The sequence below is a fragment of the Nonomuraea sp. NPDC005692 genome (assembly GCF_040631115.1).
GTDB lineage: Bacteria > Actinomycetota > Actinomycetes > Streptosporangiales > Streptosporangiaceae > Nonomuraea.
Map to the genome: position 1 here is coordinate 55222 of NZ_JBEXYU010000010.1, position 57259 is coordinate 112480.

Here is a 57259-nt window from a genome sequence, read left to right on the forward strand (position 1 = left end):
TGGTGGCCAGCACGGTGAGCCGCGGGCAGGCGCCGAGCAGGTCGCGGCAGAGCTCGGCGCACTCGCCGACCACCGGCTCGCAGTTGTCCAGGACGAGCAGCACCCGGCGGCCGCCGATGGTGTCCGCCAGATCCTCGGCGATGCCGAGCGCGGCGCAGACCCGCTCCCGCAGCTCGCCCTTCTCCACGTCGGCCAGCTCGACCAGCCACACGCCGTCGGGGTGCTCGGCGGCGACCCGGGCGGCCAGGCGCAGGGCCAGGCGCGTCTTGCCGATGCCCCCCGCGCCGCACAGTGTCACCACGCGCGAGACGCGGCCGAGGTGGGCCAGCTCATCGAGATCGGACTCCCGGCCCACGAACTGGTTGGGCTCGGCCGGCAGGTTGCGGAAATCGGCGGTTCGCAGCATCACTGTGAGTGTGGCATCAACTACCGTTCGCGCCCAGACTCAAATCGGTGGAGAACTCGGCGGCCCGCGGTCAGGCCAGCGCGGCCTCCAGCACCGTGCGGGCCACCTGCGCCACCGCACCGGCCCGGGGGCCGGGCTGCTCCAGCACCACGCCGACCGCCACCTCCGGGGCGGTCGCCGGGGCAAACGCCGTGGCCAGCGCGTGCTCGCCGCCCGTCGCGGCAATCTTGGCGGCCACCTCGACGCCGGGGACGGCGACGGCCGCCCCCGGCCCGCCCGCGTGCGTCTCCGTGGTCATCATCGCGGCCAGGTAGCGGGCCTGGACGGTCGTCATGGTGGTGCGGTACGGCTGCGGCCCCGCCTGGCCGAGCAGCGAGCCGTCCGGCAGGCTCACCTCCTCCACCAGGTACGGCCGCATCAGCACGCCGTTGTTGGCCACGGCCGCCGACAACATCGCGACCATCAGCGGCGTCGCCCGGTCCTGGTCCCGGCCGACGGCCGACAGGGCGGTCCGCGTCCGGTCCATGCCCTGCGGGTACGTGCTGGGCGCCGCGGCCATCGGCACGCGCAGGTCCCCGTCGCCGAACCCGAACGCCTCGGCCTGGTCCCTGAGGCTGTCCTGGCCGAGCCGCACCCCGATGCCCGCGAACGCGGTCTCGCACGAGGTCTGGAAGGCGCGCAGCAGCGTGGGCCGGGGCCTGCCGCACGGACCGGCGAGCGAGGCGGGCAGCCGCGGGCGGAGGGCGGCCTCCACGGGGGCCGTGGGCGTGTACTCGCCCGAGGCCAGCGCCGCGGCCGTGGTCACCAGCCTGAACGTGGCCCCGGGCGGATAGACCTGGTCCAGCGCCCGGTTCAGCAGGGGCCGGCCGGGGGCGTCGCGCAGCCGGTCGAGGGCGCCGTCGAGCCGGGCGGGATCGAAGGTGGCCAGCGTGTTGGGGTCGTAGGACGGGTAACTGGCCAGGGCAAGGATCGCGCCGGTCGCCGGGTCGATGGCCACGGCCGCCCCGGGCACGCCGGCGGCCTCCAGGGCGTGGTAGGCGGCCCACTGGGTGCGCTGGCCGATGGTCAGCCGCACGTCGGCGCCCGCCACGTCGCCGTCGCTGACCATCGAGCGCACCTTGACCTTGGCGTCGTCGCCGGACAGGACGCCGTCCTCGGCCTCCTCCACGCCCGTGGAACGGTAGAGGGACATGTAGCCGGTCACGGGGGCGTAGAGCTCGCCGTCGGTGTAGACCCGCTGGAACCGGTACGGGCCGCCGCCGGGCGTCGGGCGGCTCCTGGCCACGGTCGCGCCGTCGTAGGTCAGGATGTCGCCGCGCGGACGGGCGAACCGGGCGATGAGCGAACGCTCGTTGCGGCGGTCGGCGTTGAGCGCCCGCGCCCCGAACGCCTGGACGACCGTGACATGGGCCAGCAGGACGAACAGCAGGGCCGCGCAGAGCACGGCCATGCGGCCCAGCGGGACGTCGATCTGCTTCGCCCTGGTTCCCGCCATGGTCCTTGGTCTAACAACCGGACCACCAAGGCAGGGCTACAGGACGCTGCGGTAGTAGGAAATCTTGCGGTGGATGTAGTTCTGGCGCTCGGCCAGGTTGGCGATCTGGGCCTGGACCTGCCGGTCGTGCTCCTCCAGGAGCCTGATGCGGTCGGGGATCGTGTCGTCGCCGCCGCGGACGAGCTCGGCGAAGCGCAGCAGCATGGCGATGGGCATGCCGGTGTCGCGCAGGCAGCGGATCATGCCGAGCCAGCCGACGTCCTCTTCACTGAATCTGCGCTGACCGGCCGCGTTGCGCTCCACGCGCTCCAGCAGGCCGATCTTCTCGTAGTAGCGGAGAGTGTCGAGGCTGAAGCCGGTCTCCTCGACGACCTCGGCGGGGGTGTACACGCTCACGCGTCCCAGTCTTTCACCTGGAGCGCACTCCAGGTCAACGCCTTGACATGGAGTGCACTCCAGGTCCGAGGGTCTGGCCCATGAACATCGCACTCGGCACCATCCCGTTCGGCACCGGCGTCGGCCTGCGGGAGACCTTCGCCATCCTCGACCGCTTCCAGGACGCCGGCGGCACCATGCTGGACACCGCCAACAACTACCCCTTCTGGAACGAGGGCCGCACCGGCGACGAGAGCGAGGAGGCCATCGGCGCCTGGCTGGCCGCGCGCGGCAACCGGGACCGCGTCTTCATCGGCACCAAGGGCGGGGCCCGGCCGACCGTGCCCGGCGACCGCACCCTCGGCTCGGCCGAGGGCCTGTCGGCGGCGGCCGTCGCGCGGGCCGCCGAGGGCAGCCTGCGGAGGCTGCGGACCGACTACGTCGACCTGTACTGGTCGCACATCGAGGACCGTTCGGTGCCGCTGCACGAGACGCTCGGCGCCCTGAACACGCTGGCCGAACAGGGCAAGGTCCGCGCGCTGGGGGCGAGCAACATCGCCGCCTGGCGGCTGGAGCGGGCCAGGAACCTCTCGGGCGCGCACGGCTGGCTGCCGTACGGCCACCTCCAGCTCCGCCACACCTACCTGCGCCCGCGGCCCTTCACCCGGCTCCCGGAGGGCGGCCACACGCTGGCCTCGGACGAGACCCTCGACTACGTCGCCGCCGAGTCGGACGTGACGTTGTGGGCCTACAACACGCTGATGTCGGGGGCCTACACGCGGGCCGACCGGCCCATGCCGGAGGTCTACGACCACCCGGGCACCGCCCGCCGCCTGGCCGCGCTGCGCGAGGTGGCCGTCGAGCTGGGCGCGACGCCCAACCAGGTGGTGCTGGCGTGGCTGATGGCCGACGGTCACGTGCCCGTGGTCGGCGTGTCCACGACGGCCCAGCTCGACGAGGTCGTCGGCGCGGCGGACGTCAAGCTGGACGCCGAGCTGCGCGCCCGGCTGGACGCCGTCGCATAGGGGATCAGGGCAGGTGGTCGGCGAGGTAGCGGCGGACGAGCTGCTTGCACTCGGCGATCAGGTCGGCGTCGCCGCCGGGATCGGCCCGGAAGGCGAGCTTGAGCACGGCGTCGGTGGCCTCGACGGCCACCACGAGCGCCCGGTCGAGCCCGGGGCCGGCGGGTGCGTCGAGCAGGGCGAGGGTGAGGGCGCGCAACCGGTCGGCCACGATGACGTTGTTGTCGAGGGCGCTGTCGAGCGTGCGGTTGGTGCCCTCCAGCGGCGGCCCGCCCGGGGTGGGCAGGACCTCGCCGAAGTCGACCACCGCGAACCCGGGGGTGGTGCGCTTCATGTCGACGAACTCGTCGATGGCCAGGTCGACCAGGTCGGTCCAGTGGCCGAGGTCGGCCTCGGCGATGCACTGGGTGACCCGCTGGAGGAACGCCTCCAGGTTGCGCAGCGCGAGGGCGCGCACCAGGCCCTGCTTGTCGTGGAAGAACTGGTAGAAGGTGCCGATGGGGACCTCGGCGCGGCGCGCGACCTCCTTCGTGGTCAACGCCTCGTAGCCCACCTCGTCGAGCAGGAGCGCGCACTCGTCGAGCATCCGCTCCACCCGCTCCACGCTCCGGCGCTGGGCGGGACGGCGGCGCAAGGTACTCGTCATGCTCTCCATCCTGGCTTATTACCAGCAGGTACAGACCGGCCACTTTGTCGTCCGTTAACATGAGCCATACTCGCATAAAGGAGCCGAGATGTTCTTATGGGGTACGGCGACCGCCGCCTACCAGATCGAGGGCGCGGTGGCCGAGGACGGCCGGGGCGCGTCCATCTGGGACACCTTCGCCCACGAGCCCGGCCGGACCAGGGACGGCCACACCGGGGACGTGGCCTGCGACCACTACCACCGCTGGCGCGAGGACGTCGCCCTCATGTCCGGCCTCGGCGTGAACGCCTACCGCTTCTCCATCGCCTGGCCGCGGGTGCAGCCGCTCGGCGCCGGCGAGGTCAACCCCGCCGGCCTCGACTTCTACGAACGCCTCACCGACGGCCTGCTGGCGGCCGGCATCCAGCCCGTGCCGACGCTCTTCCACTGGGACCTGCCCCAGGCCCTCCAGGACCGGGGCGGCTGGACGGACCGCGACACGGCCGGCCGCTTCGCCGACTACGCCGCGATCGTCGCCGAGCGCCTGGCCGACCGCATCCCGCTGTGGATCACCCTGAACGAGCCGTTCGTCCACATGGCCTTCGGCCACGCCATGGGCATCCACGCCCCCGGCCAGGCCCTGCTGCTCGACGCCCTCCCCGTCGCCCACCACCAGCTCCTCGGCCACGGCCTGGCGGCCGGGGCCCTGCGCGCGGCGGGCGCGCGGCAGGTGGCCATCACCAACAACTGCACGCCGGTCTGGCCCGCGTCGCAGGAGGAGGCGGACGTCAAGGCCGCCGACGCCTACGACGTCCTGCACAACCGGCTGTTCAACGACCCGGTGCTTCTCGGGAAATATCCAGATCTTTCGGCCTACACAGCCGACCTCGACTTCATCCACGACGGCGACCTGGAGACCATCTCCGCCCCCCTGGACGCCCTCGGCATCAACTACTACAACCCCACCCGGATCGCCGCCCCGCCCCCCGGCGAGCTGCTCCCGTTCACCGACACCGGCGTCACCGGGTATCCCACCACCGCGTTCGGCTGGCCGGTCGTCCCCGACGGCCTTCGCGAGCTCCTGACCGGACTCAAGGCCCGGTACGGCAGCGCGCTTCCGCCGATCCACGTCACCGAGAACGGCTGCTCCCAGCCCGACGAGCTCACCCCGCAGGGCACGGTCGAGGACCAGGCCCGCATCGACTACCTGCGCGGCCACATCGACGCCGTCATGGCCGCGCGGGCCGAGGGCGTGGACGTGCGCGGCTACTTCGTCTGGTCGCTGCTGGACAACTTCGAGTGGGCCGAGGGCTACCACCAGCGCTTCGGCCTGGTGCACGTGGACTTCGCCACGGGCCGCCGCACGCCCAAGGCGTCCTACGCGTGGTACAGGGAGCGCGTCGCTCAGAACACCGACACGTGAACGTGGTCGTAGTGGTTGGCGGTCACGCCGCCCCGGTCGGACATGGGGTCCCAGCCTCCGCCTGACCGGATGTCGTAGTAGCGCTGCTTCCAGATGATGTACATGACGCCGATCCGCGAGCCGTTCTTGATGAGCCATTCGGCCAGGGCGTCCCCGCGGTCGGCGTCGGCCCCGGAGGCCATGGTGCCGCCGCGGGACATCATGAAGTCGCAGGCCCGGCCCTTGCCGTGCTCGCCGGGGTCGCCGGGGCGCAGGCAGCCCACGCCGTACTTCATCGGGAAGTTCTGCATGATCTCGGCGCGTACCGTGATCATGCGCTGGGTCAGGCCCTCGGCGCCGCCGGGCTGCTGGAAGCCGTACTTGGCGAGCAGCCGCTCGATCTCGCGCCGCTTGCCCTGAAGGGTCTTGATCTCCTTCTTCAGCTTGTTGATCTTGTCGTTGGCGTTGAGCTTGGCCTCTTTGGACTTCGCGATGAGCTTCTGGATGCTCTGGACGCGCTCGGTCCGCTCGGTGGCCATGTACGACATGTTCGCGGCCTGCCCGAGCGCGGTGGCCGGGTCGACGCTGAGGCCGAACAGCTGCATGCCGTCGAGGGGGCCGTTGACGTACGTCTGGCGCGCGATCTCGGCCACGCCGGCCTGGGCCGCGGCCAGGCGCGCCGCCAGGTCGCCGGAGGTGTCGGTGGCGTTCTTGGCCTGGATCCTGATCTCCTCCAGGCTCTGGATCTGGCCGCGGTAGAGGTCGTTGAGCCGGGACGCCTGCTTGGTGAGTCTGCGCAGCTCATCGATGTTGGGATCGGCCGACGCCGGCTGCGGGGAGGCGAGCCCGAGCAGCCCGGAGAGGACGACGAAGACCGCGGCGAGCCGCCAGATCCTCACACCCGTCCCCTCCTCGCATAGACGGACCGAAACTATAGAAGATGATCTTGATGGCTGTCATCCGAACCAGCCAACTGACGCACCTTTGGCGAGGTACATAGTCCTTTGTCGGAAATAAGGAAGATCTAAAAGATTGGGCCTTGTGGAGGGCTTGATCCCGGTCTGAGATGGCGATCGAACTCGTCTCTGCGAAGGGGCAGATCGTGTCTCGAATCATGACCATCGCCGCGGCCGTGCTTCTCGGCCTGGGCACCTCCCTCGTCCCCCTCACCGCCGAGGCGTCGGTCGATCCGCTGCCGCCCGGCGACCGCATCGACCTCTACCAGGTGGACGGCAAGCCGGGCACCGCCCAGTTCCTGCGGGAGAAGGGCTTCGACGTCGTCCAGCACGAGAACGGCGGCGACAAGGAGCACGTCGAGCTGACCGCCGCCCAGGCCGACCTGGCCGGACTGGCCAAGCTCGGCCTGCGGCCCGAGCCCGTGCGCAACCCGCAGGGGCAGAGCAACCTCCAGGCCGCCAAGGCCCAGGCGGCCGGCGGCTACACGGTGTGGCGGTCGTACTCCGAGCAGGGCGGCATCGCCGACCAGCTCAGGGCGATCGCGAACGCCAACAGGGACATCGTCAAGCTGCAGTCCATCGGCAGGACGCTCAAGGGCCAGGACATCCTCGCCGCCAAGGTCTCCACCGGAGCCCGGCTGCTGCCCGACGGCCTCAAGCCCGCCACGCTCTACTCGGCCACCCAGCACGCCCGCGAGTGGATCGCCGCCGAGGTGGACATGCGGCTGCTGAAGTACGTGGTCGCCAACAGGTCGGCGCTGCGGGACCTGCTCAACCGGACCGAGCTGTGGTTCGTGCCGGTGGCCAACCCCGACGGCTACGACTTCACCTTCACCGAGGGCAACCGCCTGTGGCGCAAGAACCTGCGCGACAACGACGGCGACGGGAAGATCGCCAACGGCGACGGCGTGGACCCGAACCGCAACTTCCCCACGAACTTCCGCTACGACGAGGAGGGCTCGTCGAGCATCCCGAGCAGCGAGACCTTCCGCGGGACCGGCCCGGCCAGCGAGCCCGAGACCAGGGCCATGGACGGCCTGCTCAACCGGGTCAGGTTCGAGATGAACCTGAACTACCACTCCTTCGGCCCGCTGCTGCTCTACCCGAGCGGGTTCCAGATCGCCACGAAGACCGCGGACAACCCGATCTACGAGGCCCTGACCGGCGACGACGACGCCCCGGCCGTCCCCGGGTTCGACCCCGACCTCGGCGCGGAGCTCTACACCACGAACGGCGACACCAACGACCACGCCCACGCCCGGTACGGCACCCTTTCCTGGACGCCGGAGCTCGACGAGGGCTGCGACGGCTGCGGGTTCGTCTTCCCCGACGACGAGGCGGCGGTGCAGGCGGAGTTCGCGAAGAACCTGCCGTTCGCGCTCGACGTCGCCAGGTCCGCGGCCGACCCGGTCGAGCCGGTCAGCCACCTGGGCAACAGGACGCCCGACTTCGTGCTCGACCCGTTCGAGTTCAGCTACGGCACCGACCAGGCCGTCCAGGTCACGGCCAAGCGTAAGGTCGGCCCCGTCCTGCTCAACTACCAGGTCAACGGCGGCCGGACGAGGATCGCGCCGACCGGCGAGTGGAAGGGCGGCGAGCGGTACGGCAAGGGCTACGACCGCTACTACCACCGGCTGCGCGGAAAGATCACCGGCACCCGGCCGGGCGACAAGGTCAAGGTCTGGTTCAGCGCGATCGGCAGGAAGAGCGGCGACTTCACCTACACCGTGCAGGACGACATCGGCGGCAAGGTTCTCGTACTGGCCGCCGAGGACGTCACCGGCCTCAGCCCGGCCCAGGGCGGGACCGAGGCCAAGTACGCCGCCGACTACGTCAAGGCGCTCCAGGACGCCGGATACCCGGCCGACGTCTACGACATGGACAAGATGGGCCGCAAGGCTCCGCACCCCCTCGGCGTGCTCAGCCACTACAAGGCGGTGGTCTGGGAGACCGGCGACGACGTCATCCCCCGCTCCCCCGGGCAGGTCGCCGGCACCACGTCGAAGGGCGGCGTGGACACCGAGCTGGCGGTGCGCGACTACCTGAACGAGGGCGGCAAGCTGCTGCACGCCGGCAAGTACCCCTCGTACGCGGCCAACAACAACGGCGCGTACTACTACGAGCCCGACCAGCCCGGCCACCCCGAGTGCACGGTCCCCGACGACCCGCCGTGCATCCAGGTGTTCAACGACTTCCAGCAGTACTGGCTGGGCGCCTACGTCTTCTTCGACGACGGGGGCACCGACCAGGCGAGCGGGCAGCCGTTCGCGCTGAAGGGCAACGGCGGCAAGTTCGAGGGCTTCGCCGGCACGCTGCAGCCCGGCCACACCAACTCGTTCGTGGCCACCTCGGCCATCCTGCCCCCGGCGCAGTTCCCGCTGTTCGCGAGCTCGGCCCAGGTCAAGTGGGTACGCCCCGGCGGCCCCTTCGACCCGCACACCGGCTCCTGGGACGTCTACAGCGGCATCGCCGACGTCTCCTGGAAGCGGCTGACCACGACCGTGGACCTGACCGGCAAGAGCTCCGGCGACCTGTCGTTCTGGACGTCCTACGACACCGAGGCCGACTGGGACTTCCTGACGGTCGAGGCGCACACCGCGGGCGCCGACGACTGGACCACCCTCCCCGACGCGAACGGCCACACCTCGCAGAGCACCGGCGAGAGCTGCAAGGCGGAGAACAGCGGCGGCTGGCGGGTGATCCACCCGTTCACCCAGCACTACCAGGGCGCGGCCTGCGAGCCGACCGGGTCCTCCGGCGCGTGGCACGCCGCCTCGGGCAACTCCGGCGGCTGGCAGCAGTGGAAGGTGGACCTGACCCCGTACGCGGGCAAGCGGGTCGAGCTGTCGATCTCCTACCTCAGCGACTGGTCCACCCAGGGCGCGGGCGTCTTCCTCGACGACGCCAAGGTCACCCTGGACGGCGCGGCGGCCGGTGACACCTCCTTCGAGTCCGACCTCGGCGGCTGGGCCGTGGCCGCGCCGCCGGCCGGCTCGGCCCCCTCGATCAACAACTGGTTCCGCACCGACCAGGTCTTCGAGGAGGGCGGCGGCATCGTCACCGCGGACACCGTCTATCTGGGCTTCGGCGTGGAGAGCCTGAGCGACCAGGCCGCGCGTACGGACCTGGTCAGGCGGTCGATGCGGCACCTGCTGGGCGACCCCCGCTAGCGACGCCCCGAGGGGCGCGGCACACCGCTGCCGCGCCCCTCTTGCGTGCACGGACAGAACATGGTTCGGTCGCCTTGAGGCGTACGCGCAGCAAGCAAGCATTCGGTCAAGCAGGAGGCTCACGACATGCGCCAGCACGACAAGCTGTTCATCGGGGGCGAATGGGTGACCCCGGCGGGCACCGGGACGATCGACGTCATCTCCCCCCACACCGAGGAGGTCGTGGGCCGCGTCCCCGACGGCACCGCCGAGGACATGGAACGCGCGGTGGCCGCCGCCCGCCAGGCGTTCGACCACGGGCCGTGGCCGCGCATGACGTTCGCCGAGCGGGCCGCCGTGATCGAGCGGCTGGCGGCGATCTACAACGAGCGCCAGGGCGAGATGGCCGCCCTGATCACCGAGGAGATGGGCTCGCCGATCACCTTCTCCAACCTCGCGCAGGCGCCGCAGCCGCTCGGCATGCTGCAGTTCTACGCCGGGCTGGGCAAGGAGTTCGCCCAGGAGGAGGAGCGTCCCGGGCTGTTCGGGCCGATCACCGTGCGGCGCGAGCCGGTCGGCGTCGTCGCGGCCGTCGTCCCGTGGAACGTGCCCCAGTTCGTGACCATGACCAAGGTCGCGCCCGCGCTGCTGGCCGGGTGCACGATCGTGCTCAAGCCCGCGCCCGAGACGCCGCTGGACGCGTACCTGCTGGCCGAGTGGGCGGCCGAGGCCGGGATCCCGGCGGGCGTGCTCAACATCGTGCCCGCCGGGCGCGAGGTGAGCGAGCACCTGATCTCCCACCCCGGCGTCGACAAGGTGGCCTTCACCGGCTCCACCGCCGCCGGACGCCGCATCGCCTCCATCTGCGGCGAGCAGCTCAAGCGGGTCAGCCTGGAGCTCGGCGGCAAGTCCGCCGCGATCATCCTGGACGACGCCGACCTGCAGGCGAGCATGGGCTTCCTGGCCATGGCCACGCTGATGAACAACGGCCAGGCGTGCGTCGCCCAGACCCGCATCCTGGCCTCGCGCAGCCGGTACGACGAGGTCGTGGACGCCGTGGCCAACATGGTCAACTCCCAGCCCGTCGGCGACCCGGCCGACCCGGCGACCGGCATCGGCCCGCTGGTGGCCAAGCGCCAGCAGGAGCGCGTCGAGGGCTACATCAAGATCGGCATGGACGAGGGCGCCAAGGTCGTCGTCGGCGGCCTCGACCGTCCCCGCGACCGCGGCTGGTACGTCGCGCCCACGGTCTTCGCCAACGTCGGCAACGACATGCGCATCGCCCGCGAGGAGATCTTCGGCCCGGTCCTGGCGGTGATCCCGTACGAGGACGAGGCCGACGCCCTGCGCATCGCCAACGACAGCGACTACGGCCTGGCCGGCACGGTCTGGACGGCCGACACCGAGCGCGGCATGAACGTCGCCCGCCAGGTGCGCACCGGGACCTACGGCGTCAACTGCTTCATGCTGGAGTCGAACGCGCCCTTCGGCGGCTTCAAGGCCAGCGGCATCGGCCGCGAGCTCGGCCCCGAGGGCCTGAACGGCTACCTGGAGTACAAGACGATCGCCCGGCTGGGCTAGCGGCGGCGAAGAGGGGCCCCGCGCGCCGCGGGGCCCCTCTTGCGTGCCGGGGAAGGCACCCAGCGTGCCCCCGCGACGCTAGGTGCCGGATCCGCCGCCTACAGTCGGCGACTGCCCGGCTACTGAAGTATGTCCCACGGTCACCGCCAAGGCGGTTTCCTTCCCCGAGGACTTTTCTCCCGGCGGATCCTTTCCATCCGTCTTAGGTAGACGGGTATTACTCACGAAAGGTTCGAGGAGATCCATTTACCGATACGCCGGATGAGTTCGGGGCCGGCGGCCGACTCCGCGTGCCCGTAGCCCGGCTCGATCCACAGCTCCTTGGGCTCGCGGGCGCCGTCGTAGAGCTGGTGGGCGTGGTCCAGCGGGAAGAAGGCGTCGGCGTCGCCGTGCACGACCAGCAGCGGCGCGGGCGAGACCAGGGCGGCGGCCTCGTGCGGCGGCATCGGGATCGGGTCCCACTGGCCGCTCGCGATCCTGGTGCGCTTGGCCAGCCGGGCGGCGAACCTGCCGAACGGCTGCTCGATGGCCCAGTGGACCTGGCGCATGGGCTTGGTGCCCCGGTAGTACCAGCGCGCCGGGCCGCTGACCGCCGCCACCGCGTCCACTCCTCGGCGCAGCGCCGCGTGCCGGACGGCCACCGCCGCCCCCATGGAGAAGCCCACGACCGCGACCCGGCGGTAGCCGACCACGCGGGCATGCCGTACGGCGGCCTCGACGTCGAGGATCTCCAGGTCGCCCACCGTCGTCTCGCCGCCCGAGCGGCCGTGCCCGCGGAAGTCGAACGCGAGCACGCCGCCGTAGCCGCTGAGCACGTGCGCGATGCGGCGGGCGGTGCGCTCGCGCCAGGATCCGGTGAAGCCGTGCGCCATGACGATCCCGATGTCGCCGGCCGCCGAGGGGGTGTGGGCGGCGTCGATGCGGACACCGTCCTCGGTCCTGAGCATCACCGGGAAATTGGGCGCGAAAGGCATGAATACCAGCTTATTCGTGGTCCGTTTCCAGGCCGTGCTCGGTGGCCCACACCGCGATCTGGGCCCGGGAGGCGAAGCCCAGCTTCTCCATGATGTTGGCGACGTGCCGGGCCACCGTGGCCGGGCTGATCACCAGCTTCATGGCGATGGCCCGATTGCTCAGGCCCCCGGTGAGCAACGCGGCGATCTCCAGCTCCCGGCCGGTCAGCCCGCCCTGCCAGGCCCCCGGCGACGGCCCGGACGGCCCCGCGGGAACGGCCTGGCCGGGATCGAGCACCCGCCTGGCCACCTCGTCGGGCGACTGCCGGGCCCCCTTGGCCCACAGCAGCGACACCCGGCCCTCGCCGAGCCCGGCCCTGGCCCGCGTGAGCAGCTCCTGCACCGGGCCGGGGACGCCGTACTGGCCGATGGCCTCGCGCAGCGCGGTCGCGGCGGCGGCGGCCAGCACCGCGCCCTCCAGGTCGCCCTGCTCGGCCGCCAGCGCCGACATGGCCGTCAGCGCCCGCACCACGCCCCTGCGCTGGCCGGTGCGGGTGCTCAGCGCCAGGCTCGCGGCCAGGTGCAGCCGGGCGGCCGGATAGTCGTGCATCCGGGCCGCCACCCGGCCCAGCTTGGCCTGGCAGCGGGCCAGCTCGACCCGGTTGCCCATGTCCTCCAGCAGCGGCAGGGCCGAGGTGTGGCAGGTCATGGCGGCCTCCAGGTCGCCCGCCGCCTCGGCCACCGCGCCCAGGTGGGTCAGCGCCCTGGCCAGCGTCCAGTGGTGGCCGGCCTCCCTGGCCAGGGCCAGCGCCTGCTCGCCGCGCCGGCGGGCCTGGCGGAGCTGGCCGCGGAACAGCGCCAGGTTGAGCTGGGCGATGCGGACCGTGGCCAGGTTGAACAGGTCGTCGTGGGCGGTGGCCGCCGCCTCCAGCTCCTCCAGGTAACGCAGCGCCTTCTCGCTCTGGCCGGTGCGGAAGAACACGGCCAGCGCCACGCTGTAGGTGACGCCCAGCCAGTGGGTGTACGGATGCCTCTTCTGCTCCTCCACCCCCTGCACGACCAGCTCCTCGGCGCGGGCCAGCTCGTCGCAGATCTCCAGCCCGTACGCCAGGCCGCCCTTGGCCACGGCGACCACGTCGGAGGGCACCAGGGACAGGTCGAGGGCGAGCAGCCGCTGGTGCCAGCCGACGGTCTCGCCCAGCTCACCGCGTACGGCCAGGATCGCCAGGGCGGCGCGGGCCAGGCGCAGCCCGAGCACCGGGTCGGCCGACTCCACCGCCCGCTCCACCGCCGCCCGGCAGTCGTCCATCAGCGCCCGGCCCCTGACGAAGTGCGGGACGCGGGCGGACCAGGGCATGCGCGGGTCGAGCGTGCCGGCCTGGTAGCAGTGTTCCATCTCCTCGCAGATCACCCGCAGGTGCCGGTCGCGCAGCCGGGTCAGCTCGCCCGCCTCGGCCAGCCGCTCGGCGGCGTACTGCCTAATGGTCTCCAGCAGCCGGTAGCGCCCGTCGTGGTGGAGCACCAGCGACTTGTTCACCAGGCCGTTGAGCAGGTCGAGCAGCTCGGCCCTGGGCACGATGCCGCCGTCGGCGCACACCCGTTCGGCCACGACCAGGTCGAACAGCCCGGCGAACACCGACAGCCGGCGCAGCAGCACGCGCTCCTTGGGCCGCAGCAGGTCGTGGCTCCACTCGACGGTGGCCAGCAGGGTGCGCTGGCGGGCGGGCGCGGTGCGGTCGCCCCTGGTCAGCAGGGTGAACCGGTCGCCGATGCGGTCGGCGATGCGGCCCGGGCTCATCAGGCTCGTGCGGGCCGCGGCCAGCTCCAGCGCCAGCGGCAGGCCGTCGAGCGCCCGGCACAGGCGGACGACGTCGTCCATGCTGCCGGTCACCGACCGGGCCCCCGCCGCCAGCGCCCGCTCGACGAACAGCAGCACGGACTCGGCGTCGGGATGGTGGTCGTCGGGCAGTTCCAGCGGCGGCACCCGCCAGACCAGCTCGCCGGGGATGCGCAGCGGCTCGCGGCTGGTGAGCAGGAAACGCAGCTGGGGGCAGTCGGCGATCAGGCCGGCGACCAGCTCGGCGCAGCGGTCGACCAGATGCTCGCAGTTGTCGAGCACGATCAGCGCCCTGGCCTCGCGCAGCCGTACGCGCAGGCCGTCGAGCAGTCGCCCCGGGGCCTCGTCGCGGACGCCGAGCACGCCGGCCATCTCGTTGACGATCAGGGCGGGGTCGGCGAGACGGGCCAGCTCGACCAGCCAGACGCCGTCGGCGAAGCCCGGCGCGGCCCTGGCCGCCACCCGCAGCGACAGGCGGGTCTTGCCGATGCCGCCGACGCCGCTCAGCGTGACCACGCGTTCGTCGTGGACCAGCGTGCTCAGCTCGGTCAGGTCACGCCCGCGGCCGACGAAACGGTTGGGCTCTGCGGGCAGGTTGTGCGGAACTGGCGGAGTCATGTCGGTGCCCAGGGTCAGCGGAGGATCACAGGTGCGCTCAGTCTCCACCTCCGGCCGACCGCGTGCGATCACTTTCCGTGGACTGTCCGCGACTGCGCGGATACGGATGCCGCCCGCCCAGCTCGGCCACGCTCATCACGATCCGCACGCGCGACTCCTCGGCCGCCTCCAGCGCCTCCGGCACGTCGGAGATCATCACCCGTGCGCCGCTGGCCCGGATGCGCTCGCCCAGCCCGGCACGGTCGAGGTCGGCGGGCACCGGCCAGACGACGCCGCCCGCCGCCATCACCGCGTCCGCCGCCACCAGCAGGTCGGGCCCCACGGGCAGGCAGACGAGCACCGTGTCGCCCGCGCGCACCCCTCTGCGCCGCAACTGGGCGGTCGCGATCGCCGACCGCTCGTCCAGTTGCTTCTCGGTGAGCTCCACGCCCGTCCCGGAGTCCACCATGACGATGTGCTCATCCATGGCGTCCACGGTAGGGAGGGGGTCACGTGCCTACATGGGGCGGAATATGCAGATCCTTATGCAGAAGCGCTGGGGTGCTCGGCGGCCCACACCGCGATCTGCGCGCGCGAGGTGTACCCCAGCTTCTCCATGATGTTGGCGATGTGCCGGGCGACCGTGGCCGGGCTGATCACCAGTTCCTCGGCGATGGCCCGGTTGGACAGGCCGCGGGTGAGCAGGCCGGCGATCTCCAGCTCGCGCACGGTCAGCAGCGAGTGCCTGACCGGCTCGGCCGGCACGGGCGGCGGCGCCGCGGGCCGCTCCCCCGCCAGCACCTGGCGGGCGGCGGCGTCGGGGCTCATCGCCCGGCCGCGCGACCACAGGGAGGCCGTACGGCCCTCGCCGAGCTTGGCGCGGGCGCGCGAGAGCAGTTCCTCGATCCTGATCGTGGCCGAGTGCTGGCCGATCGACTCGCGCAGCGTGGCCGCGGCGGCGGCGGCCAGCACCGCGCCGTCGAGGTCGCCCTCGTGCTCGGCCAGCACCGACAGGCCGGCCAGGCATCGGGCCACCCCCTGCCGCTGGCCGGTCTGCCGGCTCAGCGCGAGGCTGTCGGCCAGCCGCTCCCTGGCCGCGGCGAACTCGCCCAGCATGGCCGCGACCCGGCCCACCCTGGCCAGGCAGCGCGCCAGCTCCGAGTCGCTGCCCAGCTCGCACAACCACGGGACGGCCAGCTCGTAGCGGGACTTGGCGGTCTCCAGGTCGCCGCGGGCCTCGGCCACCGCGCCGAGCTGGGCGGCCATCCTGGCCATGAGCCAGCGGTGGCCGTGCTCGCGCGCCCGCGCCAGGGCCTCGTCGCCCAGCCTCTGGGCCTCGCGCAGCCGGCCCCTGGTCAGCGCCACCGCCGACAGCCCGGCCAGCCCCGCCGCCTGGTTCCAGGCGTCGCCCGACTCGGTGGCCTCGGCCAGGCCCCGCTCGGCGTGGTGCAGCGCCTCGTCGATGCGGCCCATGCGCAGCAGGACGACGACCACGAGGCTGTGCATGACGCAGCGGGTGAACACGTTCTCCTCGCCCAGGCCCGCCAGGCTCTGCGTGGCCACCTCCAGCGACCGGCTGAGCTCGTCGCGGGCCTCCAGCCCGTAGGCGAGGTACGCCTTGCCCTGCGCGATCTGCCCGTCGGGGACGGTTTCGAGGTCGAGCGAGAGCAGCCGCTCGATCCAGCCGACGATCTCGGTCAGATTGCCGGAGATGGGCAGCAGGGCGGTGCTGGCGGCGCACAGGCGCAGGCCGAGCCGCGCGTTGCCGGACTCGGCGGCCCAGTCGAGGGCGGCCCGCTGGTCGTCGAGGAGCTGCTTGCTGGCCGTCAGGCACTCCAGCCGCTCCGGCCAGGGCACGCCCGGCCGGACCATCTCGGTCGTGAAGTGGCGTTCCTGCAGGTCGCACAGGACGGTGAGGTGCCGCTCGCGGACGTCCTCGCGCTCACCGGCCCGGTCCAGCCGCTTCATCGCGTACCGCTTGATCGTCTCCAGCATCCGGTAGCGCCTGCGTTCCTCGTCGCACAGCACGAGGGACTTGTCGACCAGGCCGCCGAGGAGGTCGACGATCTCGTCCCGGGCGATGGGCCGCTCGGCGCAGACCTGCTCGGCCAGGTCGAGGTCGAAGTCGCGGGCGAAGACCGACAGCCTGCGCAGCAGCACCTGCTCCTTGGCCGACAGCAGGTCGTAGCTCCAGTCGACGGTGGCCAGCAGCGTGCGCTGCCGCGCCGGGGCCGTACGGCCGCCCGTGGTCAGCAGCGAGAAGCGGTCGTCGAGCCGGTCGGCGATCTGCCCGGGGCTGAGCAGGCTCGTACGGGCCGCCGCCAGCTCCAGGGCCAGCGGCAGCCCGTCGAGCGCCTGGCACAGGCGGACCACGTCGGGCAGGGTGTCGGGGCCGAGCCGGGTGCCGGCGGCGGCGGCCCGGTCCATGAACAGCTGCACCGACTCGGCGTCGGCGTATCCCATCTCGGGCAGGTCGAGCGGCGGCACCCGCCAGATCAGCTCGCTGGCGATGCGCAGCGGCTCCCGGCTGGTGGCCAGGATGCTCAGCCGGGGACAGCAGGCGACCAGCTCGGCGGCCAGCCCGGCGCACCCATCGACCAGGTGTTCGCAGTTGTCGAGCAGCAGCAGGCAGCGCAGCTCGCGCAGCCGGGCGGTGACGGTGTCGAGCAGCGGGCGCCCGCTCTCCTCGCGCACCCGCAGCACCCGGGCGATCTCCTGGACGATCTGCTCCGGACGGCTGACCCGGGCCAGCTCGACCAGCCACACCCCGCCCGGATAACCGCCCACCAGCCCGGCGGCCACCCGCAGGGCCAGCCGGGTCTTGCCGATGCCGCCGACGCCGCACAACGTGACCACGCGCGTCTCGCCGAACAGCCCGCGCAGGTCGTCGAGGTCGCGTTCGCGGCCCACGAACCGATTGGGCTCTGCTGGAAGATTGTGCCGGGGGGCCTCTGGCATGTGTTCACCCTGCGTCGCCGAAGGATCACACTCTTGCACAGTGTCGCACTTTTCACAGGCCAAGCGAGCTGACGATCGCCCTTTCGTCCACAACGCGCAGAATGGGGTTTCCCAGCAGCCGCCTGGCGACGTCGTACGGCGCCACGACCATGGTGGCCCTGCGCTCGGCGGCCAGCACCCGGCAGCCGATGACGGTCGGCTCGTTGGCGGCGATCACCACGTGGGCGCCGGACATCAGGGCCAGGTCGAGCACCCGCAGCCCCTTGAGCAGGTCGCCGGCCGCGTTGACGACGACGTCGTCCTTGCCGACCACCAGGCGGGCGGCCAGGTTGCGCAGGTCGGCGGCGAGCTCGTCGTGGTCGAGCACCCGGCCGCCGCCCGGCGCCAGCGCCGCGCCCGCCAGCGGGCCGAACTCCACCGGGCTCGCGTTGAGCAGCCCGGCGAACGGCAGCGCGCCCGGCGAGGGGCGGAAGGCGTAGACCCGGTCCGCGGCGGGGCTGCCGGGCTCGCGGGGGCCGCGGGTGATCATCATGCGGACCGGGCCCGAGCCGTCCAGCACGGCGACGCCGCCCGCCCAGGCCACCGCGTGGACCGCCACCACCAGCGAGGCGCCGAGCGGCAGGTCGATGAGGACGCGGTCGCCGTAGGTCAGCCCGTCGCGCCGCAACCCGCCCGCCGCGCGGGTGACCCGCCTGGCGAACTGCGCGTACGACAGCACCTCGCCGGTCCTGACGTCGCTCACCGCCGGCTGGTCGCCCTTGCTCGGTGCCGAGCCCATAACCAGCTCTGTCCACGTCATGACGACAATGTAGGGACCGCGGCGGCTCCTGCCATGCACACAAATGTGCAACCTGCTATGTACGTCCCGGCTCGCGCTCGTACAGCTCGGTGAGGGGGGCGAGCCGGTCGGCGGGCACGTTCAGCCGCAGGACGGCGCCGGGCTCCTCCGCCCAGGAGCCGCCCTCCCAGGCGAGCTGCTCCCAGGCCACCAGCCTGCTGCCCGCGAGCCGGCGCCTGATCAGGGCCTCGACCAGCCAGGGGGCCCGGCCGCCGGGGCCGCGCTCGTACCCGAAGAGCTTGCCGGTGCGGCGGGGCACGACGATGAGGCCGCTGACCCGGAACGCGTTCTGCACGCCCATCAGCAGCGGGCCGTCCTGGCACAGCCGCACGTCGGCGACCCTGCCGACCACCTCGCCGGCCGCGTCGGTCACCGTGCGGCCCTTGAACCAGCTGATCCTCGGGACGGGGCCGGCGGCGTGCACGACCTCTCCCCCGGGCCGGCGCTCGCCGCCGCTGCCGGGGATCCTGGCGATCACGTTCTCGCGCATCCAGCGTTCGAGTGCGGGCTCGGCGAGCTCGCCGCTCACCTTGATCGCGCTGCCGATCTCGGTGACCAGGTGCATGGGGATGCGCCGGGGCTGCGGGTGCTCCTCGGGCCTGAACAGCGTGGTCACCGAGCTCATCAGCCAGCCGGGCAGGCCGCCGATGCGGGGGGCCAGCGCGAGCGGCCCGGCGAGGAGGGCCGCCACGTACGGCGGGTCGCCGGCCAGCTCCAGGTCGTCCACCTTGCAGACGGGCTCGCCGTCGTCCGCGCCGACCACCTGCCGGTCGAGCAGGTGCAGGTCGGCGTGGAGCTCCCGGGCCCTCATTGCCCCGCCTTCGTGGCGACCAGCAGCGGGACCGCCGCCATCGCGACCACCGACAACAGGATCATGTACGCGGTGCCGACGGCGTTGGTCAACCGGCTGTTGACCCGGTCTTCCATGTAGTCGGGATCGTTGGCGATCATCAGCACGGGCAGGTACGTCAACGGCAGCGCGGCGGCCGAGAACACCAGCGAGTACTCCGTCACCATGACCGGGTCGACGGTCGTCAGGATGAGCGCCGCGGCCAGCACGACCGCGACCAGCACCACGACGTGGAACCTGGCGGCGTCCCTCGGCCGCGCCCTCTTGCCCCACCGCCAGCCGAAGTACTGGCTGAGCGTGTACCCCGACGACAGCGCGGTCTCCAGCGTCGCGCCGAACGTGGCCGCGAACACCCCGATGATCACCATCGCCAGCCCGATCTTGCCCAGCCCGACGCCCACCGGCAGCACCATCTGCGCCAGCGACTCCACCTCGGCCTGCACCGGCAGGAACACCGCGGCGGCGCAGACCATGATGGTCAGCGACAACATGCCGCCGAGCGGGAAGCCGACGAACACGTTGGCGCGGGCGGTCACCAGGTCTTTGCGCGTCCACCGCTCCTCGACGCCGCCGGAGGAGAAGAAGAACACCTCGTACGGGGTCATCGCGCCGCCCAGCAGCGCGACCGCGTAGTACCAGTAGGTCGCCGCCCCCTCGGCCTGCGGCGGCGAGGCGAGCTGGCTGCCCAGCTCGCCCCAGTCGGGGCCGAGCTGCCACGCCGCCACCCCGAACACCACCAGCGCGAGCCCGGCCAGCCCGAACACCCGTTCCATGGTCTCGAACCTGACCCGCCACATCACCAGCCAGGCGACCAGCGCCACCCCCGGCACCCACAGCAGGTAGTTGACGCCGGTGGCCAGCTCCAGGGCGAGCGACGCGCCGCCGATCTCCGCGGCCAGCGTGAGCAGGTTGATGAAGAACGACGCCCCCAGGTTGAGCAGGCCCGCCCGCGGGCCGAGCCGCTCGCGTACGAGGTCGAAGACCGGCCGGCCGGAGACCGCGGCGATCCTGCCGGACATCTCGGCGAACAGGCAGATGCCCACCACGCCGACCACCACGACCCACGCCAGCGACATCCCGAACCAGGCTCCGACCAGCGAGTTGGCCACGAGGTCGCCGATGTCCACGAAGCCGCCGACGGCGCTGAGGATGCCGAGCGTGACGGCGAAGAGCTTCTTCACCCCAGCGCCTCAAGCTCCCGCACCGCTCGGGCGGGGTCCTTGATCCGGTCCCGGCGTACCTGGATGAGCAGGTCGTCCACCAGGTCCTCGGCCCGCTGGATCCGGTCGAGCACCCGGTCGCGCACCTGGTCAGCCGGTGGGAGTTCGCCACGGCCAGGCGGACCATCTGGATGACGGAGGAGACGCTCTTGTCCGACTGCTGGGCCTTGAGCGCGTAGTCGTGGTCGTCCCAGGCGGGGCTCACGCAGCCGGCCGCGGCCACGAGCGGCACGAGGAGCGCCGCCACCCGCCTCATGTGCGGCCTCGCAGCAGGAAATAGGCCAGCAGCCCGAGGAGCAGCGCGAACTGCCCCCACGCGGCGAGCAGCACCAGCCCTTCGTCCCTCACGGTTGCTCATCGCCCCCCTGCTCCTGGTCCATGCGGGAGGCCGGGAATCAGACGCGCGGGCCGGGGCGTTCACCCCTACAGCGCCGCAGACGCCTTGTCCCGCTCTTGTCACGAGAGGGGATCAACTAGACTTGGTGGGTCGCGACTTCGCGCGGCCGCCCCCACGACACAGAGCGAGAAGTCATCATGCCTTTGAACAGCCGCGACGACCTGCGGAACATCGCGATCATCGCGCACGTCGACCATGGCAAGACCACACTGGTCGACGCCATGCTCTGGCAGTCCGGGGCCTTCCGCGCGAACCAGGACGTCGACGACCGGGTCATGGACTCCAACGACCTGGAGCGCGAGAAGGGCATCACCATTCTCGCCAAGAACACCGCCGTCCAGCACGGCGGCATGACCCTGAACATCATCGACACCCCCGGCCACGCCGACTTCGGCGGCGAGGTCGAGCGCGGCCTCTCCATGGTCGACGGTGTGGTGCTGCTGGTCGACGCCTCCGAGGGCCCGCTCCCGCAGACCCGGTTCGTGCTGCGCAAGGCCTTCGCCGCCAAGATGCCGGTCATCCTGTGCATCAACAAGGTCGACCGCCCCGACGCCCGCATCAAGGAGGTCGTCGACGAGGTCTACGAGCTCTTCATGGACCTCGACGCCACCGAGGAGCAGATCGACTTCCCGATCGTCTACGCCTCGGCCAAGGCCGGCCGCGCCTCCCTGAACCGTCCCGACGACGGCGGCATGCCCGACTCGGAGGACCTTGAGCCGCTGTTCGACATCATCAAGTCGACGATCCCGGCGCCCACGTACGACCCCAACGCCCCGCTGCAGGCGCACGTCACCAACCTCGACGCCTCCTCCTACCTGGGCCGTATCGCGCTGTGCCGGATCCACCAGGGCATCATGCGCAAGGGCCAGCAGGTCGCCTGGTGCCGTACCGACGGCACGATCCAGAAGGTGAAGATCACCGAGCTGCTGATGACCGAGGCGCTGGAGCGCAAGCCGGCCGAGGAGGCCGGCCCCGGCGACATCATCGCCATCGCGGGCATCCCCGAGATCATGATCGGCGAGACGCTGGCCGACCCCGAGGACCCGCGCCCGCTGCCGCTGATCACGGTCGACGAGCCGGCGATCTCGATGACGATCGGCACCAACACCTCGCCGCTGGTCGGCAAGGTCAAGGGCTCGAAGGTCACCGCCCGCATGGTCAAGGACCGGCTCGAGAAGGAGCTGGTCGGCAACGTGTCGCTGCGCGTGCTGCCCACCGACCGTCCCGACGCCTGGGAGGTGCAGGGCCGCGGTGAGCTGGCGCTGGCCATCCTCGTCGAGCAGATGCGCCGCGAGGGCTACGAGCTGACCGTCGGCAAGCCGCAGGTGGTCACCAAGACCATCGACGGCAAGGTGCACGAGCCGGTCGAGCGCCTGACGGTCGACTGCCCGGAGGAGTACCTCGGCGCGGTCACCCAGCTGCTGGCCGTCCGCAAGGGCCGCATGGAGCACATGACCAACCACGGCACCGGCTGGATCCGCATGGAGTTCGTGGTCCCGGCCCGCGGCCTGATCGGCTTCCGCACCGAGTTCCTGACCGAGACCCGCGGCACCGGCCTGGTCCACCACGTCTTCGACTCCTACGAGCCCTGGTTCGGCGAGCTGCGCACCCGCAACAACGGCTCGCTGGTGGCCGACCGGTCGGGCCCGGTGACCGCGTTCGCCATGCTCAACCTCCAGGAGCGCGGCACGCTGTTCGTCTCGCCGACCACCGAGGTCTACGAGGGCATGATCATCGGTGAGAACTCGCGTTCCGACGACATGGACGTGAACATCACCAAGGAGAAGAAGCTCACGAACATGCGCTCGTCCACGAGCGAGGAGACCGAGAAGGTCATCCCGCCGCGGACGCTCTCGCTGGAGCAGGCGCTGGAGTTCATCCGCGAGGACGAGTGCGTGGAGATCACGCCCGACGCGGTCCGCATCCGCAAGGTCGTGCTCGACGCCGCCACCCGCGGCCGCGCCGCCGCCCGCGCCAAGCGGGTCTGATTCGTTTTTCTCCGCACCACGGCCGCGTGTCACTTTCCCGGTGACACGCGGCTTTCGTGTCAGGGGGGCCTGTCAACGATCGGCCCGAGCACGCGCGATGGAACGTCTCTCCCGTGTCACGGTGTAAAGAAACGTGGTCATGAGACTATCTGTGATAACACCGTGACCCTATGCCATAGAACATTTCGGCATGCCGGAGAATCATCCCAATTGTGGGAAAGCTCCGGATGGCAATTTCATTCGGGCTGGCTCTGGTGTCGTTCGGGGCGATCGTTTGGTGCACCATCGCAGCCAGACCCGTGGCCGGGTCCGACAGGCCCAAGAGCACCGTCGTGACCAATCCGTGGGCGGCCGCCGCCGCCCGCGCCGACCCGGCCGCCGGATGGGCCCGTACGGCCGCCACCGAGGTCTCGGTCACCCGGGCCCGCGCCGCCGACCTCGACGCCGTCCCCGAGGGGCGGATCGATCCCCGGCAGCGCCAGGTCAGGATCACCGTCAGGCACCGGCTGGACATGCGTCCCGACGACCCGCTGGCCGAGGCGCTGCGCCAGGGCGGCGGCTTCCCGGGCACGCTGCCGCAGGTGACCGACTCCGGGTTCGGCGCGCTCAAGGTGGACGGCCAGAGCCTGGCGCCCACCACCCGGCTCGCACCGCTCGTCGTCTCCTCGCCGGGACACGTCGCGGCCGAGTTCACGGTGACGCTGCTGCGCCAGGTCAAGGTCGAGGGGCTGTTGCGGCTCGACTTCACCTCGCCGACCGCGCTCCCGCTGATCGTCGTGGTGCGCGCGGTCACCGTGCTGCCCGGCGAGTGGACCGTGCTGCGCGTCGAGGGCATCCAGCCCGAACGGCAGGAACGCGGGCTGCTGCGGTTCTCCGTCGGCGCCTACCCGGTGAGCCTGACGCTGGCCCCCGGCTCCTACGGCTTCCCCGACGTCGCCGAGGAGGACGACTTCTCCTGGGCCACCGCGCTCGGCGTGCTCACGGCGTGCGCGCTGGCGGTGTTCCTGGTGCGCTCGCTCGGCCGCCGGTGGTGGCAGCGGGTGCCCAACAGGGAGCTGGTCGTCGGCCTGGCCATCGCCGCGCCGGCCCTGCTGATCCCGCTGGTCGCCGCGGAGTGGTCGCCGGTCGGGTACGTGATCCTGTTCGTCGCCGTGCCGGTGATGGCCCTGCGGCACGCCGGACGGGTGCTGCCCACCAGCCCGCCGTGGACCGGCCGCGACCTGCTCACGGTGACCGGGCTCGGCCTGCTGGTCGGGATCGGCATGCTGAGCTGGTCCTGGCTGCACGGCCAGCTCCCCGGACGCGTGCTGCTGACCGGCGCGGCCGTCGCGGCCCTGGCGGCGGCGGGCGCGGCGGTCGGCTTCAGCGTGGACCTCGGGGTCAGGCCGGTGGTCGTCCGCCTGGCCGCGCTGTGGGCCGAGGCCGCGGTCGGGCTGCTGGCACTGGCCCTGTGGCTGCGGGCGCTGCTGGACGGCGTGTACCCGCCCGACAGCGTCCGGCTGCTGCTGGCGCTGAGCTGGGCAATGATCCCCGTGGCGGCGGTGACCGTGGCGACCAGGCGGTGGAGCCGGGCCGCGGTGGTGGGCGCGGTCGTGGTGAGCCTGCTCGTGCAGGGCTGGCCCACGGAATGGCTGGACGCGGGGTCGTGGAGCCTGGCCGTGCCCCGCGCGGGCGTCCCGATGATCGGGAGCCTGCCGTTGGACCCGCTGGTCCGCGGGGTGCTCGGGCTGCTGCTGCTCGGGTTCGTGATGCTGGTGCTGCGGCTGTGGCGGCTGGGCTGCCGGGTGACGGCCGTGCGCGACCCGGCCGCCGAGTCGACGATGGTCGTCGTGCTGATGGTGCTCTACATCACGCCCGGCGGCAGCACCACGCTGGCCGACATCGACGTGCCGCTGCCGCTGCTGGCGATCACCTCGCTCGTGGCCTGGCTGACCGCGCGCTGGCTGCTGGCCGGGCCGCCCGCGTCCGTCGTGGAGCCGGACACGCAGGAGGAGCACCGGCAGTTCGTCCGCGCGGCCCTGCACAGGCGCCTGCTGCTGCTCGCCGAGCAGGAGCTGTACCGGGCGGGACGGACCAGGCTGGCCGCGGACATGTCGATGGCCGAGTTCGACCAGCGGCGGCAGGCGCTGGAGTCGGCGCTGCGCGAGCACGGCCGCCATCCCGAGACCGCCTTCGCCACGGCGGCCGGGTGCACGCCCTGGCACAACGGCGTGTCGGCCTTCACCGTCAGCCTGCTGCTCAGCCTGCCCTTCGCGCTGGTCTACGGCCGGCCGGAGGGCGCGGACCTGACCAGCTTCCTCTTCGACGGCCGCTACCTGCTCACCCTGCCCGCGTTCGGCTTCCTGTTCGGCTACTTCTACCCGTGCGTCAGGGGCACCCAGCCGATGACCAAGGCGCTGTACCTGGCCGTCGCGGCCCTGCTGACCAGCCTGGCCGGCTACCTGTCGACGCTGGTCGAACCGGACATCGGCCCCCTCGACAAGGCACAGGTCGTGGCCATCGTGGTGGGGCAGGTGATGATGGTCTGCGTCGGGCTCGGGCTGTTCTGGGAGTGGCGGATCATGCACCTGGCCGGCGAACCGTGGGCCAGGGTACGCAACCTGCGCAGCGTGCGCAGCCTGGCCGCGCCGACCCTGGCCCTCGCGCTGGCCGTGGGCACGACGGCGGCCAGCTCGGCGGCCGGGCAGACGGTCGACCGCATCCTGAAGGGTGACCAGGTCACCACGAGCCAGCGGTGACCCGTCAGCGGCGCGGCAGCTCGCTGCCCCTGACGTGCGCGCACTGCCAGTCGACCAGCGCCGCGAAGTCGCGCCAGGCCCGCTCGACGCGCCCGCGCACCTCGGCCGTGTGCACCCACGGCTCCGGCTCGTGGCGGACGCCCGCGAACAGGGACCTGTGGCGCAGCAGCTCGATGCGCGGGTGGTCCTCGTCGAAGCCGCGCGGCCTGGTCTTCAGGCGGTCGCCGCCGATCGTGTAGCCGGCGTCGGCGAGCCGGGCCGTGATCGACTCCAGCGGCTTGCCGGTCACGTCCTCGTCCACGACCGCGCGGTAGCGGGCGACCTGGTCGGCGGCCTGGGTGTAGCGGCCGCCGGCGACGTACAGGCCGGCGGCGCTGATCTCGACGTAGTAGCCGATGCCGGGCATCAGGTCGACGAAGGCGCCCTGATGGGTCTTGTACGGCGTCTTGTCCTTGGAGAAGCGCACGTCACGGTAGGGCCGGAAGAGCTGGGCCGGGCCGAACTCGGCGGCCAGCTCGTCGGTGAGCTCCGTCATGGGCCCGCGCACCGCGTCCTCGTAGAGGTGCTTGTGGCGGGTGAAGTAGTGCTTGGAGTTGTCCGCCTCAAGGCCCTCGTAGAAGATGAACGCCTCGTCGGGGAAGCCGGTGAAAGCCATGGCCCAAGGGTGCCATGCCGCTCACCGTGCGGTGTACGTGCGGCCCGGCGTGGGCGGGCGGCCGTACAGTTCCGAGACCGTCACGAACGTGTAGCCCTTCTTGGCGAGCGTGTCGAGCACCTTCGGCACGGCCTCGACCGTGGTGGGGTGGATGTCGTGCATGAGCACGATCGACCCGGCCTTGGCGGTGTCGGCCCGCCTGACCACGGCGGCGGGCTCGCGGTGCAGCCAGTCGAGGGTGTCGACGTCCCACAGGATCTGGGCCAGGCCCTCGCGGCGGGTCTCGGCGGCGACGGCGTCGTCGGTGCTGCCGTACGGCGGGCGCATGACCCGCATCTTCACCCCGGTCAGCCGGTGGACGAGCTCGTCGGTGTGCCCCAGCTCGTTGCGCACCCCCTCGCGGGACAGGCCGGTCAGCGAGGGGTGGGACCAGGAGTGGTTGCCGATCTCGTGGCCCTCGTCCACGATGCGGCGGGTGATCCGGCCGCCGCTGTCGGCGGCCACCATCTCGCCCAGCACGAAGAACGTGGCCCTGACGTGGCGCTGGCGCAACAGGTCGAGCAGCTTGCCGGTGTAGGGCCCTGGACCGTCGTCGAAGGTCAGGGCCACACACTTGATCTTGCCGCAGTCGAACCTGCGGCTGCGCGGCCAGTCGGCCTGCTGCGCGATCAGCCGCTTGGCCAGGACCTCAGGACTGACCTGCGGCCGGATCATGGCGGAATGTCGGCGCGGCACCGGTTGAGCGGCACAGCCCACGAGAACGATCAGGACGAATGGCAAAGCCCAAATGCGCATGTTTTCCCCCGAAACACCGCACGCGGGGGCCTTACGGATAGTCCTGGACCGGTCTCCCCCGTAGTTCCCTGGCCAGGTCGTCCCACCAGAGTGGGATATCCGCGTGCAGCTCCTTGTAGCGGCGCGCCACGCGCATGGCACATCCAACCGGATCCGTACCCAGATGACGACGTTTAACCGGACCTTCCTGCCAACGGTAAAACCCGTCCCTGTAGTGCACGACGAGACCTATCCAGACCGAGATGGTCGCTCCGTCCCCCACCTCGTACGCGCTGGTGACTCCCAGCCCGTGCAGCTCCGCCTGGAGTTTCTCCGCCGCCGCGCGGGCTTCGGTCACACGCCACCCCCTGCCGACGTTTCCGTACACAACAGATGTACCCAGCAACGGGCATCAGCCGTCCAAGACATGGAGTAATCATGAAACTCCGGGGAGTCACGTGCAGGCCGTTCGACGTTATTGGTCGGCTTCCGCCGTTGCGCGGCCGGGCCGCCCTTGTTACGTTTCGGCCGTGCGCCGTGAGCGGGCACAGTCGCTGAAGCACGTCGCGGTACCGTACGACTCCGATCGGGCCTTCCTCGACCTCGTCGTGCCGCGCGTGCGCACCGCGCTGGACGAAGACCGGCGCGTGCTGGTCGTCAACCGTCCCGACCGGCTGGCGCTGTTGTCGGAGGCCCTCGACGGCGACGCGCGGCGCATCGACAGCCGCCCGGCCGGCGCCTGGTACGGCCACCCCCACCGGATGCTGGCCGCCTACCACGAGTACACGCGCGGCCGGCCCACCCTGGTCGTCGGCGAGCCCGTCTGGACCGATCTGAGCGAGCTGCGGATCCAGGACCTCATCCGCTACGACTCGGTCGTCAACGCCGCCCTGGCCGCGGCCCCGTCCGTCATGATGTGCCTGTACGACCTGCGTCACGTCCCCGAGCCCGTGCGCGAGCTCACCTCGGTCGTCCATCCCCTGGTGCTGGGGTCGGGCGGCGAGGCCGCCAGCGGCCGGTTCGTCCAGCCCCACGAGCTGGTGCTCGACGGCGACGACGCGCCGTTCCCCGAGCCGGGCCCCGGGGCCTGCCTGGTGCGTTTCACGGCCCGCGAGCTCAAGCGCCTGCGCCAGACCGTCGGCGACTACGCCAGGACGGCCGGCATGGACCGCAACCTCATCTCCTCGCTGGTGCTCAGCGTCTCGGAGATCGCCGCGAACTGCGTCGAGCACGGCGCCGGGTTCGGCACGATCACGATGTGGGTGGAGGAGCGCGACCTCGTCTGCGAGATCGCCGATCCCGGCGGGACGCTCGACGACCCCCTGCCGGGCTACATACCGCCGGAGCCCGAGTCCCCGCGGGGGTACGGGCTCTGGATCAGCCGGCAGCTCTGCGACCGGGTGCAGCTGCGCGACGAAGGCGGCGTGCTACGCGTCCGCCTTCGTCTGTCCCTGGACTCCTCCTAGGCCGCGGCGCGGGGGGCGGGAAGGCGCACGGCGCCCTCCTCCCGCGCGTAGTCCTCCAGCATGCCGCGGAGCTGGCGGCGGCCACGGTGCAGGCGGGACATCACGGTGCCGATGGGCGTCCCCATGCGCTCGGCGATCTCCTTGTACGCGAACCCCTCGACGTCGGCCAGGTAGACGGCCACGCGGAAGTCCTCGGGCAGGGAGCGCAGAGCGTTCATCACGACGCTGTCGGGCAGCCGGTCGAGCGCCTCGGTCTCGGCCGAGCGCAGGCCCGTCGAGGTGTGGGACTCGGCGGCGTGCAGCTGCCAGTCCTCGATGTCCTCGGCGGCCGACAGCTTCGGCGAGCGCTGCTTCTTGCGGTAGTCGTTGATGAAGTTGTTGGTGAGGATGCGGTGCAGCCACGCCTTGAGGTTGGTGCCCTCACGGAACTGGTGATAGGACGTGTACGCCTTGGCGACGGTCTCCTGCACCAGGTCCTCGGCGTCGGCGGCGTTACGGGTCAGGCGCATGGCGGAAGCGAACAGCTGCGACGTCACGGGCACGACATCGCGCTCGAACCAGTCCTGACGCTGCTCATCGGTCATAGTGATCAATTCATTCCCCCTTGCGCTATCCCCCGTTCGGCACAAGCCGCCTGACAGCGTTCCTCATCCTCGCAACTCCCAGGTAAGGGACGCGTTAGGAGAGTCCGCATAGGTCAGAAGGGGTTTGTAGTCCATCTGCTCGCGGCGTGCGTGGTCACGTCCACGGCCGGACAAGTCTCATTATCATAACACTACCCACCCAATTTCGTAGGAATAGTGGTCAGAGTCACAGGGGATAGCGTATGGACATGGAATCTGTGGACCGTCACGACACGGGGACACGTCGGTGGGTGGCGGAGGCCATCCGCAAGGTGGAGGCCGACGCCAACCGAAGTTGTGACACTCACCTGCACGTCTTTCCGCTTCCCTCGCACTGGGGCGTAAACCTCTATCTGAAAGACGAATCGGTGCACCCGACCGGTTCACTGAAGCACCGGCTCGCCCGGTCCCTGTTCCTGTACGGCCTCGCCAACGGCTGGATCGGCCCGGCCACCACGATCGTGGAGGCGTCCAGCGGCTCGACCGCGGTCAGCGAGGCGTATTTCGCCCGGTTGCTCGGCCTGCCGTTCATCGCCGTCATGCCGGCGTCCACGTCGCCGGAGAAGTGCCACCTCATCGAGTTCTACGGCGGGAAATGTCACCTCGTCGCCGACCCCGGGGCGATCTATGACGAATCTCACCGGCTGGCCGCCGAGACCGGGGGCCACTTCATGGACCAGTTCACCTACGCCGAACGCGCGACTGACTGGCGTGGCAACAACAACATCGCCGAGTCGATCTATTCGCAGATGTCCATGGAGCCGTACCCCGAGCCCGCCTGGATCGTCGTCGGCGCCGGCACCGGCGGCACGTCGTCCACGATCGGCCGCTACATCCGCTACCGCCGCCACCCCACCCGCCTGGCCGTGGTCGACCCGGAGGGCTCGGCGTTCTACCCGGGCTGGGTCTCGGGCGACCCCACGGTGACGGCCTCCGGGTCGCGGATCGAGGGCATCGGGCGTCCCCGGGTGGAGCCGTCGTTCCTGCCCAGCGTGATCGACCGCATGATCGCCGTCCCCGACGCCCGCTCGATCGCCGCCATGCACTGGACCCGCGAGGTCACCGGCCTGGACGTCGGCGGCTCCACGGGGACGAACATGGCGGCGTGCGTCGAGCTCGTCAGGGAGATGCGCGAAGCGGGCGTCCAGGGCAGCGTCGTCACCCTGATCTGCGACCGCGGCGACCGCTACAAGGGCACCTACGACAACCCGGAATGGCTGGCCGGCCAGGGGCTGGACCTCCAGCCCCACCTGGCCGACCTGCGGGCGCTGCTGCCGCGCTGAGCGTCTGGGCCTAGGAGGCGGCCTTGGCGGGGTCGACCGAGAAGGTCTTGGCCAGGTCGTCCAGGATGGCGTGGGCGCCCTGGATGCCCACGGCGCTCATCCAGGTCAGGTCGCTGACCTCGTGCTTGTCCCCCTTGAGCCGGCCCCACAGCGGGTTGCCGACGAACTTCTCCTTGGGGCCGTCGCTGGCCGGGTCCGGGTAGGTGGCGACGAAGATGTGGTCGGCGTCGAGGTCGGCGATGCGCTCCGCGCTGATGTCCACGGCGATGGCGTCGTCCTTGGTCGGCTGGCCCTCGGGGCGCGGGAAGCCGACGTCCTTCAGCACCACCCCGGAGTAGGACTTCTCGACGTAGAGCCGGACGGTGGGCTCACCGGCGAAGCGCACGATCGAGACGGTCGGCAGCTTCCCGCCCGCCTTCTCCTTGATCGCGGCCCCGATCGTGCCGGCGCGCTCCTCGAACGCCTTGATCCGGGAGTCGGCCAGGTCCTCCTTGCCCAGGGCGCGGCCCATGAGCCGCAGGTTCTCCTTCCAGATGGCGCCGGTCGTCTCGCTGAAGACGGTCGGCGCGATCTTCGACAGCTTGTCGTACAGGGCCTCGTGCCGGACCTTGGCCGACACGATCAGGTCGGGCTTGAGCGCGGCGATCTTCTCCAGGCTGGGCTGCTCCAGCGTGCCGACCGGGGTCGCCTCCTTGCCGTACTGGGCGACGAGCGGGCCGAGGTAGTCGGGCAGCTTGGTGTCGATCGACCGGTAGGTGGTGTAGCCGATCACGGGGGTCTCCAGCGTGAGCACCGCGTCCACGAAGCTCTGGTCGAGCGCGACGACCCGCTTGGGCTGCCCGGAGATCTTGGTCGAGCCCATCGCGTGCTCGATCGTCCTGGCCGCCGGGTCGGCCGACGGCGTGGCCGCCGGCTCCGTCGAGCCGCACGCGGCCACCCCCGCCACCAGCAGTACACCGGCCAGCACCCGCCACGCTCTCATCGGAACCCTTTCTCGAAGTAAGGCGAACCTAAATTAGGTTAGCCCTGCCTAACCTGGCATACTTCACCACGATCGGGCAAACAAGGGGAGGAAACTGGTGACCGCGCTCGCGCCCCGCCTCCACGGCATCCGGCGCCGGCGGCTCGTCCTCCTGCTCCTCCTCCTCGCCGCCGTCGCGGCGGGGGTGGTGCTGAGCATCACGGTCGGCTCGAAGTCCGTACCGCCGGGCGACGCCTGGCAGGCTCTCACCGCGCCAACGGGCAGCGAGAACGACATCATCATCCGCTCGCTGCGCGTGCCGCGTACCGTGCTCGGGGTGCTGGCCGGGATCGCGCTCGGCGTCTCGGGCGCCCTGATGCAGGGCCACACGCGCAACCCGCTCGCCGACCCCGGCCTGCTGGGCGTCACGCAGGGCGCGGCCTTCGCCATGGTGGCCTCGATCATCCTGCTCGGCGCCTCCAGCCTGCTCGCCTACATCTGGTTCGGCCTGGCGGGCGCGCTGGTGGCCAGCGTGGCGGTGTTCGCGCTCGGCATGACGGGCGGCAGGGGCGGCCCCACCCCGGTCACGCTGGCCCTGGCCGGCACCGCGGTCAGCGCCCTGCTGTACGCCATGACCTCGGCCATCGTGCTCCTCGACGAGCAGGCCATGGACGTCTTCCGCTTCTGGCAGTCCGGCTCCATCGCCGCCAGGGGCCCGGACGTGGTCTGGCAGGTGCTGCCGTTCATCCTCGCCGGCCTGCTGCTCGCCCTGGTCAACGCCCCGGCCCTGAACGCCCTGTCGCTCGGCGAGGACGTCGCCCGCTCGCTCGGCCAGAACATCGCCCTGACCAGGACGGTCGGCGTCGCCTCCGTCACCCTGCTGTCGGGCGCGGCGGTGGCGGCCTGCGGCTCGCTGGCGTTCGTGGGCCTGATCGTGCCGCACCTGGCCCGGCCGCTGTCGGGCACCGACCACCGGTGGCTGCTGCCGTACTCGGGGCTGGTCGGGGCGGCGTTGCTGCTGGTCGCCGACGTGATCGGCCGCGTGGTCGCCCCTCCGGGCGAGCTGGAGGTCGGCGTGGTCCTCGCCCTGATCGGCGCGCCCTTCTTCGTCGCCCTGGTCCGCCGCAGAAAGCCGGTACGGCTATGACCGCGCTCCCCCTGCGCCTCGGCACGCTGTCCTGGCGGCTGCGCCTGCGCGCCGTCGGCGTCGGCGTGACCGGCCTGGCGCTCCTGGTCGTGCTCATGGCGCTGAACATGCGCATCGGCGACCTCCCGATGAGCCTGGCGGAGGTGCTCCAGGGCACCTTCGACGTCAACAGCCCGGCCCACTTCGTCATCATGGAGCTGCGCCTGCCGCGCGCCCTGACCGGCGCCCTGGTCGGCGCCGCGCTCGCGCTGTCCGGCGCGATCATCCAGTCCATCGCCCGCAACCCGCTGGCCAGCCCCGAGATCCTCGGCGTCACGACCGGCGCCTCGGTCACCGTGGTGGCCGGCGTGGTGGCCAGCGGCAGCGTCTACGGCGGCACCAGCGGCCTGCTGGCCGACCTGGGCATCCCCGCGCTCGCCCTGCTCGGCGGCCTGCTCGGGGCGTCCGTCGTCTACGGCCTGGCCTGGCGGCGCGGCCTGGACGGCTACCGCCTGGTTCTGGTCGGCATCGGCGTGGCCGCCGTGTTCACGAACGTGAAGTTCTGGCTGCTGACCGTCGGCGACGTGAACGACACCGGCCGGGCCATGGTCTGGATCAGCGGCTCGCTCAACGGCCGCGGCTGGGAGCACGTCGTGCCCGTGGCGCTCGCGCTGGCGGTGCTCGTCCCGGCCACCCTGCTCGGCACCCGCTCGCTGGACGCGCTGCGCTTCGGCGACGACGTGGTCACCGCACTCGGCGTACGCGTGAACGCGGCCCGCGCCCTGCTGATCCTGGGTGCCGTGCTGCTGGCCGCGGTGGCCACCGCCTCGGCCGGGCCGATCGCGTTCGTGGCCCTGGCCGCGCCGCAGATCGCGCTCCGGCTGACCCGCTCGGCCCGGCCGCCGCTGCTGTGCTCGGCGGTCACCGGGGCCGTGCTCACCGCGGGCGCCGACCTGATCGCCCGGACCGTCTTCTCCCCGATCGAACTGCCCGTCGGCATCGTCACGGCCGTGCTGGGCGCACCGTACCTGATCCACCTGATCTGGAGGGCACGCAAATGAGGCTGCAGGCCGCGGGCGTCAAGCTCGGCTACGGCGACCGGACCATCGTGGACGGCCTCGACCTGGGCGTCGAGGCGGGCACGGTGACCACCATCATCGGCCCGAACGGCTGCGGCAAGTCCACCCTCCTGCGCGCGCTGGGCCGCCTGCTCAAGCCCCAGGGCGGCCAGGTGCTGCTGGACGGCAAGCGCATCGACGCCATCCCCACCCGCGAGGTGGCCAAGATCCTCGGCGTGCTGCCGCAGGCGCCCTCCGCCCCCGAAGGGCTCACCGTGGCCGACCTGGTCGCCAGGGGCCGGCATCCGCACCAGACGTGGTACCGGCAGTGGTCCTCCGACGACGAGTCGGCCGTCGCCGCGGCGCTGACCATGACCGGCCTGGCCGACCTCGCCGAACGCCCGCTCGACGAGCTGTCGGGCGGCCAGCGGCAGCGGGCGTGGATCTCCATGGCCCTGGCCCAGGGCACCGACCTGCTGCTGCTCGACGAGCCCACCACGTTCCTCGACCTGGCCCACCAGGTGGAGGTGCTGGAGCTCGTCCGGCACCTGCACGAGCAGGCCGGCCGCACGGTCGTCATGGTCCTGCACGACCTCAACCTGGCCGCGCGCTACGCCGACCGGCTGGTGGCCATGCGCGCCGGCCGGGTCGTGGCCGCCGGCGCACCGCACGAGGTGCTGACCGAGGAGCTGCTGCGCGAGGTGTTCGAGCTGGACGCGAAGGTCATCGAGGACCCGGTCGCGGGCACTCCTCTCGTGGTGCCGATCGGACCGCTCGCAGCTCCCCGCGCCTGACGGTACCGGCCGCCCGTCTCCTCACCCCTCGGCCAGCGCCCGCCCGACGTCCGGATCGTCGGGGGCCAGCTCGGCGGCTCTGAGCAGGTCCTGCCTGGCCTCCTTCGCCCGGCCCAGCTCCCGGTGGACCATCGCCCGGTTGAACAGCAGCTCGGCCGTCTCGGTCAGCTTCAGCGCGCGGGTCAGGTCGGACAGCGCGCCGTCGGGGTCGCCGCGCTCGAAGGCGAGCACGGCCCGGTTCCCCCACGCGGCGGCCAGGTCGGGGTCGACCTCCAGCGCGGTGTCGAAGGCCGCGTACGCCTCCGGATAGCGGCCCTGGGCCGTCTCCACCTGGCCGAGCACGCAGAGCAGGTGGGCGTCGCGCGGCCGGAGCGCGAGGCCGCGCTCCACGTCCCGCCTGGCCTGGTCGTACTCGCCGTGGAGGGCGAGCAGGCCGCACCTGTTCACGTACGCGGGGGCGAAGTCGGGGTCGAGCTCCAGCGTGCGGTCGAGGTCGGCGCGGGCGCCGTCCAGGTCGCCGACCGCGAACCGCAGCTCCGAGCGGTTGTAGTACGCCTCGGGGAAGGGCGGGCTGAGCCGGATGACGGCCTCGTAGTCGGCCAGGGCCTCGACCGGTCTGCCCAGCTTGTTCAGCAGGTTGCCCCGGTCGAGGTAGTAGTCCGGATAGCCGGGATCGGCGTCGATCGCCGCCGTGTAGTCGGCCAGCGCCTCCTCGTACCGGCCGGCCTGGGCCAGCAGCTGGGCCCTGTTGGCGCGCAGCACGAGCCGGTGGACCGGGTGCTCGTCCGTCAGGTGCTCGTCGGCCAGGGCGATGGCCTGATCGACCAGCCGCAGCGCGGCGCCCGGACGGCCGGCGCGCAGCTCCACCAGGGCCTTGCCGTTGAGGTCGAAGCCGAGGTGGAAGGCGCGTTCGCGGGGGTCGGGCAGCAACGACGTGATCGTGACGGCCTCGTTGATCCACGCCATCGCCTCGCCGGGATCGCGGCGGGCGGGATCGTGGTGGCGTACCAGGATCATCGCGGTGGCGTAGGCGATGGTGGCCCGGTGCTTGGGGTCGGTGCTGAGGCGCCTGGCCCGATCGTAGAGCTCGCGGGCCTCCTCCTCGCGCTCCACCGCCTCCAGGGCCGCGGCGACGCGCTGCACGAGGGTCCGCCACCCTTCGGGGTCGTCCTCGTACGCCATGCCGCGCAGCGCCTCCGTGCCCGACTCGGCCATCGCGTGGTGGAAGCCCTCGTCGCGGTAGCGGTCGAAGTCGGCGCACAGCGGGCCCTCGCCGGGCGACGACGGGCCCTCCTCGACGCGCAGCAGCCCCGGGTCGAGCCGGCGGCGCAACACCTCGACCAGCTCGCGGTCGGTGTGGTCGGCCTCGCCCAGGTTCGACACGACGAGCGTGACCGGCCCCGTGTCGGCCAGCAGCTCGCGGACGAACTCGGCCAGCCCGTTGGCGATCCTGAGGCTGCGCCGCGCCCCCGGGATGAGGATGCGCTGCCCCCTCGGCAGGTCGTCGGCGAGCGAGCGCCTGCGCACCGGCACGAACGGCCGCAGGCGGGGCGCCGCGACCCGGAGCTCCACGTCATGGGCGGCGACCAGGTCGGGCCGCCGGTCGAGCGCCTCGGGGACCAGAAGGTCGAGCAGCGCGGCGGCCAGCGTGTAGGGCCCGGCTGCCCGGCGGTCGGCGTCCAGGGCGATCGTCCTCACGACCGCCCCCTTCCCAGCGGTCGGCGTTCCCGCGTGGAAACGCCGACCCAGAGACAGGTCAAGCGCAGTGTCGCGGCGAGGCGAGCGTGGAGGGCCTGACAGTCCCGGGACGATGGACGACGATCTTCTTCATGGGCATCCCTTACGTGATCGCGGATAACCCGAACATGTCAGCACAAAGCTAACTAACGACTCAAGACTTTTCTGGTAAGGGCCATTTCGGCATGAATTAGGACACGACCGATAAACGGCGTTAGTCGCCCAGGATTGCGTCCACGAAGACATCCGGGTCGAAAGGCGCCAGATCGTCGGGCCCCTCGCCGAGCCCCACGAGCTTGACCGGCACGCCCAGCTCGCGCTGCACGGAGATCACGATGCCGCCCTTGGCGGTGCCGTCGAGCTTGGTGAGCGCGATGCCCGTGATGTTGACCACCTCGGCGAACACCTGGGCCTGGCGCATGCCGTTCTGGCCGGTGGTGGCGTCGAGGACGAGCAGCACCTCGTCGACCGTGGCCTTCTTCTCGATGACCCGCTTGACCTTGCCCAGCTCGTCCATCAGGCCGGTCTTGGTGTGCAGGCGGCCGGCCGTGTCGACGATGACGACGTCGACCTTGTCCTCGATGCCCTTGGCCGTGGCCTCGAAGGCCACCGACGCCGGGTCGCCGCCCTCCGGCCCGCGCACGGTCTCGGCGCCGACCCGCTCGCCCCACGTCTGGAGCTGGTCGGCCGCCGCCGCGCGGAAGGTGTCGGCGGCGCCGAGCACGACCTTCTTGCCGTCGCCGATGAGCGAGCGGGCGAGCTTGCCGGTGGTGGTGGTCTTGCCCGTGCCGTTGACGCCCACGACCAGGACCACGGCGGGCCGCTCGCCGTGCTTCTGCACGTGCAGGCCGCGGTCGAGGTCGGGGTTGACCTGGGCGAGAAGCTGCTCGCGCAGCAGGCTCTTGACCTCCGCGGGCGTGCGGCTGCCCAGCACCTTGACCTTGGTGCGCAGCTCCTCGACCATCGCGCGGGTCGGGGCGACGCCCACGTCGGCGGTGATCAGGCTCTCCTCGATCTCGTCCCAGACCTCGTCGTCGAGCCGGTCACGGGACAGCAGCTCCAGCAGGCCGCGGCCGAGCGCGCTCTGCGAACGCGCCAGGCGCGAGCGCAGCCGCACCATCCGCCCCGCGGACGGCGGCGGCACCTCGACCTCGGGGGCGATGACCATCGGCTCGGCCGGCTGGACCGGCGGCGGCACCGTGGTGACCGCGCCGTCGGCCTCCTCGACCGGGCCGGCGGGCCGCTTCTCCTCCTCGGGAAGCGGCGGCGCCTCCGGCGGCGGCACGGGCGGCGCCGCCTTGCCACCCGGCCTGAACAGCAGGAAGAGGCCGCCGGCCGCCAGCAGGGCGACGACGGCCACGATCACTATGACGCCGAGGTAACCATCCACAAGATGTCAGTTTTCCAGATCGACCGGCATGGTCATGCCCAAGGCACACGGATGATGACAGGCCGGATCAGGCGGATTCGCGCTCCCGCAGGCGCTGGCTGACCACCTGCGTCACGCCGTCGCCGCGCATCGACACGCCGTAGAGGGCGTCGGCGATCTCCATCGTGCGCTTGTTGTGGGTGATGACGATGAGCTGGGAACTCTGCCGCAACTCCTCGAACAGGGTCAGCAGCCGCTGGGTGTTGGTGTCGTCGAGGGCGGCCTCGACCTCGTCCATCACGTAGAAGGGCGAGGGCCGCGCCTTGAAGATGGAGATCAGGAACGCCACCGCGGTCAGCGAGCGCTCGCCGCCCGACAGCAGGGACAGCCGCTTGACCTTCTTGCCCGGCGGCCTGGCCTCGACCTCGATGCCCGTGGTGAGCATGTCGGTGGGGTCGGTGAGCACGAGCCGCCCGTCGCCGCCGGGGAAGACCCGGGTGAAGATCTGCTCGAACTCGCGGGCGACGTCCTCGTAGGCCGAGGCGAACATCTGCTCGACGCGGTCGTCGACCTCCTTGACCACGGTCAGCAGGTCGCGCCTGGTCTTCTTGAGGTCTTCCAGCTGCGAGGTCAGGAAGGCGTGGCGCTCCTCCAGCGCGGCGAACTCCTCCAGCGCCAGCGGGTTGACCTTGCCGAGCTGGGTCATCTGCCGCTCGGCGGCCCTGGCCCGCTTCTCCTGTTCCTCGCGGACGTACGGGATCGGCGGGTCGCCCGGGACGGGCGCGTCGGGGCCGTACTCGGAGACCAGCGCCTCGACCTCGACGCCGAACTCCTCCATCGCCCGCTCCTGGAGCTGCTCCAGCCGCAGGCGCTGCTCGGTGCGGGCCACCTCGCTCCCGTGGACCCGGTTGACCAGCTTGTCGAGCTCCTGACCCAGCTCACGCACGCGCACGCGGACCTGCTTCAGCTCGGCGTCGACGGCGACGCGGGCGAGGTCGGCGTCGTCGCGCTCGCGGGAGGCGAGCTGGATCGACGAGGCCAGCGCCCCGAGCACCTGCCTGGCGCCCTTGCTGACCGCCTCGGCCAGCAGAGCCTGCCGCCGGCGCCTGGCCCGCTGAGCGGCGGCCTGGGCGCGTTCCTGGCGCTCGCGCTGGGCGGCCCGCAGCAGGCCGTCGGCGCGGCCCTCGATGCCCTTGACGCGCTCCTCGGCGGTGCGCACCTGCAGCCGGGTGTCCATCTCGCGCTGCCGGGCCGTCTCGCACGTGGCGGCCAGGTCGTCGCGCAGGTCGGTGGTGGGCTCGGTCTCCAGCTCCTGGGCGTACTCGGCCTCGGCCAGCCGGATCTCCAGCTCGGCCAGCTCCTCCAGCCCCTCGGTACGGGAGTCCTGGGCCGCGGTGACGCTGCGGGCCAGGCGTTCGGCCTCGGCGTGCGCGGCGTGCGCGGCGGCCTCCAGCTGGGCCAGCCGCCTGGCCGCCGCCGCGTTGCGCTGGTCGGCCTCCCGCTGGCGGGCCCTGACCTGGTCGAGGACGCCCTGCGCGGTGCTCACCCCGGCCTGGGCGGCGGTGACCGCGCTCTGGGCCTCGTTGACGTGCGCCTGGGCCGCCTCGACGGCCGTCTGGGCCGCCTGCTCGGCCTCGATCGCCTGGTCGAGCGCCTCGGCCGTCGCCTCCGCCGTGGCCTCGGCCACCCGCAGGTCGTGGACGGCCTCGTCGAGCGCCGCCCGCACCTGCAGGACGGAGGTGCCGCCGGCGGACCCGCCCCCGGCCAGATGGGCCCCGAGGACGTCGCCGCCCTCGGTCACCACGCGCAGCTCGGGACGCCGCCCCACCAGCTCGCGCGCCGCTTCGAGATCGGCGACCACGACGACCCTCGCCAGGACGTGGTCGAGCGCCGGCCTCAGCTCGTCGGGCACGGTGACCAGATCGGCGGCCCACCGCCCGCCGTCCGGCGCGGCGGGCCGGGATCGCGCAACCTGGGAGTGATGCGCGGTGTCCGAAACCCCGGTCTCGGCCACCAGCAGCGTGACCTGCCCCGCGTCGGTGCTGCGCAGCAGGCCGAGCGCCTCGACGGCGGTGTCGAGCGTCTTGACGGCGACGGACTCGGCGACCGGGCCGAGCACGGCGGCGACGGCCAGCTCAGCACCCGGCGTGACCTGCATGGAGGCGGCCAGCGGGCCCAGCACCCCGGCCAGGTCGGCGTCGAGCAGCGCGGCGCCGCCGTCGCCCTTGGCCAGGCCCAGCTCCAGGGCGTCGCGGCGGGCCTGCAGCGCGGCCACCGAGCGCTGGGCCTCCTGGTCGGCGGCGCGGGCCGTGGCGACCCCCGCCTTGGCGGCCTGGACGGCGGCCCGCGGCGCGCCGAGCCCTGCCTTGGCCTCGTCGGCGGCCACGCGGGCCTCGTCGGCGGCGGCCCTGGCCTCCTCGACCACGGCCTGCGCGGTGGCCAGCTCCTCGGCCAGCGCCGGATCGGCCGCCGGCTCCTCGGCCCGCTCGGCTTCCAGGTCGGCCAGCGCCTGACGTTCGCGCTCGGCGGCGTCGGCCACGGCCTTCTCCAGCCGGCCGATCTCCTCCTCGGCCGCGCGCGCCCTGCTGCGCACGGAGTCGACCTGGCCGCGCAGCCTGGCCAGGCCCTCGCGGCGGTCGGCGGCGGCACGGGCGGCCATCGCCAGGCGCCGCTCCTCCGCGCCCAGCTCGGCCTCGGCCGCGGCCCGCCGCTCGACGGTCTCCGCCAGCAGCTCCTGAGCGTGTTCGAGCTCGGCCCGCAGGACGTGTTCCTGCTCGCGCGCCTCGCCCGCCTCGCGTTCGAGGTCTTCCGGGTCGCGGCCGCGGCGTTCGATGGCGGCGGCGTCGAGGGCGTGGCGGTGGCGTTCCGCGGCGAGCTGTTCGAGGCCGGTGATGCGCTCGCGCAGGGAGGAGAGCCTGAAGAAGGTCTCCTGGGCGGCACTCAGCCTGGGCTGGGTCTCGGCCTCGGCGGCCTCCAGGGCGGCCTCGCGCTGCTGGCCCTCGGCCAGCTCGGCCTCGACCTGGTTGCGCCGGGCGGTGACGGCGGCCTCGTCGGCGGCCTCGCGTTCGAGCGTGGCGCGCAGGATGCACAGGTCGTCGGCGAGCAGCCGCAGCCGGGCGTCGCGCAGGTCGGCCTGGATGACGGCGGCCTTGCGGGCGATCTCCGCCTGGCGGCCGAGCGGCTTGAGCTGGCGGCGCAGCTCGGTGGCGAGGTCCTGCACCCGGGTGAGGTTGGCCTGCATGGCGTCGAGCTTGCGCAGCGCCTTTTCCTTGCGCTTGCGGTGTTTGAGCACGCCCGCGGCCTCTTCGATGAAGGCGCGGCGGTCTTCGGGCCCGGCGTGCAGCACGGCGTCGAGCTGGCCCTGGCCGACGATGACGTGCATCTCGCGGCCGATGCCCGAGTCGGACAGCAGCTCCTGGATGTCGAGCAGGCGGCAGGTGTCGCCGTTGATGGCGTACTCGCTCTGCCCCGACCGGAACATCAGCCGGCTGATCGTGACCTCGGTGTAGTCGATCGGCAGCGCGCCGTCGGAGTTGTCGATGGTCAGCGTCACCTCGGCCCGGCCCAGGGGCGGCCTGGAGGAGGTGCCGGCGAAGATGACGTCCTCCATCTTGCCGCCGCGCAGCGACTTGGCGCTGTGCTCGCCCATGACCCAGGCCAGGGCGTCGACGACGTTGGACTTGCCCGAGCCGTTGGGACCGACGACGCACGTGATGCCGGGTTCGAGGCGCAGGGCGGTCGCGGAGGCGAAGGACTTGAAGCCGCGCAGGGTGAGGGTCTTCAGATACAAACGCCGACCCTCCTCCCCGGCCTCGGCTGAACGGGCTTCGGAAAAGCCTACTGGTCTCGGCCGCCCCTCGTGGGCATGTCGATGACCAGCGCTTTTTCACCAGGGAAAATAACAAGGGACGCCTCTTCGAGACGTCCCTGGGTCTTGCGCTCCGATCACTCTCAGGTGAGTGCCGGCTCGCGCTCCTGCAAGCGACTGAGCGCTTCGTCGCGGGTTTGCGCCGCAAGAGCGTCATTCGTGGCCTGAAGTCGGATGAGTTCTGCCTCCAGATCCCGGATACGCTGCTGCAAGCGGCGCATCTCCGAGACCATCCGAGGGTCAGGACCGCCGACGTGGCCGAGTAGAGCCTTCGCCATGGTAAAGGGTCCTCCACGCTGAGTGACCAGACTGGTTCGCGCACTTCTATTCCGCGGGAGGGGTGCGCGTGGTACTTAACAAGAGTCGCACCGGCAGTGTGGGCGGTCAAGTCGATCCAACCGCAACGCCCTACTGATAGGCACTCCCGACATACAACTATACCCTATTTGGGCCGTTTAGCAAAAGCGACTACCGCTCTACAAAACCGCCCAAACTACCTCGGGGTTCACTCCATCGTTCCACTACTCCATCGACCCTTCCCGGCGTGTCGCAACCTTTGAGCAGCTCCAACAGCTTGACGCACGCCTCCCGCGGACCCTCGGCGACGACCTCGACCCGGCCGTCGTCGGTGTTCCGCGCCCAGCCGGTCAGGCCGAGCTCCAACGCCCTCGCGCGCGTCCACCACCGGAAGCCCACCCCCTGGACCCTCCCCCGCACCCAGGCGGTTACTCGGACGTTTTCCGAACCTTTGTCGCCATTACTCTTCGTATCCGTCATGCCGCCACCGTCTCATGCCGCCGTACGACTTCCATGGCCAACTCGTTGAAGGCCAGGATCGAGGCCGTACGTCCGGCGCGCAGCCAGGCCAGCCCCAGGATCGACGGAGGCAGGCCGTCGACCGGCACGAACGCGATGTCGGGACGGCGATGGTGGTCGGCGCTCGGCTTGCAGAAGAGCATGCCGCCGCGGTTCAGTGCGACCTGCGTCAGGCCCTCCTGGGTGGTGGCCACCGAGCCGGCCCGCGCGATCGGCCGCCCGGAGGGGGTGAGGGTGGGGGCGATGTGCTCCTGCCAGCGGCGCGGCGCGGGTTCGTCGAGGCCGAACAGCGCGACCGAGGCCAGTTCCTCGGCGTCGACGCCGGCGCGGGCGGCCAGCGGATGGCGTACCGACAGCCCCAGCTCGACCGGGCAGTGGTTCAGCTCGGCGCCGCCCTCGAGATCCGGCTCCTCCAGCGGCAGCAGCGTGAACGTCAGATCCACCCGCCCCTCGCGCAACTTGCTGAACGGGTCGGAGAGCGGCACCTCGACCAGCTCCACCATGCAGCCGGGATACCGCCGCTCGAACGCCGCCACGCTGCCGGTGACGATCTCGGTCGGCGTGGCCAGGAACCCCACCCGCAGCAGGCCCGCCACCTCCCGCGCCGAGGCCGTCGCCCGCGACACGGCCGCCGCCATGCCGTCGTAGGCGGGCCGCAGGTCGGCCAGGAAACGCCGGCCGAGCGGCGTCAGGCGCACCCGCCTGCTGGTGCGGTCGAACAGGCGGCCGCCGATCCGGGTCTCCAGCGAGCCGATGAGCTGGCTCACCCGGCCGGGCGACAGATACAGGCGCTCGGCCGTACGCGCGAAGTGCAGCTCCTCGCTCAGCACGACGAAGCACTCCAGTTCCCTGAACTCCATGCCACTCCCCGGACGCGATCGCTTAGCCTGCCTAAAGCAAGGCTTCGAGCTTCGTCATTGTTCCGCCTCCGGCCGATGACAAGGCTGAACGGCATGACGACTCTTGAGACCTCCACTGTCGCGCGGGCCCGCTGGCTCGCCGTCCTCGCGGTCGCGGTGGGCACCTTCACCATCGTGACCAGCGAGATGTTGCCCGTCGGCCTGCTGACCTCGATCGCCGCCACCTTGGGGGTGTCCGACGGCACGGCCGGGCTGATGATGTCCCTGCCGGGGCTGGTCGCGGCCGTCTCGGCCCCCGTGCTGGCCCTGGCCACCCGGCGGCTGGACCGGCGTGTCCCCTTGCTCAGCCTGATGGCGTTGCTCGCGGTGGCCAACCTGGCGGCGGCGTTCGCGACGAGCTTCCCCGTCATGCTGGGCGCGCGGGTGCTGACCGGGATCAGCATCGGCGGGTTCTGGGCCTTCGCGGCCGGGCTGGGCCTGCGGCTGGTGCCCGAGCGATCGGTGGGCCGGGCCACGTCGGTGATCCTCGGCGGCGTGTCGGTGGCCTCGGTGCTCGGCGTGCCCGCGGGCACGCTCATCGCCTCGGCGGCGGGGTGGCGCACGTCGTTCGCGGTCATGGGCGGGCTGGCGCTGGTGCTGCTCGGATTGCTGGCCGCCGTGCTGCCGCCGATGCCGGGCGAGGACGCGTCGGGCGGCTCCCGCGCGACGCTGCCGGGGACGCTGCGCGTCGTGCTGGCGGCGACCGTGCTGATCATCACCGGGCACTTCGCCGCCTACACCTACGTCCGGCCGTTCCTGGAGCAGGTCGCGGACGCCGGTCCCGGCCTGGTCAGCGTCGCCCTGCTGGTGTACGGCGCGGCCGGCGTCGTCGGCAACTTCGTCGCGGGCGCCAGGGCGGCCCGCGACCCCAAGCCGGTGCTGATCGTCCTGGCCCTGCTCATCGCCGGGTCCACGGCGGCGCTGGCGCTGGTCGGGCTGCCCCTGGTCATGCTCGTCGTGTGGGGCCTCGGCTATGGCGGCGTGGGCGTGGCGCTGCAGCTGTGGATCATGCGCTCGGGCGGGGGCGAGCTGGGCACCGCGCTGTTCGTGGGGGCGTTCAACGTCTCGATCGCGCTCGGCTCGTTCGTCGGCGGCCGGGTGGTGGACGGCGTGTCGATCTCGTCGGTGATGTGGCTGGGCGCCGCGCTGGCCCTGCTCACCGCGGCTTTCGCTGGCATTTGGGGCAGGAGTACGACGACCGGTTCATGAACGCCTCCCGCCTGATGGGCGTGCCGCAGCGGGAGCACGGCAGGTCGCGGCGGCCGTAGACCTCCAGCGAACGGTCGAAGTAGCCGCTCTCGCCGTTGACGTTGACGTAGAGGCTGTCGAAGGAGGTGCCGCCCTGCTGCAGGGCGGCGCCCATCACCGTGCGCACGCCGGCCAGCAACTCGGCGACCTTCGGACGGGTGAGCGTCTCGGTGGGACGGGCCCAGTGGAGCCGGGCGATCCACAACGCCTCGTCGGCGTAGATGTTGCCGACGCCGCTGATCAGCGACTGGTCCAGCAGCGCCCGTTTGATCTCGGTGCGCCTGGCCCTGAGCCGGCGGGTGAACTCCGCCTCGTCGAACGACGCCTCGAACGGGTCGGGCGCGATGTGCGCGATCGGCGCGGGCACGCCGCCGACGAGCGGGGTCAGCATGACGTGGCCGAACGTGCGCTGATCGACGAAGCGCAGGTCGGGGCCGCCGTCCTCGAAACGGAGGCGGACGCGCAGGTGCTTCTCGGGGGGCGTCTGCGGATCGACGACGAGCAGCTGGCCGCTCATGCCCAGATGGGCCAGGAGGGCCTCCTCGCCGCCCGACAGGGGCAGCCACAGGTATTTGCCGCGGCGCTCGGCCGACAACACCGTACGACCCTTCAGGCGGGCGGTGAACTCGTCGGCCCCGGGGACGTGCCGCCTGATCGCGCGCGGGTGGAGCACCTCCGCCGCGGCGATCTCGCGGCCGACGACCCATTGCGCCAGGCCGCGCCTGACGACCTCGACCTCTGGCAGCTCAGGCACCGTGCACCAACCGTCCTCTCGACTTCCCCGGCCGCGGGGCATGCCGTGGCAGGGGCGGATCCGCAGTCACAACGCCGGACGCGGGCCGGGGCTTCCCGTGCGCCGGGTTCAGTTCGCGGGCTGGCTCTCGTGCTGCTCGCGGCGGGCCCGGATGCGCGTCCAGGCCGCCTCGGCCGCCTGCTGCTCGGCCTCCTTCTTGCTGCGCCCGTTGCCCGAGCCGTAGGACTCGCCGCCCACGCGCACCATGGCCGTGAACGACTTGGCGTGGTCGGGCCCGCTCTCCTCGACGTGGTATTCGGGCACGCCGAGCGCCTCGGAGGCGGTGAGCTCCTGCAGGGACGTCTTCCAGTCGAGCCCCGCGCCCAGCGAGGCCGAGCGCACGATCAGCGGGTCGAACAGCAGGTGGACGACCCGGAACGCCTCGTCGAGGCCCTTGTCCACGTAGATCGCGCCGATCAGCGCCTCCAGCGTGTCGGCCAGGATCGAGGACTTGTCGCGCCCGCCGGTGCCTTCCTCGCCCCTGCCGAGCCGCAGGAACCGGCCGAGGCCCAGGTTGCGGGCGACGTCGGCCAGCGCGCGCATGTTGACCACGGCGGCGCGCAGCTTGGCCAGCTGCCCCTCGGGCAGGTCGGGGTGGTTGCGGTAGAGGGTGTCGGTGACCACGAGACCCAGCACCGAGTCGCCGAGGAACTCCAGGCGCTCGTTGGTGGGCAGGCCGCCGTTCTCGTACGCGTAGGAGCGGTGCGTCAGGGCCCGCTCGAGAATGTCGGGGTCGAGGCCGACGACCAGGACCCGCTGCAGCTCTTCCCTGGCGACCTCCACGGCCACCGGCTTAGGACCTGCTCCCACGTGTTTCCTCCTCGGACATCTTCACAAGGCGGCCGCGGAAGATGCCCGAAAACGTGGTGGGCGTCGGGGTAACGTGTAGCCCCGGCGTCCACCACGGCCGCGGGCGAACCGCCGCCGTACGCATCTACAGACGTTAACGCCGACCGAGGCACAATGGCACCCGGTCGGCATCACGTCAACTGCTGACGGTGAAACCCGCCGCGAACATGACGGGCGGGCCTGCTGTCAGTGTGATCAGGCGGACGGCTCGATGACCTGACGACGGTTGTAGGTGCCGCAGGTGGGGCACGCGATGTGCGGCTGCTTGGGCGAACGGCACTGCGGGCAGCTCACCAGGGCGACAGCAGTCGTCTTCCACTGGGAGCGACGGGCGCGGGTGTTGCTCCGCGACATCTTTCGCTTCGGGACGGCCACGTCACTTCTCCTGATCGTTATCGTTCTCGGAAACCAGACCTTGCAACGACGCCCAGCGGGCATCGATCTTCTCGTGCCGGTGATCGGCGCCGGCCTCGGCCAGCTTGATCCCGCACTCCGTGCAGAGCCCCTCGCAGTCCTCGCGGCACACGGGGCTCAGCGGCAGTGCGAGCACCACCGCGTCACGGAACGTCGGCTCGAGGTCGAGCAGCTCACCGTCGAGCAGTGAGTCCTCCTCCGAGGCGTCCTCGTCGGAGTAGAAGAACAGCTCCTGCAGATCGACCTCGATGTCCGAGGTGATCGGGTCAAGGCACCGCGCGCACTCCCCGGCGAGCGGGGCGTGCGCCGTGCCCGAGACGAGCACGCCTTCCATCACTGCTTCGAGCCGGAGGTCCAGCTCGACTTCGGCGTCTTTGGGGACACCGATCATGTCGACGCCGAGGTTAGCCGGTGCCGGAAGGGACAGGGTCATCTGCCGCATCGTGCCCGGTCGCTTCCCCAGATCATGAGTGGAGAGCACCCAAGGGGAGCGGGGGTCGAGGTGCTGAGTCATCTGCTCTCGCTAGGCATGGCGAAGACGCTCGCCGTCGTACAAGGCCGAAATGAAAGGATACCAGGTCGCGGTCAGCCCCTGAGACGCTCGATGAGCAGCTTGTGCACCAGGTCAGGGACCAGGCCGGACACGTCGCCACCATACCGCGCGATCTCCTTGACCCGGCTGGAGGACAGGAAGGAGTACTCGGGGTTGGTGGGCATGAAGAGCGTCTCGACGCCCGAGAGACGGTAGTTGAGCTGGGCCATCTGCAACTCGTAGTCGAAGTCGCTGACGACCCTGATGCCCTTGACGATGGCGGGGATGTCGTTGTGCTTGCAGAAGTCCACCAGCAGGCCGTGGAACTTCTGCACCTTGACGTTGGGGTACTCCTTCGTCACGGTCTGAAGGATCTCGATCCGTTCGTCGACCGTGAACAGGCTGCTCTTCTCGATGTTGATGAGGACCGCCACGACCACCTCGTCGTACAGGCGGGCCGATCGGCCGATGATGTCGAGATGGCCATTGGTGATGGGGTCGAACGACCCCGGGCAGACAACGCGGCGCAAGACGCCTCCCAGGTCTACGGGTTCCCGGCGGCGCGACCGTACCAAACGGATGCTTCGCCGTATCTACGGACCCTCTCCTCAACATAACCTTCCGGCCACATCAAGGACTTTCCCCTCGTTTCCCGCTCGAACGCCACCAGCCCCTCGTCCATCAGCCACCCGTTGTCGCGCAGCAGCTCCAGGACCCGCGTGACCTCGCCGTCACCCAGCGCGTACGGCGGATCGGCGAAGACGATGTCGTACGGCTCCTCCGGCGGCCTGGCCAGGACCCGCTCGACCTTGTCGGCCACCAGCTCGGCGCCTTCGAGGCCGAGGGACTGGATGTTGGCCCTGATCGTCCGGATCGCCTTGGCGTCGGACTCGACGAGCAGCGCGTGGGCCGCGCCCCTGGACAGCGACTCCAGGCCCACGGCGCCGGAACCGGCGTACAGGTCGAGCACGCGGGCCTCGCGCAGGCCGTACAGGGAGTCGAGGGTCAAGAAGATGCCTTCCCTGGCCCTGTCGCTGGTCGGCCTCGTGCCCCGCCCCGGCGGCACGGCCAACCGCCGCCCACCCGCGCTCCCCGCGATGATCCGAGTCATAAGGTCCATTGTTCCGCATGTTCGCCCAGGTCAAGAGTGGACAAGTGTCGGCCTCGACTGCGCAAGGGTGATTCACATCGGCCGGATCGGCCCGCATGATGAGTCTGCGGCCTTCAAGGTGACCCACATGAAGGCCGACCGGCGTGATCGTGAGCCCTTCCGCACGCCGGTTCCCTCGGCACCTGACCCGAGGGTGGGCCCAGCCGGGGACGGCATTCGGGGGGAGGCCGTCCCCGCGGCTGGGCCTTTAACTTCTTCTTTTTTACGGCTTCGCGTGGTCTTCCCACTCGCCTTACTTCGGCTGATGGCCCTCCATGCAACGGCCTCTGACCCTTCACCGGCTCGCCGCCGTCACGCGAGCCTTCGTTGACCGGCTCCGTGGTTCTCCTGGGCCCTCACGTCTTCTCCAAGTACTCCGCCTTCTCGTCCTCCAGGAGGCGGGCTATCTCGGCGCGCAAGCCCTCATGGTGGGCCAGTTCGGGGTCGTCCGACAGGAGCTTTGCGGCTTCGTCCCGCGCTGTTGTGATGACGTCTTCGTCTCTCAGGAGCTGCAGGAGCTTCAGCGAGCTGCGCTTGCCCGACTGCGCCGCCCCCAGGACGTCGCCCTCGCGGCGCTGCTCCAGGTCGACGCGGGACAGCTCGAAGCCGTCGAGCGTGGCGGCCACCGCGTCGAGGCGGGCGCGGGCCGGGGTGCCCTCGGGGAAGTCGGAGACCAGCAGGCACAGGCCGGGCAGGCCGCCCCGGCCCACCCGCCCGCGCAGCTGGTGGAGCTGGGAGACGCCGAAGCGGTCGGCGTCCATGATGATCATGACCGAGGAGTTGGGCACGTCGACGCCCACCTCGATGACGGTGGTCGCGATCAGCACGTCGAGCTCGCCCCTGGTGAAGGCACGCATGATCGCGTCCTTCTCCTCCGGCGGGAGCTTGCCGTGCAGGGTGCCGACCCGGAGGTCCTGGAACGGCCCCTGGGTGAGCAGCTCGGCGACCTCCAGCACGGCCAACGGCGGACGGCGGTCGTCGTCGCCCCCCGCCGCCGCCAGGTCGCCCTCGTCGCCCTCCAGGTCGCCGATCCGCGGGCACACGATGTACGCCTGCCTGCCCAGCCCCACCTCCTCGCGCACCCGCTGCCAGGTGCGTTCGAGATAGTGGGGCTTCTCCGCGGCCGGCACGACGTGCGTGGTGATGGGCGCGCGCCCCGACGGGAGCTGCGACAACGTCGAGACCTCCAGGTCGCCGAAGACCGTCATGGCGACCGTGCGCGGGATCGGGGTCGCGGTCATCACCAGCACGTGCGGACGGCCCCCGCCCGCCTTCTCGCGCAGCGCGTCACGCTGCTCCACGCCGAAGCGGTGTTGCTCGTCGACCACGACCAGCCCCAGGTCGGCGAACTGCACGTGCTCCTGGAGCAGGGCGTGCGTGCCGACCACGATGCCCGCCGTGCCCGAGGCCGCGTCGAGCAGCGCGGCACGCCGCGCCGCCGCGCCCATCGAACCCGTCAGCAGCGTGACCGCCGTGCCGCCGAACATGCCGCCCTGGGCCAGCTCGCCCAGCATGTTCGTGATCGAGCGGTGGTGCTGCTGGGCCAGCACCTCCGTCGGGGCCAGCAGCGCGGCCTGGCCGCCCGCGTCGACCACCTGGAGCATCGCGCGCAGCGCCACCACCGTCTTGCCCGCGCCCACCTCGCCCTGCAGCAGCCGGTGCATCGGGTGCTCCAGCGCCAGGTCGGCCGCGATCTCCTCGCCCACCTGCGCCTGCCCCTCGGTGAGCGAGAACGGCAGCCGCCCGTCGAAGTCGGCCAGCATGCCGTCGGAACGCCTCGGACGCGGCCTGGCCGGCCACGCCGTGGCCGCCTGGCGGCGCTGGAGCAGCACCGCCTGCAGCACGAACGCCTCGTCGAACTTCAGCCGCTTGCGCGCCCGGCCCACCTCGGCGAGGTCTTTCGGCCGGTGGATGGCCACCAGCGCATCGGCGAGCGGCTGGAGGCCGTGCCTGGCCCGCAGCTCGGCGGGCAGCGGGTCGTCGAGCGGGCCCAGCGTGTCGAGCACCACGCCGACCGCCCGGCGGATCGCCCACGGCGTGACGTCCTTGCCCGCCGGGTAGATCGGCACCGGCGCCGACGCGAACTCCTCGGCGCTCGCCTCGCCCTCCTCGAACAGCTCGAACTCGGGGTGCGAAAGCTGCCAGCGCGGCTTGGACCGCGCCCCGAACAGCCCCACCTTGCCGGCGAACATGCCGCGCCGCCCCGGCTTGAGCCGCGACTCGGCCACATGGGAGCCCTTGCCGAAGAACGCCAGGTAGATGCGGTTGCCGTTGCCGTCGACGACCTCGGCCTCCAGCCACGTGCCGCCGCGGTTGCGCATGGGCTTGCGCATCAGCCTGGTCACCTCGCCGACCACGGTGACGTGCTCGTCGACCTCCAGCGCGTCGAGCGAGGTCAGCTCGCCGCGCTCGGCGTAGCGGCGCGGGTAGTGGCGCAGCAGGTCGCCGACCGTCTCCAGGCCGAGCACGCTGTGCAGCAGCTTGGCGGTCTTCGGGTCGAGCGCTTTGGTCAGGGGCTCGTCGAAACGGCTCACGGGATCCAGTTCTACCGCCTGCGGCCGACAGGAATCCCGCACCGGGCCCCGGAGTCGCCCGCGGAGGGGGCTCGCACCGGGCCCCGGAGTCGCCCGCGGAAGGGAGCCGTGCCGCTACTCGACGCCGATCAGCAGCGGGTAGCCGCCCTGCTCGCCGTCGTAGACGACCAGGTCGACGTCCGGCCGCGTGCGCCGCAGGTGGTCCTCCAGCCGGACGGCGAGCCGTTCGGGCAGGTCGGCGCCGGTGACCAGGGTCACCAGCTCGCCGCCGCCGGCCACCATCCTGTCGATGATCAGCCTCGCCACGCGCTCCAGGTCGCCGCCGATCACCGCCACGTCCCCGTCGATCAGGCCCAGCACGTCGCCCGGCCGGCACACGCCCGCGCTGGTGAACGCCTCCCTGTCCGCCACCGCCAGATGTCCGTACCTGGTGTGGCCGGCGGCGTCCGTCATGGCCACCACGTCGTCGTCGAACCGGCGCAGCGGGTCGTGCACGGCCAGCGCCGACAATCCCTGCACGGTCGCCCTGGTCGGCAGGACGCTGACGACCACGCCGTCCTCGCGGGCGATCTCCGCCGCCGCGACGGCGACCGCGAGGACGCCCTCGTCGTTCGGCAGCACGGCCACCTCGGCGCCCGCCTGCCTGATCGCGGCCAGCAGCTCGGGCAGCGCGGGCCGGGTGCCGGGCGCGCGGCGCACCACGACCGCGCCGCTCTCCTCGAACAGCGCCGCGATCCCGTCGCCGGCCGCCACCGCCACCACGCCCCTGCCCGCCCTGCCCCGGTGCGTACGCTCGGCCAGGTACGTGATCCTGACCCGGTGCGGACGCCCCGCCCGCAGCCCCGCCTCCACGGCCGCCCCCGCGTCGGCCACGTGCACGTGCACGTTCCACAGGCCCTCGCCGCCCACCACGACCAGCGACTCGCCCATGGCGTCGAGCTCGTCGCGCAGCCCGGCCACCGCCCGCTCGTCGGCGTCCAGCAGGTACATCACCTCGTAGCCGGCGCCCACCTCGGTCATCGGCGTGACCCGCCCGGTCGGCGCCGGCACGTCGTAGTGGTCGCTGTAGGAGTCGGTGAGCACGGCGGCCAGGGTCTCCAGCACGATCGCCGCACCCGCCCCGCCCGCGTCCACGACCCCGCTGCGGGCCAGCACGTCGAGCTGCCCCGGCGTACGGCGCAACGCGGCCCGCGCCTCCCGCGCCGCCTGCCGCGCCACCTCGCACGCGTCGCCGTCGGCGTCCCGGGCGGCCCTGGCGGCCGACTCCAGCACGGTCAGCACCGTGCCCTCGACCGGCCTGGCCACGGCCTCCCGGGCGAGCGTGGCCGCCCTGCGCAGGCCGGCACGCAGGTCGGAACCGTCCTTGAGCACCTCGGCCAGCCCGCGCAGCGCCTGGCTGACGATGACCCCCGAGTTGCCGTGCGCCCCGACCAGCGCCCCGTAGGCGAGCGTCTGCCACACCACGGCGGCGTCGACGTCGTCGGGCAGGGACTCGACGGCCTCGGCCGCCGACAGCATGGTGAGGTGCAGGTTCGTGCCGGTGTCGCCGTCGGCCACGGGGAACACGTTGAGTGCGTCGATCTCCGGTCTCGCCCGGCCGAGTGCGTCGGCGGCCAGGCGGGCCCAGCGGCGCACCGCGGGCGGGTCGAGGGCCTTCATCTGCGCTCCTTCGACCTCCCCGCATGCGCTACCTTGTTGGAGGAGAATATCCCCGCACCGGTCACCGTCCAGTGCTCTGGTTCGCGCCCAATGGTGTGGATCAGATATTCTCGTCTGGCTGGCCGGTTGTCCCGGCATGCCCTCCGCCCGGAAAGCATCAGCGGACAGGGCTACATCGACTGTTTTAAGGAGCGATACCGTGGCTTCCGTCTGCGATGTCTGCCGCAAGGGGCCGACCTTCGGCAACAACGTGTCCCACTCGCACCGCCGTACCCGTCGTCGTTGGAACCCCAACATCCAGACGGTCCGCGCGGTCGTCGGCGGCACGCCGAAGAAGCTGAACGTGTGCACCTCGTGCATCAAGGCGGGCAAGGTCACCCGCTAGTTCTCGTCTTTCGCGAAGCCCGTCGCTCCTGATTGCTGGAGCGGCGGGCTTTCGTCGTGCCCGCCCCCGCCGGCACCGCCTGGGCGGCGCTGAGGGGACGCTGGGGGCACCGAGCCCGCCGCGGGTCGCCACCGGGCCCGGAGGGTGTGGGTCAGCGCCGGACAAGCAGGGGTCAGCGCCAGCGCCAGGCGTGGTCGACCGGGCCGATGCCGGAGCCCAGGGGGAAGCCGCGGGCGATTGCGCCCGTCACGTACTCCTTGGCCTTCCCCACCGCCGTCGGGACGTCGTCGCCGAGCGCGAGCCGGGAGGCCAGGGCCGAGGCCAGGGTGCAGCCCGTGCCGTGGGTGTGGCGGTTGTCGAGGCGTTCGGCGGCGAAGCGGTGCTCGGTCGTGCCGTCGGTGAGGAGGTCGACAGGGGCGCCGGGCAGATGGCCGCCCTTGATGAGCGCCCAGGACGGGCCCAGCGCGAGCACGGCGTCGGCGGCCCGGCGCAGGTCTCCCTCGTCCTCGACCTTGACGGAGGTGAGCTGCTCCACCTCCCACAGGTTCGGCGTCACGACCGTGGCCACGGGCAGCAGGCGCGTCCTGAGCGTGTCGACGGCCTCGGGGGCGAGCAGCGAGTCGCCGTGCTTGGACACCCCGACGGGATCGACCACCACCGGCGCGTCATAGGCCCCCAGCACCTCGGCCACCGTCTCCACCAGCACCGGCGAGGCCAGCATGCCGGTCTTGACGGCCTGCGCCCCGATGTCGCCCAGCACGGAGTCGAGCTGCGCGCGCACGGCCTCGGGCGGCAGCTCCCAGTAGCCCTGGACGCCCAGCGAGTTCTGGGCCGTGACGGCGGCGATCACGCTCATGCCGTGCACGCCCATCGCCATCATGGTCTTCAGGTCGGCCTGGATGCCCGCGCCGCCTCCCGAGTCGGAGCCCGCGACGGTCAGCACACGTGGAGGGGTCGTCATGAACCCCATCCAACCACTCGACCGGTACCGAACAGGCACTCAGCCGATCGCGCACTCCCCGCCGACCAGCCCGCACGCGCCGGGCTCCTGCGCCTTCCCCGTCGCCGAGTACGTGACGTCCACCGAGCCGCCGGCGGCCAGCGAGCCGGACAGGTCGATGATCAGCAGGTCGCCGTCCTGGGTCCAGGAGCCGCCGTTCACGTCCATGACGCGGCCCTCGACCGGGACGGAGAAGGTGGCGTTCGCCAGCGGGGCCGGCGACTGGTTGGTGACGCGCAGCGTGGCCGAGTACGAGGCGAGCCGCTGCTTGACCGTCTGCCGCACGTTGACCGAGCCGCCACTGCCTCCGTACCCGGACGTGGAGGTGGTCGCGGGCGCGGGGCTGCTGCCCACCGTGGGGACGACGCCGGTGTCGGAGTTGCCCAGGGGCGTGCCGTCGTCGGTCGGGGCCTCGGAGATCGTCTCCTCGGCCGGCGGCTCCGGCTGCTGCGTCGGCTTGGCCGAGGTCTTCGTCCGCGTCCTGGTGGGCGTGGGGGTGGGGGCCGTGCTGCGGCGCGGGGCGCGGTTGCCGACCGTGGGGGCGGTGGTCGTCGGGGCGTCGGAGGGCGTGCTCGACTCTTCGTCCTCCGACGGCTCCTCGGCGGGCTCTTCCTCCTCCGTGCCGGGATCGGAGACCGCCGCGGTCGAGGGGCTGGTGCTGGTGTGGACGGCGGCGCAGCTCGTGTCCGCGCACTTGCCGGGGTCACCCGAGGAGCTCATGAGCTTCACCCCGGCGACCGTGCCGCCGAGCACGACGGCCACGGCGGCGACCGACAGCAGCGCCATGCGGCCCCTGCCCTTGCCGCTGCCGCCGCCGGTGGGCGCGTTCAGCCCGTCGTCGTCGCCACCGCCGCCGCCCCTGGACGACTTGCGCCGGCCGCCGCGGCGACGGCCACGGGACTCGTCGGACTCGTCCAGGTCGTCGAGGTCCTGGTCGGAGGACCAGCCCGAACGCAGGAAGCCGGTCTCGGCCTCTGCCCAGGCGGGGGTGTGCGCGGCGGTCGGCTCCCCGGCCACCTTCACGTCACCGGGCTCCGGCGGCCTCCCGTGGAAGGCGGTGTCGGACCCGGCGGGCACGTCGAACCTGGCCGTGCTGCCGGACTCCGGCACGTCGAACCTGGCGGTGCCACCGGGTCCCGGCACGTCGAACCTGGCCGTGCCGCCCGGCTCGGGGGCGTCGAAGGGGCCGGTGTTCCTGCCCTGCCTGTCGAACGGGCCGCTGTCAGGCCCTTGCGCGTCGAACGGGCCGGTGTTCCGCCGGGGGGCGTCGAAGGGGCCCGTGGTGCGGCCGGAGGCGTCGAAGCTCGGCGGAGGTCCGAAGGCGGACGTGGCGTCGGGCTGGCCGGAGGGGCCGACGGCGTCCCAGTCGGCCGGGCGGGCGAACGCACCCGTCACCTCGAACGGCCCGGCCCCGTTCGGCTCGGGGTAGGGAGACCCGGAGAACTGGGGGCCGTTCGGCGGCGGAAAGGGGCCGGAGGGCGCGTCGGACGGCGGGAACCCAGGGGCGGCGTCGGCGGGCACGGCGAAGGCCCCCGTGGTCTCGAACGGCTCGGGCTGCCTGCCGCTGCGCTGCGGCGGGCCGTCCTCGCGGCGCGGCATCGGGGCCCACTGCCCTGTCACCTCGACCTGGTCCGGCAACGCCGGCCAGCCCGGCGCCTCGGCCGGCTCGTCGGGACCCCAGAAAGCGCTGCCGTTCCCCCGTTCATCCCCATCGTCGGATCCACCGGTGCCGTGGCGGCCCATGGCTGCCCTTTCTCGCGGTTACAGTGGCCGCCAATCTTCATAACACCTTTACTACGTCCTTGTCACAACAATCCCGCTAGTCCTACCCTAAACCCGGAAAATTTCACTTAAATCGGGACAAGTCATCACCGAAAGTGATCCCAGCCGCCCTGTCCCACCTGGCGGCCGTGCACCAGGACGCCCTCGCCCTCGACCACCCGGCCCACGATCTGCCACGACGACGGAAGCCGTACGTCAGGAGGGAAGACCGCGGCGAGCGCGTGATCCTCACCACCCGTGAGCACCCATTCCAGCGGATCCTGCCCCAGCTCCTTGGCCGCCGCCGCCACCGGCTCCCCCACGGTGAACGACTCGGGATCGAGCTCGACGCGTACGCCACTGGCCTCGGCCACGTGCCCGAGGTCCTGCACCAGGCCGTCGCTGACGTCGAGCATCGCGCTCGCGCCCAGCTCGGCCGCCCGCGGCCCCTCCTCGTACGGCGGGCAGGGCCGCCGATGGGCGGCCACCGCCTCCGCCAGCACGCCGGAACCCGCGGCGACCCCGACGGCCAGCAGCGCCAGCCCCGCGGCGGCGAACCCCAGCCGCCCGGCCACGGCCACCACGTGCCCCGGCCGCGCGCCGGAGCGCGTCACCGGCGCCCGCCCGCGCAGGTCGCCCAGCGCGGTCACCCCGATGACCACCAGGTCGGACCGGGTGACGTCGCCGCCGACCACGCTCGCGCCGACCACCGCGCACTCCTCGCGGAACCCGTCGGTCAGGGCGTCGAGCCAGGCCACCGGCAGATCGGCGGGGATGCCGAGCCCGACCACGATGGACGTCGGCACGGCCCCCATGGCGGCGATGTCGGCCAGGTTCTGGGCGGCGGCCTTGCGGCCCACGTCGCGCCCGCCGGACCAGTCGAGCCGGAAGTGCCTGCGCTCGACCAGCAGGTCGGTCGAGACGACCACCCGCCCGTCGGGCGCGGCGACCATGGCGGCGTCGTCACCCGGGCCGAGCATGACCCCCTCTCCCTGGGGCAGGCGTCCGGCAATACGATTTACGACACCGAATTCGCCGAGATCTCCGACTGTGATGACGCACCTCCTGACGCACACAGGGTACGGTGGCCCTTCGGCGTGATCCAATCGCCCGGGAGGACGTGATGGTGCAGGCCTACATCCTTATTCAGACCGAGGTCGGCAAGGCCGCCGCCGTTGCCGAGGAGATCTCCGGAATTCCGGGGGTCACCCAGGCGGAAGACGTGACGGGGCCCTACGACGTGATCGTCCGCGCTGAGGCGCGCAACGTCGACGAGCTCGGGAAGCTGGTCGTGGCGCAGATTCAGGCGGTGGAGGGGATCACGCGTACTCTTACGTGTCCGATCGTTCATATCTGACACATTCGAGGTCTGGGTTCCATGCGCGCCGCCGCCGTCCTGCTCCTTCTTCTGGCACTCGCCGGCTGCGGCGGCGTGGTACAGGTCGATCCGCCCAAGCCTTCGGGGGAGGCGGCGGCGGCCTGTGACAGGCTCGCGTCCCTGCTGCCCAAGACGCTGGACGGCGCCGAGCGCGGCACGTCGGAGCCAGCCTCGCCGTACGTGGCGGTCTGGGGGGAGGCGTCCATCGCGTTGCGCTGCGGGGTGCCGCGGCCTGCCCGGATGGCGCCGACCGACCAGCTCCAGGAGATCGACGGAGTGGGCTGGTTCGCCGATCCGGACAAGCCCATCCTGTTCACCGCGGTGGCCGCGCCCACGTACGTGGAGGTCACGGTCGGCGGCGACCACGCGGCGTCCGACGTGCTGGCCGAGCTGTCGGGGCCGATCGGGCGGGCCGTGTCAACGCAGTCCGGCTGAGCGCGACAGCGCGAGCTGGATCAGCCGGTCGACCAGCGCCGGGTACGACAGCCCCGAGGCTGCCCAGAGCTGCGGCGCGACCGACAACGAGGTGAACCCGGGCATCGTGTTGATCTCGTTGAAGACCAGCCGGCCGTCGGGCGTGTAGAAGAAGTCGACCCTGGACAGGCCCTCGCAGTCGAGCGCCTCGAAGGCCCGTACGGCCATCGCGCGCAGCTCCTCCGCGGTCTCGGCCGGGATGTCGGCGGGCACGGTGAGCGACATCTGGTCGGGGTAGTACTTGGCCTCGAAGTCGAAGAACTCCT

General features: G+C 71.8%; 50 protein-coding genes (2 of these 50 running past the window's edge). 15 read left to right on the plus strand and 35 right to left on the minus strand.

Going from position 1 to position 57259, the window contains the following annotated elements:
- The 3 genes from ABZ459_RS22005 to ABZ459_RS22015 form a co-directional block, all read right to left on the minus strand.
- A protein-coding gene (locus tag ABZ459_RS22005; protein WP_357972973.1) for a LuxR C-terminal-related transcriptional regulator crosses the window boundary here: on the minus strand, positions 1-406 show its start. 1949 nt of this gene lie to the left of the window's left edge; only the first 406 of its 2355 coding nucleotides appear in the window; its start codon is at positions 404-406; its stop codon lies off the left edge, out of view.
- Positions 407-476: 70 nt separating this feature from the next.
- Positions 477-1901 carry a penicillin-binding transpeptidase domain-containing protein gene (locus ABZ459_RS22010; protein ID WP_357972976.1) on the minus strand — a complete coding sequence of 475 codons (1425 nt, stop codon included), beginning with the start codon at positions 1899-1901 and terminating at the stop codon, positions 477-479.
- Between the two features lie 36 nt (positions 1902-1937).
- Positions 1938-2297: a MerR family transcriptional regulator gene (locus tag ABZ459_RS22015; RefSeq protein ID WP_352352118.1), complete on the minus strand. Its 360-nt coding sequence runs from the start codon at positions 2295-2297 to the stop codon at positions 1938-1940.
- A gap of 80 nt (positions 2298-2377) precedes the next feature.
- On the opposite strand from ABZ459_RS22015, the gene ABZ459_RS22020 reads away from it, so the two are divergent.
- A complete protein-coding gene (locus ABZ459_RS22020; protein ID WP_357972979.1) occupies positions 2378-3301 on the plus strand; it encodes an aldo/keto reductase in 924 nt (307 codons plus the stop codon).
- Between the two features lie 4 nt (positions 3302-3305).
- Here the strand turns inward: ABZ459_RS22020 and ABZ459_RS22025 are convergent, their stop codons facing one another.
- Positions 3306-3944, minus strand: coding sequence for a TetR family transcriptional regulator (locus ABZ459_RS22025; RefSeq protein ID WP_357972982.1), 639 nt, complete (start codon positions 3942-3944; stop codon positions 3306-3308).
- Between the two features lie 88 nt (positions 3945-4032).
- Between ABZ459_RS22025 and ABZ459_RS22030 the strand changes: the two genes are divergently transcribed.
- Positions 4033-5346 (plus strand): GH1 family beta-glucosidase, encoded by a 1314-nt coding sequence (locus ABZ459_RS22030; RefSeq protein WP_357972985.1) that lies wholly within the window; start codon positions 4033-4035, stop codon positions 5344-5346.
- Here ABZ459_RS22030 and ABZ459_RS22035 read toward each other — a convergent pair.
- Positions 5328-6224 (minus strand): hypothetical protein, encoded by an 897-nt coding sequence (locus tag ABZ459_RS22035; RefSeq protein ID WP_357972988.1) that lies wholly within the window; start codon positions 6222-6224, stop codon positions 5328-5330. The genes ABZ459_RS22030 and ABZ459_RS22035 overlap by 19 nt on opposite strands.
- A 203-nt stretch (positions 6225-6427) precedes the next feature.
- On the opposite strand from ABZ459_RS22035, the gene ABZ459_RS22040 reads away from it, so the two are divergent.
- Positions 6428-9451, plus strand: coding sequence for a M14 family zinc carboxypeptidase (locus tag ABZ459_RS22040; protein ID WP_357972991.1), 3024 nt, complete (start codon positions 6428-6430; stop codon positions 9449-9451).
- A 126-nt stretch (positions 9452-9577) separates the two neighbouring features.
- Positions 9578-11011 carry an aldehyde dehydrogenase gene (locus ABZ459_RS22045; RefSeq protein WP_357972994.1) on the plus strand — a complete coding sequence of 478 codons (1434 nt, stop codon included), beginning with the start codon at positions 9578-9580 and terminating at the stop codon, positions 11009-11011.
- A 221-nt stretch (positions 11012-11232) separates the two neighbouring features.
- Here the strand turns inward: ABZ459_RS22045 and ABZ459_RS22050 are convergent, their stop codons facing one another.
- The 8 genes from ABZ459_RS22050 to ABZ459_RS22085 form a co-directional block, all read right to left on the minus strand.
- Positions 11233-11985, minus strand: a complete 753-nt coding sequence (locus ABZ459_RS22050; RefSeq protein ID WP_357972997.1) for an alpha/beta fold hydrolase — start codon at positions 11983-11985, stop codon at positions 11233-11235.
- A gap of 10 nt (positions 11986-11995) precedes the next feature.
- Positions 11996-14419 (minus strand): LuxR C-terminal-related transcriptional regulator, encoded by a 2424-nt coding sequence (locus ABZ459_RS22055; protein ID WP_357973000.1) that lies wholly within the window; start codon positions 14417-14419, stop codon positions 11996-11998.
- A gap of 37 nt (positions 14420-14456) precedes the next feature.
- The gene (locus tag ABZ459_RS22060; protein WP_357973003.1) at positions 14457-14885 is read right to left on the minus strand and encodes an AMP-binding protein; all 429 of its coding nucleotides are present in this window, start codon (positions 14883-14885) and stop codon (positions 14457-14459) included.
- 56 nt (positions 14886-14941) lie between these two features.
- Positions 14942-17308, minus strand: a complete 2367-nt coding sequence (locus tag ABZ459_RS22065) for a LuxR C-terminal-related transcriptional regulator (RefSeq protein WP_357973006.1) — start codon at positions 17306-17308, stop codon at positions 14942-14944.
- 100 nt (positions 17309-17408) lie between these two features.
- The gene (locus tag ABZ459_RS22070) at positions 17409-18155 is read right to left on the minus strand and encodes an AMP-binding protein (RefSeq protein ID WP_357973009.1); all 747 of its coding nucleotides are present in this window, start codon (positions 18153-18155) and stop codon (positions 17409-17411) included.
- 55 nt (positions 18156-18210) lie between these two features.
- On the minus strand, positions 18211-19005 hold the full coding sequence (locus tag ABZ459_RS22075) for a hypothetical protein (RefSeq protein ID WP_357973012.1): 795 nt from the start codon (positions 19003-19005) through the stop codon (positions 18211-18213).
- Positions 19002-20225 (minus strand): divalent metal cation transporter, encoded by a 1224-nt coding sequence (locus tag ABZ459_RS22080; RefSeq protein ID WP_357973015.1) that lies wholly within the window; start codon positions 20223-20225, stop codon positions 19002-19004. Before ABZ459_RS22080 ends, ABZ459_RS22075 begins: the two co-directional genes overlap by 4 nt.
- Complete coding sequence (locus tag ABZ459_RS22085; RefSeq protein WP_357973017.1) at positions 20222-20350, minus strand: hypothetical protein; 129 nt, start codon at positions 20348-20350, stop codon at positions 20222-20224. Before ABZ459_RS22085 ends, ABZ459_RS22080 begins: the two co-directional genes overlap by 4 nt.
- Positions 20351-20798: 448 nt before the next feature.
- On the opposite strand from ABZ459_RS22085, the gene typA reads away from it, so the two are divergent.
- Positions 20799-22649, plus strand: coding sequence for a translational GTPase TypA (typA, locus tag ABZ459_RS22090; protein WP_357973020.1), 1851 nt, complete (start codon positions 20799-20801; stop codon positions 22647-22649).
- Positions 22650-22981: 332 nt separating this feature from the next.
- A complete protein-coding gene (locus ABZ459_RS22095) occupies positions 22982-25387 on the plus strand; it encodes a hypothetical protein (RefSeq protein WP_357973022.1) in 2406 nt (801 codons plus the stop codon).
- 4 nt (positions 25388-25391) lie between these two features.
- Here the strand turns inward: ABZ459_RS22095 and ABZ459_RS22100 are convergent, their stop codons facing one another.
- A complete protein-coding gene (locus tag ABZ459_RS22100; RefSeq protein WP_357973024.1) occupies positions 25392-26042 on the minus strand; it encodes a DUF2461 domain-containing protein in 651 nt (216 codons plus the stop codon).
- Positions 26043-26063: 21 nt separating this feature from the next.
- Positions 26064-26756, minus strand: coding sequence for a polysaccharide deacetylase family protein (locus tag ABZ459_RS22105; protein ID WP_357973026.1), 693 nt, complete (start codon positions 26754-26756; stop codon positions 26064-26066).
- Positions 26757-27346: 590 nt separating this feature from the next.
- On the opposite strand from ABZ459_RS22105, the gene ABZ459_RS22110 reads away from it, so the two are divergent.
- Positions 27347-28282 (plus strand): sensor histidine kinase, encoded by a 936-nt coding sequence (locus ABZ459_RS22110; protein WP_357973028.1) that lies wholly within the window; start codon positions 27347-27349, stop codon positions 28280-28282.
- Here the strand turns inward: ABZ459_RS22110 and ABZ459_RS22115 are convergent.
- On the minus strand, positions 28279-28866 hold the full coding sequence (locus tag ABZ459_RS22115) for a sigma-70 family RNA polymerase sigma factor (RefSeq protein ID WP_352324845.1): 588 nt from the start codon (positions 28864-28866) through the stop codon (positions 28279-28281). The two genes, ABZ459_RS22110 and ABZ459_RS22115, sit on opposite strands and share 4 nt — an antisense overlap.
- Positions 28867-29114: 248 nt before the next feature.
- Between ABZ459_RS22115 and ABZ459_RS22120 the strand changes: the two genes are divergently transcribed.
- A complete protein-coding gene (locus tag ABZ459_RS22120; RefSeq protein ID WP_357973030.1) occupies positions 29115-30188 on the plus strand; it encodes a PLP-dependent cysteine synthase family protein in 1074 nt (357 codons plus the stop codon).
- Between the two features lie 10 nt (positions 30189-30198).
- On the opposite strand, the gene ABZ459_RS22125 is transcribed toward ABZ459_RS22120, so the two are convergent.
- The gene (locus tag ABZ459_RS22125) at positions 30199-31170 is read right to left on the minus strand and encodes an iron-siderophore ABC transporter substrate-binding protein (RefSeq protein ID WP_357973032.1); all 972 of its coding nucleotides are present in this window, start codon (positions 31168-31170) and stop codon (positions 30199-30201) included.
- Between the two features lie 97 nt (positions 31171-31267).
- Between ABZ459_RS22125 and ABZ459_RS22130 the strand changes: the two genes are divergently transcribed.
- From ABZ459_RS22130 to ABZ459_RS22140, 3 genes are read left to right on the plus strand one after another with little or no spacing between them, the layout of a single operon-like run.
- Positions 31268-32296 (plus strand): iron ABC transporter permease, encoded by a 1029-nt coding sequence (locus ABZ459_RS22130; RefSeq protein WP_357973034.1) that lies wholly within the window; start codon positions 31268-31270, stop codon positions 32294-32296.
- Complete coding sequence (locus ABZ459_RS22135; RefSeq protein ID WP_357973036.1) at positions 32293-33336, plus strand: iron chelate uptake ABC transporter family permease subunit; 1044 nt, start codon at positions 32293-32295, stop codon at positions 33334-33336. Before ABZ459_RS22130 ends, ABZ459_RS22135 begins: the two co-directional genes overlap by 4 nt.
- Complete coding sequence (locus ABZ459_RS22140; protein WP_357973038.1) at positions 33333-34127, plus strand: ABC transporter ATP-binding protein; 795 nt, start codon at positions 33333-33335, stop codon at positions 34125-34127. Before ABZ459_RS22135 ends, ABZ459_RS22140 begins: the two co-directional genes overlap by 4 nt.
- A gap of 21 nt (positions 34128-34148) precedes the next feature.
- Here the strand turns inward: ABZ459_RS22140 and ABZ459_RS22145 are convergent, their stop codons facing one another.
- The 6 genes from ABZ459_RS22145 to ABZ459_RS22170 form a co-directional block, all read right to left on the minus strand.
- Positions 34149-35825 carry a tetratricopeptide repeat protein gene (locus ABZ459_RS22145; RefSeq protein WP_357973040.1) on the minus strand — a complete coding sequence of 559 codons (1677 nt, stop codon included), beginning with the start codon at positions 35823-35825 and terminating at the stop codon, positions 34149-34151.
- Between the two features lie 253 nt (positions 35826-36078).
- Entirely contained in the window at positions 36079-37254 is a 1176-nt protein-coding gene (ftsY, locus tag ABZ459_RS22150; protein ID WP_357973043.1) for a signal recognition particle-docking protein FtsY, read from the minus strand.
- 67 nt (positions 37255-37321) lie between these two features.
- On the minus strand, positions 37322-41023 hold the full coding sequence (gene smc / locus ABZ459_RS22155; protein ID WP_357973046.1) for a chromosome segregation protein SMC: 3702 nt from the start codon (positions 41021-41023) through the stop codon (positions 37322-37324).
- Positions 41024-41184: 161 nt separating this feature from the next.
- Complete coding sequence (locus ABZ459_RS22160; protein ID WP_026214481.1) at positions 41185-41379, minus strand: hypothetical protein; 195 nt, start codon at positions 41377-41379, stop codon at positions 41185-41187.
- A gap of 190 nt (positions 41380-41569) precedes the next feature.
- Complete coding sequence (locus ABZ459_RS22165; RefSeq protein ID WP_352324815.1) at positions 41570-41878, minus strand: acylphosphatase; 309 nt, start codon at positions 41876-41878, stop codon at positions 41570-41572.
- Positions 41875-42777, minus strand: coding sequence for a LysR family transcriptional regulator (locus tag ABZ459_RS22170; RefSeq protein ID WP_357973050.1), 903 nt, complete (start codon positions 42775-42777; stop codon positions 41875-41877). Before ABZ459_RS22170 ends, ABZ459_RS22165 begins: the two co-directional genes overlap by 4 nt.
- Positions 42778-42870: 93 nt before the next feature.
- Here ABZ459_RS22170 and ABZ459_RS22175 point away from each other — a divergent pair, with 93 nt between their 5' ends.
- The gene (locus tag ABZ459_RS22175; RefSeq protein ID WP_357973053.1) at positions 42871-44025 is read left to right on the plus strand and encodes an MFS transporter; all 1155 of its coding nucleotides are present in this window, start codon (positions 42871-42873) and stop codon (positions 44023-44025) included.
- Here the strand turns inward: ABZ459_RS22175 and mutM are convergent.
- The 8 genes from mutM to ABZ459_RS22215 form a co-directional block, all read right to left on the minus strand.
- Positions 43973-44818: a bifunctional DNA-formamidopyrimidine glycosylase/DNA-(apurinic or apyrimidinic site) lyase gene (gene mutM, locus ABZ459_RS22180; protein WP_357973056.1), complete on the minus strand. Its 846-nt coding sequence runs from the start codon at positions 44816-44818 to the stop codon at positions 43973-43975. The genes ABZ459_RS22175 and mutM overlap by 53 nt on opposite strands.
- A gap of 108 nt (positions 44819-44926) precedes the next feature.
- A complete protein-coding gene (rnc, locus tag ABZ459_RS22185; protein WP_357973508.1) occupies positions 44927-45646 on the minus strand; it encodes a ribonuclease III in 720 nt (239 codons plus the stop codon).
- 255 nt (positions 45647-45901) lie between these two features.
- On the minus strand, positions 45902-46081 hold the full coding sequence (rpmF, locus tag ABZ459_RS22190) for a 50S ribosomal protein L32 (protein WP_033409409.1): 180 nt from the start codon (positions 46079-46081) through the stop codon (positions 45902-45904).
- Position 46082: 1 nt separating this feature from the next.
- Entirely contained in the window at positions 46083-46634 is a 552-nt protein-coding gene (locus tag ABZ459_RS22195; protein ID WP_357973059.1) for a YceD family protein, read from the minus strand.
- 71 nt (positions 46635-46705) lie between these two features.
- Positions 46706-47182 carry a pantetheine-phosphate adenylyltransferase gene (gene coaD, locus ABZ459_RS22200; RefSeq protein WP_352324821.1) on the minus strand — a complete coding sequence of 159 codons (477 nt, stop codon included), beginning with the start codon at positions 47180-47182 and terminating at the stop codon, positions 46706-46708.
- Between the two features lie 14 nt (positions 47183-47196).
- Entirely contained in the window at positions 47197-47763 is a 567-nt protein-coding gene (gene rsmD, locus ABZ459_RS22205) for a 16S rRNA (guanine(966)-N(2))-methyltransferase RsmD (protein ID WP_352352150.1), read from the minus strand.
- A gap of 395 nt (positions 47764-48158) precedes the next feature.
- The gene (gene recG, locus ABZ459_RS22210) at positions 48159-50336 is read right to left on the minus strand and encodes an ATP-dependent DNA helicase RecG (RefSeq protein WP_357973062.1); all 2178 of its coding nucleotides are present in this window, start codon (positions 50334-50336) and stop codon (positions 48159-48161) included.
- Between the two features lie 114 nt (positions 50337-50450).
- On the minus strand, positions 50451-51995 hold the full coding sequence (locus tag ABZ459_RS22215) for a DAK2 domain-containing protein (RefSeq protein WP_357973065.1): 1545 nt from the start codon (positions 51993-51995) through the stop codon (positions 50451-50453).
- 199 nt (positions 51996-52194) lie between these two features.
- Between ABZ459_RS22215 and rpmB the strand changes: the two genes are divergently transcribed.
- Positions 52195-52380 (plus strand): 50S ribosomal protein L28, encoded by a 186-nt coding sequence (gene rpmB / locus ABZ459_RS22220; protein WP_043618345.1) that lies wholly within the window; start codon positions 52195-52197, stop codon positions 52378-52380.
- A gap of 172 nt (positions 52381-52552) precedes the next feature.
- Here rpmB and thiD read toward each other — a convergent pair whose 3' ends face one another.
- The 3 genes from thiD to ABZ459_RS22235 all read right to left on the minus strand — a co-directional run bounded on the left by thiD (position 52553) and on the right by ABZ459_RS22235 (position 56217).
- Positions 52553-53350, minus strand: coding sequence for a bifunctional hydroxymethylpyrimidine kinase/phosphomethylpyrimidine kinase (thiD, locus tag ABZ459_RS22225; protein WP_357973068.1), 798 nt, complete (start codon positions 53348-53350; stop codon positions 52553-52555).
- Between the two features lie 30 nt (positions 53351-53380).
- Complete coding sequence (locus tag ABZ459_RS22230; RefSeq protein WP_357973071.1) at positions 53381-55000, minus strand: hypothetical protein; 1620 nt, start codon at positions 54998-55000, stop codon at positions 53381-53383.
- Between the two features lie 248 nt (positions 55001-55248).
- A complete protein-coding gene (locus tag ABZ459_RS22235; protein ID WP_357973074.1) occupies positions 55249-56217 on the minus strand; it encodes a thiamine-phosphate kinase in 969 nt (322 codons plus the stop codon).
- Between the two features lie 47 nt (positions 56218-56264).
- Here ABZ459_RS22235 and ABZ459_RS22240 point away from each other — a divergent pair, with 47 nt between their 5' ends.
- Both ABZ459_RS22240 and ABZ459_RS22245 read left to right on the plus strand, forming a co-directional pair.
- The gene (locus ABZ459_RS22240; protein ID WP_125637145.1) at positions 56265-56498 is read left to right on the plus strand and encodes an Lrp/AsnC ligand binding domain-containing protein; all 234 of its coding nucleotides are present in this window, start codon (positions 56265-56267) and stop codon (positions 56496-56498) included.
- Positions 56499-56519: 21 nt separating this feature from the next.
- Positions 56520-56954, plus strand: coding sequence for a DUF3515 domain-containing protein (locus tag ABZ459_RS22245; protein ID WP_357973077.1), 435 nt, complete (start codon positions 56520-56522; stop codon positions 56952-56954).
- Here the strand turns inward: ABZ459_RS22245 and ABZ459_RS22250 are convergent.
- On the minus strand, positions 56937-57259 hold the 3' end of the coding sequence (locus ABZ459_RS22250; RefSeq protein WP_357973079.1) for a D-alanine--D-alanine ligase family protein. 772 nt of this gene lie beyond the right edge of the window; 323 of the gene's 1095 nt are visible here — the last part of the coding sequence; its start codon lies beyond the right edge, outside the window — the gene reads right to left on this strand; it ends in the stop codon at positions 56937-56939. The two genes, ABZ459_RS22245 and ABZ459_RS22250, sit on opposite strands and share 18 nt — an antisense overlap.

What these genes read in the sequence shown, in the direction of transcription:
- ABZ459_RS22160 (WP_026214481.1), bottom strand. Translation starts at nt 41,379, where the DNA reads ATGGCGAAGGCTCTACTCGGCCACGTCGGCGGTCCTGACCCTCGGATG.
- ABZ459_RS22135 (WP_357973036.1), top strand. Translation starts at nt 32,293, where the DNA reads ATGACCGCGCTCCCCCTGCGCCTCGGCACGCTGTCCTGGCGGCTGCGC.
- ABZ459_RS22115 (WP_352324845.1), bottom strand. Translation starts at nt 28,866, where the DNA reads ATGACCGATGAGCAGCGTCAGGACTGGTTCGAGCGCGATGTCGTGCCC.
- ABZ459_RS22100 (WP_357973024.1), bottom strand. Translation starts at nt 26,042, where the DNA reads ATGGCTTTCACCGGCTTCCCCGACGAGGCGTTCATCTTCTACGAGGGC.
- ABZ459_RS22060 (WP_357973003.1), bottom strand. Translation starts at nt 14,885, where the DNA reads ATGGATGAGCACATCGTCATGGTGGACTCCGGGACGGGCGTGGAGCTC.
- ABZ459_RS22075 (WP_357973012.1), bottom strand. Translation starts at nt 19,005, where the DNA reads ATGAGGGCCCGGGAGCTCCACGCCGACCTGCACCTGCTCGACCGGCAG.
- ABZ459_RS22025 (WP_357972982.1), bottom strand. Translation starts at nt 3,944, where the DNA reads ATGACGAGTACCTTGCGCCGCCGTCCCGCCCAGCGCCGGAGCGTGGAG.
- rsmD (WP_352352150.1), bottom strand. Translation starts at nt 47,763, where the DNA reads ATGACTCGGATCATCGCGGGGAGCGCGGGTGGGCGGCGGTTGGCCGTG.
- ABZ459_RS22020 (WP_357972979.1), top strand. Translation starts at nt 2,378, where the DNA reads ATGAACATCGCACTCGGCACCATCCCGTTCGGCACCGGCGTCGGCCTG.
- ABZ459_RS22055 (WP_357973000.1), bottom strand. Translation starts at nt 14,419, where the DNA reads ATGACTCCGCCAGTTCCGCACAACCTGCCCGCAGAGCCCAACCGTTTC.
- ABZ459_RS22120 (WP_357973030.1), top strand. Translation starts at nt 29,115, where the DNA reads ATGGAATCTGTGGACCGTCACGACACGGGGACACGTCGGTGGGTGGCG.
- ABZ459_RS22195 (WP_357973059.1), bottom strand. Translation starts at nt 46,634, where the DNA reads ATGACTCAGCACCTCGACCCCCGCTCCCCTTGGGTGCTCTCCACTCAT.
- ABZ459_RS22240 (WP_125637145.1), top strand. Translation starts at nt 56,265, where the DNA reads ATGGTGCAGGCCTACATCCTTATTCAGACCGAGGTCGGCAAGGCCGCC.
- ABZ459_RS22105 (WP_357973026.1), bottom strand. Translation starts at nt 26,756, where the DNA reads ATGATCCGGCCGCAGGTCAGTCCTGAGGTCCTGGCCAAGCGGCTGATC.
- ABZ459_RS22050 (WP_357972997.1), bottom strand. Translation starts at nt 11,985, where the DNA reads ATGCCTTTCGCGCCCAATTTCCCGGTGATGCTCAGGACCGAGGACGGT.
- ABZ459_RS22170 (WP_357973050.1), bottom strand. Translation starts at nt 42,777, where the DNA reads ATGGAGTTCAGGGAACTGGAGTGCTTCGTCGTGCTGAGCGAGGAGCTG.
- thiD (WP_357973068.1), bottom strand. Translation starts at nt 53,350, where the DNA reads ATGGGGTTCATGACGACCCCTCCACGTGTGCTGACCGTCGCGGGCTCC.
- ABZ459_RS22070 (WP_357973009.1), bottom strand. Translation starts at nt 18,155, where the DNA reads ATGACGTGGACAGAGCTGGTTATGGGCTCGGCACCGAGCAAGGGCGAC.
- typA (WP_357973020.1), top strand. Translation starts at nt 20,799, where the DNA reads ATGCCTTTGAACAGCCGCGACGACCTGCGGAACATCGCGATCATCGCG.
- ABZ459_RS22215 (WP_357973065.1), bottom strand. Translation starts at nt 51,995, where the DNA reads ATGAAGGCCCTCGACCCGCCCGCGGTGCGCCGCTGGGCCCGCCTGGCC.
- ABZ459_RS22165 (WP_352324815.1), bottom strand. Translation starts at nt 41,878, where the DNA reads ATGACGGATACGAAGAGTAATGGCGACAAAGGTTCGGAAAACGTCCGA.
- ABZ459_RS22010 (WP_357972976.1), bottom strand. Translation starts at nt 1,901, where the DNA reads ATGGCGGGAACCAGGGCGAAGCAGATCGACGTCCCGCTGGGCCGCATG.
- ABZ459_RS22125 (WP_357973032.1), bottom strand. Translation starts at nt 31,170, where the DNA reads ATGAGAGCGTGGCGGGTGCTGGCCGGTGTACTGCTGGTGGCGGGGGTG.
- ABZ459_RS22245 (WP_357973077.1), top strand. Translation starts at nt 56,520, where the DNA reads ATGCGCGCCGCCGCCGTCCTGCTCCTTCTTCTGGCACTCGCCGGCTGC.
- ABZ459_RS22140 (WP_357973038.1), top strand. Translation starts at nt 33,333, where the DNA reads ATGAGGCTGCAGGCCGCGGGCGTCAAGCTCGGCTACGGCGACCGGACC.
- ABZ459_RS22030 (WP_357972985.1), top strand. Translation starts at nt 4,033, where the DNA reads ATGTTCTTATGGGGTACGGCGACCGCCGCCTACCAGATCGAGGGCGCG.
- ABZ459_RS22175 (WP_357973053.1), top strand. Translation starts at nt 42,871, where the DNA reads ATGACGACTCTTGAGACCTCCACTGTCGCGCGGGCCCGCTGGCTCGCC.
- ABZ459_RS22045 (WP_357972994.1), top strand. Translation starts at nt 9,578, where the DNA reads ATGCGCCAGCACGACAAGCTGTTCATCGGGGGCGAATGGGTGACCCCG.